General features: G+C 41.5%; 32 protein-coding genes and 1 tRNA gene. 21 read left to right on the forward strand and 12 right to left on the reverse strand.

Annotation, left to right across the window (positions count from 1 at the left end; genetic code table 11):
* Nucleotides 1-60: 60 nt before the first annotated feature.
* The 5 genes from KDU71_RS20175 to KDU71_RS20195 form a co-directional block, all read right to left on the reverse strand.
* Nucleotides 61-417: a transposase gene (locus KDU71_RS20175; protein WP_212192926.1), complete on the reverse strand. Its 357-nt coding sequence runs from the start codon at nt 415-417 to the stop codon at nt 61-63.
* Between the two features lie 402 nt (nt 418-819).
* Nucleotides 820-1,872: a glycosyltransferase family 4 protein gene (locus KDU71_RS20180; RefSeq protein WP_212192927.1), complete on the reverse strand. Its 1,053-nt coding sequence runs from the start codon at nt 1,870-1,872 to the stop codon at nt 820-822.
* Between the two features lie 2 nt (nt 1,873-1,874).
* Nucleotides 1,875-2,645 (reverse strand): glycosyltransferase family 2 protein, encoded by a 771-nt coding sequence (locus KDU71_RS20185; RefSeq protein ID WP_212192928.1) that lies wholly within the window; start codon nt 2,643-2,645, stop codon nt 1,875-1,877.
* Between the two features lie 12 nt (nt 2,646-2,657).
* Nucleotides 2,658-3,413, reverse strand: coding sequence for a GIN domain-containing protein (locus KDU71_RS20190; protein ID WP_212192929.1), 756 nt, complete (start codon nt 3,411-3,413; stop codon nt 2,658-2,660).
* Nucleotides 3,410-4,552 (reverse strand): acyloxyacyl hydrolase, encoded by a 1,143-nt coding sequence (locus KDU71_RS20195; protein ID WP_212192930.1) that lies wholly within the window; start codon nt 4,550-4,552, stop codon nt 3,410-3,412. Before KDU71_RS20195 ends, KDU71_RS20190 begins: the two co-directional genes overlap by 4 nt.
* Before the next feature lie 156 nt (nt 4,553-4,708).
* On the opposite strand from KDU71_RS20195, the gene KDU71_RS20200 reads away from it, so the two are divergent.
* The 8 genes from KDU71_RS20200 (at nt 4,709) to KDU71_RS20235 (ending at nt 15,665) form a co-directional block, all read left to right on the forward strand.
* The gene (locus KDU71_RS20200; RefSeq protein ID WP_212192931.1) at nt 4,709-6,364 is read left to right on the forward strand and encodes a capsule assembly Wzi family protein; all 1,656 of its coding nucleotides are present in this window, start codon (nt 4,709-4,711) and stop codon (nt 6,362-6,364) included.
* Nucleotides 6,365-6,420: 56 nt separating this feature from the next.
* Nucleotides 6,421-7,818 (forward strand): sugar transferase, encoded by a 1,398-nt coding sequence (locus KDU71_RS20205; RefSeq protein ID WP_212192932.1) that lies wholly within the window; start codon nt 6,421-6,423, stop codon nt 7,816-7,818.
* A 10-nt stretch (nt 7,819-7,828) separates the two neighbouring features.
* Nucleotides 7,829-8,632 (forward strand): DUF4296 domain-containing protein, encoded by an 804-nt coding sequence (locus KDU71_RS20210; protein WP_212192933.1) that lies wholly within the window; start codon nt 7,829-7,831, stop codon nt 8,630-8,632.
* Nucleotides 8,632-9,147 carry a hypothetical protein gene (locus KDU71_RS20215; protein WP_212192934.1) on the forward strand — a complete coding sequence of 172 codons (516 nt, stop codon included), beginning with the start codon at nt 8,632-8,634 and terminating at the stop codon, nt 9,145-9,147. Before KDU71_RS20210 ends, KDU71_RS20215 begins: the two co-directional genes overlap by 1 nt.
* A complete protein-coding gene (gene cysQ, locus KDU71_RS20220) occupies nt 9,147-9,977 on the forward strand; it encodes a 3'(2'),5'-bisphosphate nucleotidase CysQ (protein WP_212192935.1) in 831 nt (276 codons plus the stop codon). Before KDU71_RS20215 ends, cysQ begins: the two co-directional genes overlap by 1 nt.
* A 160-nt stretch (nt 9,978-10,137) precedes the next feature.
* Nucleotides 10,138-11,313 (forward strand): phosphoglycerate kinase, encoded by a 1,176-nt coding sequence (locus tag KDU71_RS20225; RefSeq protein ID WP_212192936.1) that lies wholly within the window; start codon nt 10,138-10,140, stop codon nt 11,311-11,313.
* Between the two features lie 128 nt (nt 11,314-11,441).
* Entirely contained in the window at nt 11,442-12,674 is a 1,233-nt protein-coding gene (locus KDU71_RS20230; protein ID WP_212192937.1) for a 3-deoxy-D-manno-octulosonic acid transferase, read from the forward strand.
* A 435-nt stretch (nt 12,675-13,109) separates the two neighbouring features.
* The gene (locus tag KDU71_RS20235; RefSeq protein WP_212192938.1) at nt 13,110-15,665 is read left to right on the forward strand and encodes an adenosylcobalamin-dependent ribonucleoside-diphosphate reductase; all 2,556 of its coding nucleotides are present in this window, start codon (nt 13,110-13,112) and stop codon (nt 15,663-15,665) included.
* A gap of 66 nt (nt 15,666-15,731) precedes the next feature.
* Here KDU71_RS20235 and porX read toward each other — a convergent pair whose 3' ends face one another.
* Nucleotides 15,732-17,291 (reverse strand): T9SS response regulator signal transducer PorX, encoded by a 1,560-nt coding sequence (gene porX / locus KDU71_RS20240; RefSeq protein ID WP_212192939.1) that lies wholly within the window; start codon nt 17,289-17,291, stop codon nt 15,732-15,734.
* Nucleotides 17,292-17,352: 61 nt separating this feature from the next.
* The gene (porW, locus tag KDU71_RS20245; RefSeq protein ID WP_212192940.1) at nt 17,353-20,772 is read right to left on the reverse strand and encodes a type IX secretion system periplasmic lipoprotein PorW/SprE; all 3,420 of its coding nucleotides are present in this window, start codon (nt 20,770-20,772) and stop codon (nt 17,353-17,355) included.
* Nucleotides 20,773-21,021: 249 nt separating this feature from the next.
* On the opposite strand from porW, the gene KDU71_RS20250 reads away from it, so the two are divergent.
* The 6 genes from KDU71_RS20250 (at nt 21,022) to KDU71_RS20275 (ending at nt 29,950) form a co-directional block, all read left to right on the forward strand.
* Nucleotides 21,022-22,371 (forward strand): sigma-54-dependent transcriptional regulator, encoded by a 1,350-nt coding sequence (locus tag KDU71_RS20250; RefSeq protein WP_212192941.1) that lies wholly within the window; start codon nt 21,022-21,024, stop codon nt 22,369-22,371.
* A 142-nt stretch (nt 22,372-22,513) separates the two neighbouring features.
* The gene (locus KDU71_RS20255) at nt 22,514-23,023 is read left to right on the forward strand and encodes a hypothetical protein (protein ID WP_212192942.1); all 510 of its coding nucleotides are present in this window, start codon (nt 22,514-22,516) and stop codon (nt 23,021-23,023) included.
* Nucleotides 23,024-23,100: 77 nt separating this feature from the next.
* Nucleotides 23,101-24,075, forward strand: coding sequence for a transglutaminase domain-containing protein (locus KDU71_RS20260; RefSeq protein WP_212192943.1), 975 nt, complete (start codon nt 23,101-23,103; stop codon nt 24,073-24,075).
* Between the two features lie 668 nt (nt 24,076-24,743).
* Nucleotides 24,744-27,527 (forward strand): leucine--tRNA ligase, encoded by a 2,784-nt coding sequence (gene leuS, locus KDU71_RS20265; RefSeq protein WP_212192944.1) that lies wholly within the window; start codon nt 24,744-24,746, stop codon nt 27,525-27,527.
* A 212-nt stretch (nt 27,528-27,739) separates the two neighbouring features.
* Nucleotides 27,740-28,609, forward strand: a complete 870-nt coding sequence (locus KDU71_RS20270) for a YitT family protein (protein ID WP_212192945.1) — start codon at nt 27,740-27,742, stop codon at nt 28,607-28,609.
* 69 nt (nt 28,610-28,678) lie between these two features.
* A complete protein-coding gene (locus tag KDU71_RS20275; RefSeq protein WP_212192946.1) occupies nt 28,679-29,950 on the forward strand; it encodes a peptidoglycan DD-metalloendopeptidase family protein in 1,272 nt (423 codons plus the stop codon).
* Between the two features lie 120 nt (nt 29,951-30,070).
* Here the strand turns inward: KDU71_RS20275 and purN are convergent, their stop codons facing one another.
* Entirely contained in the window at nt 30,071-30,634 is a 564-nt protein-coding gene (gene purN, locus KDU71_RS20280; RefSeq protein WP_212192947.1) for a phosphoribosylglycinamide formyltransferase, read from the reverse strand.
* A gap of 174 nt (nt 30,635-30,808) precedes the next feature.
* Here purN and KDU71_RS20285 point away from each other — a divergent pair, with 174 nt between their 5' ends.
* The 6 genes from KDU71_RS20285 to KDU71_RS20310 all read left to right on the forward strand — a co-directional run bounded on the left by KDU71_RS20285 (nt 30,809) and on the right by KDU71_RS20310 (nt 36,478).
* Entirely contained in the window at nt 30,809-31,045 is a 237-nt protein-coding gene (locus KDU71_RS20285) for an acyl carrier protein (RefSeq protein ID WP_200466673.1), read from the forward strand.
* A 28-nt stretch (nt 31,046-31,073) separates the two neighbouring features.
* The gene (gene fabF / locus KDU71_RS20290) at nt 31,074-32,321 is read left to right on the forward strand and encodes a beta-ketoacyl-ACP synthase II (protein ID WP_212192948.1); all 1,248 of its coding nucleotides are present in this window, start codon (nt 31,074-31,076) and stop codon (nt 32,319-32,321) included.
* A gap of 6 nt (nt 32,322-32,327) precedes the next feature.
* Nucleotides 32,328-33,068, forward strand: coding sequence for a ribonuclease III (gene rnc / locus KDU71_RS20295; RefSeq protein WP_212192949.1), 741 nt, complete (start codon nt 32,328-32,330; stop codon nt 33,066-33,068).
* A gap of 85 nt (nt 33,069-33,153) precedes the next feature.
* The gene (locus KDU71_RS20300; protein ID WP_212192950.1) at nt 33,154-34,740 is read left to right on the forward strand and encodes a sensor histidine kinase; all 1,587 of its coding nucleotides are present in this window, start codon (nt 33,154-33,156) and stop codon (nt 34,738-34,740) included.
* Nucleotides 34,713-35,396, forward strand: a complete 684-nt coding sequence (rprY, locus tag KDU71_RS20305; protein ID WP_212192951.1) for a response regulator transcription factor RprY — start codon at nt 34,713-34,715, stop codon at nt 35,394-35,396. The genes KDU71_RS20300 and rprY overlap by 28 nt, the downstream gene beginning before the upstream one ends.
* 95 nt (nt 35,397-35,491) lie before the next feature.
* Entirely contained in the window at nt 35,492-36,478 is a 987-nt protein-coding gene (locus KDU71_RS20310) for a GSCFA domain-containing protein (protein ID WP_212192952.1), read from the forward strand.
* A 47-nt stretch (nt 36,479-36,525) separates the two neighbouring features.
* Here KDU71_RS20310 and gcvH read toward each other — a convergent pair whose 3' ends face one another.
* From gcvH to thiL, 4 genes are all read right to left on the reverse strand, one after another.
* Nucleotides 36,526-36,903 (reverse strand): glycine cleavage system protein GcvH, encoded by a 378-nt coding sequence (gene gcvH, locus KDU71_RS20315; RefSeq protein WP_212192953.1) that lies wholly within the window; start codon nt 36,901-36,903, stop codon nt 36,526-36,528.
* A 236-nt stretch (nt 36,904-37,139) separates the two neighbouring features.
* The gene (sov, locus tag KDU71_RS20320; RefSeq protein WP_212192954.1) at nt 37,140-44,504 is read right to left on the reverse strand and encodes a T9SS outer membrane translocon Sov/SprA; all 7,365 of its coding nucleotides are present in this window, start codon (nt 44,502-44,504) and stop codon (nt 37,140-37,142) included.
* Nucleotides 44,505-44,526: 22 nt separating this feature from the next.
* Nucleotides 44,527-45,108: a Holliday junction branch migration protein RuvA gene (gene ruvA, locus KDU71_RS20325; RefSeq protein ID WP_212192955.1), complete on the reverse strand. Its 582-nt coding sequence runs from the start codon at nt 45,106-45,108 to the stop codon at nt 44,527-44,529.
* A gap of 73 nt (nt 45,109-45,181) precedes the next feature.
* Complete coding sequence (gene thiL, locus KDU71_RS20330) at nt 45,182-46,231, reverse strand: thiamine-phosphate kinase (RefSeq protein ID WP_212192956.1); 1,050 nt, start codon at nt 46,229-46,231, stop codon at nt 45,182-45,184.
* Nucleotides 46,232-46,605: 374 nt separating this feature from the next.
* Here thiL and KDU71_RS20335 point away from each other — a divergent pair.
* Nucleotides 46,606-46,678 (forward strand) — tRNA-Met (locus tag KDU71_RS20335).
* Nucleotides 46,679-46,681 lie beyond the last annotated feature (3 nt).

The following is a 46,681-nucleotide window of genomic DNA, read 5'->3' on the forward strand; positions in this document are numbered from 1 at the left end:
AGAACTCTTAGAATTGTGAGAATTGTCCATGGATTCTATGGACAATTAGAGTGTCTCGATTTAAGCTTTTGTGACGTGCGAGGCCGAATGCTTACGATTATAACACCAATCAGTAGCTTCCCATAATAGTTTCTGATCAGTAGGAAAGCGTAGGCTACTTTCATAGCAAGTAGCATCGGTAACGACTTGTTCCAGCTCTTCCATATAAGGCAACCAATGTTGAGCTAAACACTTTTGAACCCTGTCGATATTCAGTTTTGCTGCCAGCTCACATCGTATCTGGCTAATGATTTTAAAATTCCTGATTTGTTCTCCAACTCCCAATAGTAATCGACAAAACAATTGGTAATGAATATTGAAGTTTAATTGCTCAACTAAGCGTTCGTCTGAACAGCAGGCATAGTTCTTCAGGAACATTAGCGCTAGTTTGCCTTGTGGGCTAAATATACAATCTGGCCCCATCTTACTTTCAGTTATGCCGAAGTAATCGACTAGCTCATCCCATGGAATAGCTTGGTAAATTTTACCTAATGAACTAGCAAGGAATTGATTGTATACAACCTGGAAATTATCTTCAATAGAAAAAAGTGGAAGATGAGCTTGAAATTCTGGAATACTTTGTAATTTTATCACTATTGGAAAAAAAGTAAACCCCGATTTATGGCAAAAGTGCTTGTTTTCGGGGTTTTGTTATACTTTCAAAATAGTGATAATTATTTAATTATCAAAACAATAAGGCCATTTGTGAATATGCCTCATTAAATATAATATAGAGTCTATATTGCAAAAGCTCACTATTCAATGGTGAGCTTTTGTTGTTTACAGTCGACAGAAAAGTTCGTTGATATTTTGTTCAAACACATCATAAGCAAACTTTGCTTTGATAAGGTCAAAGGCATTCTCACCAACAGCACGTATAGGCTGTTGGTTTCTTATTAGCTCAGTCAGTTTCTGAGCAATAGCAACTGGTGAACGTTCTGTCAGGAAACCGGTTTGATTATCCTTAATGACTTCCTTAATTCCACCGGTATCAGTCGAGAGTACCGGAATGCCCAGGGTCATGGCTTCCAGAATGCTGTTGGATATACCCTCGCGCTCAGATAATAGTATAAACATGTCAGCATCCTTCATCAGTAATGTCGGCGTATCCACAAATCCATAAAAACGAATTTTGTTGTCAAGCTGAAGGCTGGTTGATTGCTGTTCGAATTCTTCTTTATTGCGCCCTTCGCCAATGATGCGCACCTCTACCTGTTGCTTTAGTTCATCATCCAGTAGGTTGATTGCCTCAATAAGCAGGCCGTAGCCCTTTTGCCTGGTAATCCGCCCGCTGCTGACAATAATAAATTTAGCATGTTGTTGCTTCTCGGGCAGAGGACTGTCAGAATAAAATCCGGGAATACCATTATAAATGGCATGTATCGGGTGTTGATTAAACAAGGGGTTTTTATTGAGTTCTTCTTTTAGGTAACCGGCATTTACTATTAAACCATCGTTCAGCGTGCGGTAGTTCAATTTATGCCAGATTGGAATATTCATTTTCCGGCTAACACCCAGGCGAATAATGTGTTTAATACCCAATTGTCTGGCGATGATGCCGCACATAAAGTATTCCTTTTTTTTGGTGCTGACCACTACATCAATCTGGTTTTGAGCGATAAAACGCTTTAATGCATTAAAGGTGTACCAATCAAAATAGGAGCGAAAAGGAAGCGTTACGGCCTTTTCCTGTGGGTCAAATTTAGTTAGCAGCTTTGAGCTTTTTCCAACAAAAAAGAGGCGGTGGTGCTTAGATAATGCTTTCATGGCCATCGCTGTCCATTTTTCATTACCACCCCACGCTTTGGCCGAGCATACAAACAGGATATTCATGCTTATTTGTTTAAACCTTTAAGGGCTTCTATTCGACGTGCCTTGATAGTTTTAGCATACCACCGTTGATTATCTCCATAGTTATTGCGTAATCCCTCATCGCCATGGTAAAGGTGTTGAGCTATGGCATAAAACTTCAGGTTATAGGCCTTGATGCCTGCATGAATCAGGCGTATGGCAAATTCCTTATCATCTGGTCCTTTGCCCGTCATACTTTCTTCATAGCCATTGACTTTATAGGCATCGTCTCGCCAGTAGGCCATATTACAGCCCCTTACACCTTTAACTTTCTTATCATCGTACAGCAGGTGCTGGTGCATAATGGCTACAGCCTTACTTCTGAAGCTGGAAAGATGGTCGTACTTGAGTTCCTGACAAAATTGGTCCGTAGCCAGTGCTGATATATCTGTTCTGCGTCCAATGACCAATCGGTTGGCCTTGGCAAAAGACAGGTGATCTTTCACAAAATGCCTGTCGCAGATAATGTCACCATCTATCTGAATAATGTATGGATGTGAAGCTAGTGCTATGGCTTTATTTCGAATGGCATTGATACGGTAGCCTTTGTCCTCTTGCCAAACGTGTATCAATGGACATGGAAAGTCTGCCTTAAACTGGTTAATGATAGCTTTGGTGGCTTCACCAGAGCCATCATCGGCCACAATGACTTCATCCGGAAGGTGCGACTGAGTAGCTATGCTTTGCAGACATAGTGATAGTGCTTCAGTCCAGTTATAGGTGGTTAAGAATAAGCTTACTTTAGGGGCGTTCATATGATGAATCTTTTAATCAATTTTTATTACGTTACCCGTGTTTTGCAGATAACTGACCTTTATACGTTCGTGCTCAATAACTGGCTGACCTTTGTAATAGGTATTGCCCGACGAATAGGTATATACCTGCAGGCTGATCACCGGAAAGACTTTACAGCTGCCAATTGATTTATGTGTGACCTTAACGGTGTTACTTTTAAGTTCCGAAGCATCAATGTTAACGCTTCCTTCCAGGGTAAATGAGCAATTGGCACTGTTGCCACCAATGTAATAGTTGCCAATATTATTGTTGCCATACACATTAAGTGTAACATTTTGACAGTCCAGATTGAGTGAGATCTCAGCAAATTTGGCGCCGCCGTTTACAATCATGGTAAACTGATCAGTCTTAATAGTTTCAGGAGCTTCTAATTCAATGGCCATGTTGGCTGTAATTTTGTTAAGATGCCTGGCAGAAATACCAATTTCAATGAGTTTGCTTTTTTGCAAGAAGTTCTTTTTGTTATGCTCTATGGTTAGCGTACCATTATCGGTTGACAACTCAAGATCGTCGAGCAGGCGATTAACGCCTTTAACCAGAACAAGGTCTGTTTCATTGTTGTGTAACACAATACGGCAAGGTGCATCAGCAATAATATGATGGATGGGGCCTATCACCTGTTCCTGCTGAGTAATATCACCATCATCCATAAGGTTGTGGATGTATTCGCAGGCACCAAACAGCAGGAGGGTAGTTAAGCTTAAGGCTATGTAAATCAATCTTCTCATGCTTTATTCTTCTTGTTGTAACGGAAGCTGTAACCCAGTCCAAATTCCAGAAATTCAGAACGAAAGAAGCTGGCTTTAACGCTAAAATTAGCAATTAAGTTCTTGGTAACATAATGCCGTATGCCTAATCTTGGGTAAACTGGCTGAGGCGGTTTAATATTGGTGTGTAAATAAGTGCCAACATTAACAAATAAGGTGGTTTTGCCGAGAAAAACATTGTAGGAGGCAAATACGGCATTAAAGAGGTAATCCTGTGTGGAGAAAGTGGCTTCTTCACCGGCTTTCTCATAGGCCTCCCAGCTGTACGGAGCTGTTTCAGAGTAAAACTGGTCAAACCCCAGGCCTACTGCTCTTTTTTCATTGATATGCCACAGGTGATTGATGCTTAAACTACCGCTCCAGTAGAGCTGCTGATTATACGGAGTACTTTGGCTTCTCCCTATGCTGCCCACAATCAATACTTCGCGTTTGTTACTTGGTGGTGCAACTTCTTTGGGCAATACAGGTGTTAGTGCATCGTTAAAGTGGTATTTGGCACCAAGGCTGGCAGTGAGGGTGTTGACACCATGGTTGGGTTTGCGGTAGGCGCCATTGGATAAGTGAGTTAATGAGGCACTGGCAGAAAGCGAGAAATGCTTGTGGATACGGTAATCCATAAGTAATGCCAGACCAATATAGACATTCAGGTGTGAACTGAAGACAGTATTGTAAGTGTTGGTCTCAATATCAAAAGGTTTAGTGGCATAGCCAAGGCCCATGGATACTTTATTCTGGATGGACAGTTTAGGACTACGATAGATGTTATAGTTGATATACGGAAAAAGGGCATAGCCAGTCCCATATATATCCTTGTTGCCGAAAGTGCCATAATAAAATCCGAGTCCAATTTCAGGGTAATTAAAGTAACTTTCCCAACTTTGGGGTGTAAAGAGGGAGCGTCCATAGGTGATTTCAATGCCTCCCGAAAAATCATCAATAAAGTACATCATATTGACATGGTGAGGTACCACAATGCCACCATGGATACGCGTGGTAAGATACGTGTGCTTCTGAAGTTTGTTGTCTATGTTACCAGAGGCTTGACCATTTGATGTGACTATAAGGGTAAATAAAATAGTGATTAATAGCAGGCTTCTCAATGTTCTGATTTGTTAATTATTGAGCAGCGAAGATAATAAAAGGATAAGTAAATCAATAGATAAAACCGATACCTGCAGATTAATAACATTTGTTGATTCTCTTTCACAAGGCATATCATTATCTTTACGTTTTTGTTTTTTTTGATATAAATGAAAATGATAGAAAATAATATTAAGCGCATAAGTTTTTTAAAAAAGTTACTATTGTCGTGTGTGCTGGCTTGCAGTTGCATGAGCATTGTGGCACAAGATGATGCTGTTAAGGTGGGTGTGTCTTTGCACACCCAGGTCTCTTCCAACGATATTCGCCCCATGTGGCTCACGGCTAATGAGTGGGGGCGATTTGAACAGTTCGGGCATTTTGGCATGCTTACCGAATTGGGGGCACAGTATTTTATATATGACGAGGGTAACTTTTCGCTTGATGCAGGTGTCAGAGGGTTGGTGAACGTTGATATCTCAGAAAGTGTATTGCAGGAGGCTTACCTAAGTGGGCATGCCTGGTTTCTTGATTTTTCTCTGGGGAAGCAACAGTTCTCACCCATTATTTACAACGATGAACTCACATCGGGTAGTTTTCTGATGAATTCAAATGCCAGACCCATTCCACGCGTTACTGTGGGGATTTTTGATTATTTGCCTTTGGGATTCACCAAAAATTGGGTAGAGATAAAAGGTGGTATTTCGCAAGGTTGGTTGAATGATGAGCGAGTGGAACGAAATAATAGTGCCAATGATCTGCTGTTGCATGAGAAGTTTGCCTACATCCGCCTGGGAAATACAGCGGTAAAGCCATATGCGGGACTCGTGCATTCAGCATTATACGGGGGTACTCGTCCCAACGGGAATAAAATACCGGTAGACTTCTGGTCAACGTTCATGGCTAAGGGTTCGGCTACTTTAGGAGGCGGAGAAGAAACCAATGCTGCTGGTGCTCATATGGGTATGTGGGATTTTGGTTTTAACTGGAACACAGATAAGGCAGATATACATGTGTATTACCAGAAGCCATTTGCCGATGCTTCCGGTTTAAAAATATATAACCGCTACGATAAGGATTACTATTTGGGCTTTTTGATTCATCCGAAGCATATAGAATGGTTAAGCGGTGTTTCTGTTGAAGTTTTTAGAACTGATCATCAATCAGGGTACGGTATCCCAGACCCATTGTACCCGGTTGACTATGGCGGTCATAAGAAGGGTTCCATCATCTGGATGCATGAAATAAATGATGATTTGGATGGATTTATGTACGAGGTATTTGGAGAAACTCGAACAGGCTGGACGGAAGATGAGGTGTCGCGTTACCTGGAGATATCGCTCAATGAGGGGCATATGTATGGAGGTAGAGATGATTACATGAACAATGGGTCTTATTATAACGGTTGGGTATACCATGGCATGAATATGGGTACCGCACTTTATCATACAGCGGACAAAGTAAGGCGCTATGCTGCACTATGGGAGGAGGTTGACCAGGTATATTTTTACAATAACAGGGTAAATGGCTTTCATATTGGTGCTGAAGGGCGAATCAATGACAGTTTGAAATATAGGGTCAAAAGTACTTACACCATTAATAAAGGAAGTTATGGGGAAGAGTTTCGCGGGCGGTATAGTTGGGAACGTACTGAAAACTATTTTTTTTCAGACTCTAAAAGGCAGGTTTATTCTATGGTTGAGCTGGATTGGAATATGCCATGGATAAAAAATCTGAGTATGAAGGGTAAGTTGGCATTTGATGTTGGTCAGCTGTATAAATCGGTTGGTGGGCAGATGAGCCTGACTTATGTGCCTAGTCTAAACTGGTAATATTGTTTTTTTATATATCTATTTACTTACTTTTGTAAGAAATAAAACACACGCGAATGTTAAAGGAAAAAGAAAGAGTCGTATACAACTTTCTGGCAATATTAGATTCAATCATTGCCTGGCTGGCTCTGGATGTTGCTTTCTACTTATACTTTGGGCAGTTTACCTTTCTAAGCAATAAGGACTCCATTATTCTGCACCTGGTGGTACTGGGCTTGTGGTTTTTGTTGTCAAAGGCGTTTAGAACCAATGAAATATATCGCTCCAGGCCATTTTCAATCCTGCTATTTAATGTAATTGGGATGACTATTGTTGGTGTTGGAGCTTTGGCCCTGGCTGTGTTTATGTTTAACCTGCACTACATAGGTGTCACACCACTAATATACTTTGGTGCTGTATCTGCAACCTTCCTTTTTGTGCTTAAAGTCGTGTTTTTTTCCTACCTGAAGAGTGCTCGTCGCAGAGGATTAAATTACCGGAACATTCTCATCGTTGGTGATGAGTCTGCAATTACCTTTGTTAAACAGGTGCTGAAATATAAAGAATGGGGTTATCGTATAATTGGTGTTGTGGGTAATGAGGAATTACATGAGCGAATTGGCGATCTGGTGCCATTACTTCCTGAGGATGCAGATGTTGATAAACTAATTGAGGATAAAACAATAGATGAGGTTATCTATTGTCGCGAGAAGGCAAAGATGGAGGAAATAATGGCTCTCTTAACTAGTTGCAATGAGTTGGGTGTTGTTTTTCGTATGTCATCGCCATTTTTCAATATGCTGACCAATAAAACACACTTGCACTATTTTGACACTACACCTGTGTTAACGATATCCAATACGCCGGTAGATTACTTGTTGTTGAAATTAAAGAGCGTATTTGATTTTGTCAGTTCCTTTCTGGTCATCACCATTTTTTCACCCTTGTTTATTGGCATTGCCATTGGTATTAAACTAAGCTCAAAAGGTCCCATCTTTTTTAAGCAAAAACGTGTAGGGATGCGAGGGCGTAAGTTTTGGGTGTATAAATACCGTACTATGGTAACCAATGCCGAGGATCTCAAGGCTAGTTTAATGGAGCAAAATGAAATGGATGGTCCTGTTTTTAAGATTGAGAAGGATCCGCGAATTACAGGGATAGGACATTTTCTGCGAAAAACGAGTTTGGATGAGTTACCTCAGTTTTTTAATGTTCTGTTGGGGGATATGTCTATTGTAGGGCCTCGTCCACCTGTGCCGGCAGAGGTGCGTGAGTATGAACGCTGGCAGCTGAGGCGCTTGTCTATGAAGCCTGGAATAACATGCGTCTGGCAAATATCACCCAGCCGCAACGATGTGTCTTTTGAGGAATGGATGCGCATGGATTTGGAGTATATTGACAACTGGTCATTAAGGCTTGATTTTGTTATTATATTAAAAACGATTCGAACCATGCTAAGAGCTGATGGACGGTAAATCAATAGTTATGCAGAAGTTTATTTTACTACTAATTGTGCTGGTTTTAGGGAGTGCATGTTCAACTCGTCCAAAGGTACCAAGGGGCTTGCCTGGTGAGAAAAAGATGGCGGAAATATTAGCCGATGTTTACCAGGTGGAAAGTGTGTTGGGGCAAACACGCCTGTCATATAATTCCGGTGATGAAGATCGTGTTTCGGGCTACTATAAATACGTATTGGACAGACACCAGATAAATAAAGCCGAGTTTGATACCGCCATGGCATGGTATTCCGCACATCCTGTTGTGTTGTCCGATGTTTACAGTGAGGTGATTGAGATTTTGAGCAGGCGAGATGCAGAGCTTAAAAATCAAATGAATAAGGAAAAAGAAGAACAGAAGAAACTGCCCAAGGTACCCAGTAGGTTAGAGTTGTGGAGCGATACCACAGTGTTCCATGTACCTTTTGATAGGGCTGATTCGTTGGATAACCGTGTGCCATACAATATTGAACTTGATTCTATCAGTGGTGGTATTCTTCGCCTATACGCTGGCTATACCTTCAAAGAAGGTGGATTTTTAGATAGTGCTCAAATGAAGATGATCGCCTTGTATGCCGATAGCACTTTGGATACTATATATTACCAGATTCATAAATCATTTAACAAAGTGAATGGTAATATCTCCCATAAAATTGACGCAGGTAAACACGTGATAAATGTGAGCGGTTTTTTGTTGGAACATGATACAACAACAGCAACGGTGGTTGATATTGAAGAGGTTAAGCTAAATTTCATCCCTACTGTTGGAATGGAGAGAGTAGATCTACAATAATGCGCAAGGTTAGTGCTCACTATTATTTAAAGTCGGATGGTACTTTTGGGAAGTCACCAGTTGTAGAATTGGATGTCGACGGAAGAATTGTTGGTGTGCGTGAGATGGGTAGTCAATTTAAAGAGGAGGCGGGTTTGGAATATTTCCCCGGTATTATTGTGCCGGGATTCGTGGCCTCATGTTCTTCAACTGATCCACATGTTATTGCGTGTGTGAAACGAGTAGGTCTTATTAATGGTGTACTGCGATGGCAAGAGGGCAACGATATAATTGCACTCGATGATTATCAACGCGCATGGTCTGCGATAAAGGAAGTCCTTAAAGAGCAAAGGGGTATGGCACCTTTGGGACACTACTTGTTGAAGCACACATTTAGGGCGGCTCAATTGCTTGGTAATACCGAGTGGGGTATTATTGGTGAAGGGGCTATTCCTGGTTTAATTGTTTTGCAAAATATCGATTTGAGGAATTTTTCCATTACAGAGAAATCGTCATTTAGAATAATACAGAAATAATGAATCAACAAACGCATTTAGCCATAGAAGCAGCTATCGAAGCTGGTAAAGAAATACTCAACGTGTTTAACTCGGATGATTTTGGAGTCAGACTTAAGAGTGATGATTCGCCGCTTACTGAGGCCGATTTGAAAAGCCACCAGGTGATAGACAGTTACCTTAAGGTTACCAATATTCCGGTTTTAAGCGAGGAGGGAGATGCAATTGAATACAACCAGCGAAGTGGGTGGACCCAATTGTGGATTGTAGATCCGCTTGATGGTACCAAGGAGTTTGTAAAAAGGAGTGGTGAATTTACGGTAAACATTGCGTTAGTTGAAAAGCAAAAACCAATTATGGGAGTGGTTTTTGCGCCTTATCTGGGATGGTTATACTGGGGTGATGCTGCTGGTGCTTATAAAGCTGAATTGGTAAATAACTGGCAGACAAAGGATGTTGACGAGCTGATAGCAAATATGACTGGTGTTCTGCTGCCTTGTCAGGAAACGGAGGTGTGTACTGTGGTAGCCAGTGTTAGCCATTTCTCCAAAGAAACGGAGACCTTTGTGAAGGCATTGGAGGAAAAGGAAGGCACTGTGAATCTGGTTTCGCGGGGAAGTTCTTTAAAAATGTGTTTGGTAGCCGAAGGTGCAGCACATCTGTATCCACGCCTTGGCCCTACTATGGAGTGGGATACTGCAGCCGGACAGGCCGTAGTGGAAGCATCGGGGGGGCAACTGTTCGACTGGCATACAAAGGCGCCCATGAAATACAATCGAAAAGATTTGCTGAATGGGTGGTTTTTAACGCTGGCTAGGGGCTTAAATGCAGCTGATTATTGGTTGCTTTAGCATCATATTATTGAATGTGTTCATTGGCTGTCTTTTTATTCAACACTATTCATCGTTAAAGAATTTTAAATTGCAATTCAAATACTGATTTTTATCACAATACCTCTTTTAATTTCTTATCTTTGCGACTCATTGTTGAATTATAAAAATCAATACACAAATGGCTGCAATTGACAGTTTTAATTTCGCAGGAAAAAAGGCGATAATCCGTGTGGATTTTAATGTGCCTTTAAATGATAAATTTGAAATTACAGACGATACTCGTATACGTGCTGCGGTACCAACCATCAAAAAAGTGTTGGCTGATGGCGGAGCTGTAATTTTAATGTCTCACTTAGGTCGTCCAAAGGGCGAGGCTAAGCCAGAGTTCTCATTAAAGCATATCGTAGCTCATCTTTCTGCTACTTTAGGTGTTGATGTAAAATTTGCACCAGATTGTATTGGTGATGAGGTAAAAGCAATGGCTGCCGATCTTAAAGGTGGTGAAGTATTGTTGTTAGAGAATCTGCGTTTCCACAATGAAGAAACAAAAGGTGACGAAGGATTTGCCAAGCAGTTAGCTGAGTTGGCTGATGTATATGTGAATGATGCTTTCGGTACAGCTCACCGTGCACATGCTTCTACCACTATCATCGCTCAGTTTATGGATGAGAAGATGGCAGGTTACCTTTTAGATAAGGAGATTAAATTCCTAGGTGATACTGTAGAAAACGCCGAAAAGCCATTTGTTGCTATCGTTGGTGGTGCTAAGGTATCAGGTAAATTAGAGGTGTTGAAGTCGTTAATCACTAAGGTAGATACTATCTTAATTGGTGGTGGTATGGCTTATACTTTCCTTAAAGCTCAGGGACACAATGTAGGTAACTCATTAGTAGAGGAAGATTTGGTAGAAACAGCTAAGCAAATTCTGGTTGATGCTGAAAAGAATGGCGTTAACTTCATGTTGCCTGTTGATAATCTGGCTGCTGATAAATTTGCTGATGATGCAGATATCATGGAAGTTGGTAACGATATACCAGAAGGTCGCATGGCATTAGACGTTGGTCCTAAAACAACGGCTGCTTACGCTGCTGAGATTGCTGGTGCAAAAACGGTTGTTTGGAACGGTCCTATGGGATGTTTCGAAATGCCTAACTTCTCAAAAGGTACATTCGGAGTTTGTCAGGCTGTAGCTGATTCATCAGCCGTTTCTATTATTGGTGGTGGCGACTCTGTTGCTGCTGTTAATCAGAGTGGTTTAGCTGATAAGATGAGCCACATCTCTACAGGTGGTGGTGCTTCTCTTGAGTTCCTGGAAGGAAAAGAATTACCAGGGGTTAAAGCGATTCGGGGATAATTATTATATGAAAATATATTAATAGGGCCTGTTGACGTAAGTTGGCAGGCTTTGTTGTTTGTCAACTTTCAAGCTTATCAACTCATCAGCTTTATTTTTACTATTATCTTTGCCCAAAAGTTTAATCAATGACGTTACTATATAATATTGGCATTGGGGCTTATTCAATTGCTCTGAAGTTGCTGGCTCCATTTAATGTAAAAGCTAAGTTGCTACATGAAGGGCGAAAGGAAACACAGCGCAGGATAAAAGAATTGCGGCTGGAAGGTAAGGTTGTGTGGATTCATGCTGCCAGTTTGGGGGAGTTTGAGCAAGGTCGTCCAATAATTGAGAAGATTAAAGAGCAGCATCCCGATTATAAGGTAGTGCTTACCTTCTTTTCTCCATCAGGTTATGAGGTGCGTAAAAATTTTGATTTGGCCGATCATGTTTTGTATCTGCCGGCAGATACCTGGCGTAATGCCAAGGCGTTTATTCAAGCTGTCAACCCCGAAAAAGTCTTTTTCATAAAGTATGAATTCTGGCATCACTTTTTACGTGAGCTGGCAAAGCGCCGTGTGCCCGTATATGGGGTGTCCATGATATTTAGAAAAGAGCAGACCTTCTTTAAGTCATATGGTGGTTGGTTTCGTAATATGCTGAAGACTTTTGACAAGCTCTATGTGCAGGATGAAGTGTCTGGCAATTTATTAGCTGGTATCGGAATTATCAACTATTCGGTAGCAGGCGATACGCGTTTTGATCGTGTGCGTACCATTGCCGGGGAGTCGAAGGATTTCGAATTGATTGAGCGTTTTGTCGCTTCGGGTCAGAAAGTGATTGTGGCGGGTAGTACATGGGCACCCGATGAAGATATCTTACTCAATTATATCCAAAAGGTAAATGACGGGGTTAAGCTGATTATTGCACCTCATGAAATTCATAGGGAACATATCAAGCAGATAGAGGAAAAACTGAATGTGCCATTCTTTCGTTATACCGAAGAGGCAGCAGAGCCTGATAAAGCTCGTGTATTGATTGTCGATACGATTGGTATGCTATCGTCTATCTACAAATACGGACAGGTTGCTTATATTGGCGGCGGATTTGGCGTGGGAATTCATAACACCTTGGAAGCTGCTACTTATGGCATGCCAGTGCTTTTTGGGCCGAATTACAGGAAGTTTAAGGAGGCGCGCGACTTGATTGAGGTTAAGGGCGGTTTTTCTGTAAAAGATGCCAATGAGTTTAACCGGCAAATGGAAAGCCTATGGGATGAGCCTGATACTTTAAAAGCGCTGTCTGCTAATGCACGTCAATATGTGGATAGGATGTGTGGAGCAACCAGCTTAATTATGACCGAGCTGTTTGCTGAGGATTAAATATTAATTGAAATATACTAGAGAAGCTGAAGAACGATGTTTTTCAGCTTTTTTTATTTGTATTTAATAGTGTGTTAATAACATTCCAAAAAATGGAATTTAGGTGTGGTATTCAGATTTTTTATTGATGCATAAGTGGTGGTGATCGCATTATACTAATAGTAATTTCAGTCCTTTTGAAAATTACAATAGCTAGCAGGAAATTTTCTTCTTGTGTTAATAAAAATATCAAAATGGAAAACTTTCTCAATAATCGGGAGATGTTAAAGTGTTGGAATATAGCCTTTAGATAAAAAGTTTTGGACAACTTTGGGTGGATGTTGAAAACTATTGTTTGCTCAAAGTATCAACCTTTGCTAACTTGCAATCACGTAAAAAGGGAATCAAAAAAATACTAAATACCATTTTATCAACACCTTAAATTTTTGTGAGCAAATGGCTGTTAAAGAAATCGACCTAAAAACTAAAAATGTGAGTAAAACTTATACCTATGATGAAGCATTTAAAGCTTCGCTTGAATATTTTCAAGGAGATGAGTTGGCTGCACGTGTATGGGTAAATAAATATGCCCTTAAAGATTCGGATGGTAATATTTATGAGTCTAATCCGGATGAAATGCATTGGCGTTTGGCCCGTGAGATTGCACGAGTAGAGGAGAAGTATGCCAATCCTATGACGGTAACCAAGCTTTATGATCTGTTGAAGAACTTCAAATACATTGTACCGCAGGGTGGGCCCATGTCAGGTATTGGTAATACTTATCAAATTGCTTCATTATCCAATTGTTTTGTAATAGGTGATGATGGCCCGTCTGATTCATACGGTGGTATCATGAAGGTTGATCAGGAGCAGGTACAACTGATGAAGCGTCGTGGTGGCGTTGGTCATGATTTGTCTCACATTCGCCCTAAAGGATCACCTGTTAAAAATTCGGCATTGACTTCAACCGGTATTGTGCCTTTTATGGAGCGTTTCAGTAATTCAACGCGCGAAGTGGCACAGGATGGTCGCCGAGGAGCTTTAATGCTTAGTGTATCCATCAAACACCCCGATTCGGAGTCGTTTATTGATGCAAAAATGGAGCAGGGCAAGGTGACTGGTGCCAATGTATCGGTAAAAATTGATGATGAGTTTATGCAGGCTGTGGTTGATGGTGAGAAATACACACAGAGCTACCCGGTAGGAGCTAAAGAGCCTAAATATACGAAAGACATAGACGCAGCTGCATTGTGGTCGAAGATTGTTCATAACGCCTGGAAATCAGCTGAGCCAGGTATTCTTTTCTGGGATACGATTATTAAAGAATCGGTACCTGATTGTTATGCCGATTTAGGCTATAGGACGGTTTCTACCAACCCTTGTGGTGAAATTCCATTGTGTCCATACGATAGCTGTCGACTAATTGCATTAAACCTGTATTCATACGTTGAAAATCCGTTCACCCCAAAGGCCAAGTTCAACTTTAAGCTGTTCCGTGAGCACGTAGGTTATGCACAGCGTATTATGGATGATATTATCGACCTTGAATTAGAAAAGATTGACGGCATCCTGGAAAAGGTCATTGCGGACCCAGAGAGTGATACGGTGAAACGTGTTGAGCGCGAGTTGTGGGAGAACATCCATAAGAAAGCCGAAGAAGGACGACGTACAGGTGTAGGTATCACTGCCGAAGGTGATATGTTGGCGGCGCTTAACTTACAATATGGAAGCGATGTAGCTGTTGATTTCTCTATTGAGGTGCATAAAAACCTGGCTTTGGCTGCTTATGGTTCGTCAGTTGAACTGGCTAAAGAGCGTGGCGCATTCCCAATTTTTGAGGCAGCTAAGGAAGCTAACAACCCATTTATTAATCGTCTGTTTGAAGCCGACCCTAAGTTGGCTGAGAATATGAAGAAATATGGTCGCCGTAATATTGCTGCACTCACCATCGCACCAACAGGAACGACCAGTCTGATGACACAAACCACTTCAGGTATTGAGCCAGTATTCCTGCCAGTTTATAAGCGTCGCCGTAAGGTGAATCCCAATGATCCGGAAACACGTGTTGACTTTGTGGATGAGGTTGGTGACAGCTGGGAAGAATACACCGTGTTCCACCATAAGTTTGTGACCTGGATGGAAGCCAATGGCTATGAAACTGCCAAAAATTACACCCAGGAAGAATTGGATGAGCTCGTGGCCAAGTCACCATATTATGGGGCTACTTCCAATGATGTGGATTGGGTGAGCAAAGTGCGCATGCAAGGTGGTGTTCAAAAGTGGGTAGATCACTCCATCAGTGTGACCATCAACCTGCCAAATGATGTATCGGAAGAGTTGGTTGGTAAACTATATGTTGAAGCCTGGAAAAGTGGCTGTAAAGGCGTAACTGTTTATCGCGATGGTAGTCGTGCCGGTGTGTTGGTGGCTAACGATAAAAAGGATGAAGTAAAGACGACCGGTTTCCCTAAGAAGCGTCCGGATGAGTTGGATGCTGATGTGGTGCGTTTCCAGAATAACAAAGAAAAGTGGATTGCTTTTGTTGGATTAATTGATGGTAAACCATACGAGATATTTACTGGTTTGTCAGATGACGAGGATGGTATTTTACTGCCAAAATCTGTACTTACAGGAAAAATCATCAAGAATCGTGAGGAGGATGGTACATCACGTTATGATTTCCAGTTTACTAATAAGCGAGGCTACAAAACCACCATTGAAGGACTATCGCACAAATTTGATAAGGAGTTCTGGAATTACGCCAAATTAATCTCAGGCGTATTACGTCATCAAATGCCTATCGAGGGTGTGATTGAATTGGTGGCTGGCTTGCAGCTCGACAGTGAATCTATCAATACCTGGAAGAACGGTGTTGAGAGAGCACTTAAAAAGTACATTCCTAATGGCACAAAAGCCAAGAAAGGAAATTGTGAAAACTGTGGTTCTGATGAGTTAATCTACCAGGAAGGGTGTTTGATTTGTAAGAGCTGTGGTTCATCAAAATGTGGTTAATATCTGCCAAATAAGTAACCTAAAAGAAAAAGAGACATCGTTGCGGTGTCTCTTTTCTTTTGGTATTTAATTGCCTCTTCCGCGCAGGGTGATGCACGGAATAATCATTTCTTCCAGTGATATGCCGCCGTGCTGGAATGTATCACGGTAATAGCTTACATAGTGGTTGTAATTGTTGGGATAGGCAAAAAAATCATTGTTGCAGGCAAAAATATAGGCTGTTGACACATTATACCTTGGCAGTGATGCTTCACCAGGTTTTAATACTTCATATACCTCCTTTGACTTGTAAGAAAGATTTTTACCTTGCTTATACCGCAGGTTGGTATTCACATTTCTGTCACCAACTACCTTAACCGGATGTTGTACGCGAGTGGTGCCATGGTCGGTGGTAATCACCACTTTAATATCTTCATCTTTCAACTTTAGAAGTAATTCTCTTAGTGCTGAGTGCTTATACCACGACTGGGTCAGGGAGCGGTAGGCTGCTTCGTCGGGGGCCAGCTCTTTAATCATCTTTACTTCAGTGCGGGCATGCGACAGCATATCTACAAAATTAAACACGACAGCGTTCAAGTCGTTTGGCAACAAGCTGTGTAGTTCATCCAGCAGGCTTTTGCCAGCTTCGCTATCAGATATTTTGCGATAAGCATAACTGTGTTTCAGGCGAAAGCGTTCCAGCAGTGTGCCTAAAAGCTCTGCTTCATATTTGTTTTTGCCTTCATCGCTGTCATCGTCTACCCAGTACTGAGGATATAGTTCTTTTATTTGTGCTGGCAGCAAGCCTGAGAATACTGAATTGCGGGCATATTGGGTGGCTGTTGGTAAAATACTGAAATACGGGCACTCATCTTCAATAATAAAGTCTTCCACAATGGTTTTCTTCAGTACTTCCCACTGGTCGTACCTAAAGTTGTCTATTACAATGAAAAATACTTTTTGTCCATCGTTGAGTAGAGGTAGGACTTTGCTCTTAATGAGGCTGTTCGACATGAGCGGTGCCTCTTCTGGTTTCTTTAGCCACGAAAGGTAGTTGCGTTTAACAAACTTGGTAAAGGTTTGAGTTGCTTCATTCTTTTGCATGCTCAGTACTTCATCCATTGTGCCGTCTCCTTGTTCCAGTTCCAGCTCCCAGTATATCAACTTTCGGTATACATCCACCCAGTCGTTATGGGTAAATGAATCGTTTATCTTCAGGGCTATCTGTCCGAATTGTGACTGATAGCCTGAGGTGGTGGTTTTAGTAACTAATTCCTTTTTGTCAAGGTGTTTTTTGATGGATAGTAATATTTGTCGCGGATTAACCGGCTTAATCAGGTAGTCGGCAATTTGATTCCCTATAGCCTGATCCATAATATCCTCCTCTTCACTCTTGGTAATCATGATAACAGGCACTTCAGACCGGAACTCTTTCAGTTGTGTTAATGTCTCCAGTCCCGATAGCCCGGGCATATTCTCATCCAGAAAAATCAGATCATAGAATGTGGCTTTGACCATTTCCAGGGCATCATGCCCATTGGTGGCAGTATCAATCTCATAACCTTTTTCCTTGAGAAAAAGTATGTGAGCTCTCAGGTGTTCTATTTCGTCGTCCACCCAAAGGATATTTATTTTATTATCTGTCATAATCAGATTTTAGTCGTCGGTACATCAAATGATTCATCTGCATTATGCAAATACCGCACCATTAATAGGTCGATTTAAAGAAGGTCTCATACCCATTCACTTCACCGGAGGCTTCCAGTTTCTTCAGGTTACTTGCGGAAATAGCCCAGATGTAATGCTCTTTTTGCTTAAAATCGCGTGTAAGATACGGGTACTTATCCATACCTTTTATGTAAGTCAGGGCTTCATCGGCATTGCTGAAACCATCAATCTGAACCATGCGATAGTCGTCTGCAAAATCAATTAACTGTACTTTGTTACTGGTACCAATGTTGTTGCGGGTATATGATGCGAAGTTTTTATGTACGCGATTAAAATCAAGGCGTGTTTTTCGAATCATTACCACTACCAGATGACCTTCTGTTTTGGTTTCGTCAAATAAAGACGTTTTTTCAGATTGAACAGATGCTTCCTCTTCAGGTTCAGTCACAGTCAAAGGTTTTTCAACTTCATCTTTGACTTCTGCAGGAGGTGTTACAGCGGTTGCTTCAGTGCTTTCCTTTTGCCCACTGATTACTTTTTCTTCTTCTTGAATAGTAATTTCAGTTGTTTTGCTGGTTTCAACATTACTGTCATTGCCAATGGTTTCATTGGACCTGATAGAAGTGTCAGATGTCTGCTGTGGCAGTACTTGTTCTTCTGTTATTGTCTCTGTCACCTCTGCTTGAACAGTTGGTCGTACCTTATCCAATTCCTTTGCATCTGCATGTTGCAGGTAGTACTTATCAAAGAATTCGATGTATTCTTTAACCAATCCGGATAGATAAAACTTGCTCGTGTTGCTTTCGGATATGATAATCACCTCCTTATTTATCTTCTCAAAGCCAAAGAACTGATGGTTTTCCCGCAATCCATAGAAGTAATCCATGGCTTCAACCCGATTGGCAAAACCACTAACAACAATAGCTGCAGAACCATCCAGTAATCGCTTTTGCTGAATTTCAAAATCATGCAGCAGGTAGCGTGAGAAGTTGTAGTCGGCCACATCGTAAATAGCTTTATTGATATTACCTTTTTTGATGGACATGACAACTAACTCGTATGGCTCATTTTCGATGTATAGATAACCTGCTTGTTCATCTGTTGTATCCATCGTGCTATCAGCTTTTGCATGTTGCTGACTGGCTTGGCCTGGAGCATTGGCAAACAGTGTTCCCTGTACGGGTGTTTTGCCAGCTTCAATGTGTTCGAGTAAAGCCTGTGCTAAGGCTGCTTCTTCACTTTCTTTGTTATTGTTTATAATAGTGGTGAGGTCCGTTTTAAAAGCCTCAACAGCTCCCTGTTTGCCATATGACAAACCGCGCAGCAATAAGTATTTGTTAGCAAGGACGGCTTCGCCCTCAACGTCTTCAATAGCTCGACTGCTATTGGTAATTACTTCGTCGAAACGGCCAAACAGGAAGGCCTCGTAAGTAGCTTCATATGCTTTTGATTCAGCTGCTTTCTTATCCTGAATTTTTTGTAAAAAGTCAGGATCATTTAAGAAAGCCACAAAACGGTGGTTCGGAAACTCTTGTTCGATTCGTGATTGCGTTGCCAGCATACCCGCCTGATCGCCATTGAGGCGGTAGGCGTTATACAGAGCTATAAGTGCCTCATCACGCGATTCGGCATGAGGGTAGCGACGCAGCAACTCCTCAAAAGCATCAATAGCTTTCGGGTAATTTTCGAGTCGATCCATAAAAACCAACCCTTGTTCGAGTAGGGCATCCTCAATCTTCTTGTCTGATATTTGTCGCTTTTCCTTGCTAAGAGGTATATCAGCCAGTAGTTGCTCACGTGTTGGCACAGCCTGACTGGTTTCGCCGGCCTGCTGATTCGCCTGGTTGTCACTTTCTTTATTTGTGCCAGAGTCTCCTTGCTCAAACGGATTGTCGGGCATAGCAAACGGATCATCTGTTGGTTCGTCAGCTAGTTTGCTTTTATCTTTTCGTCGCCAGTTATCTTCCAGCTTGCGCTTGCCCCAGCGTTTCTCAAACTCCATTTTGCCCATCGCCATCGAAGTTTGGTTGTAGAAATACCATTTGCCGGTTTGCCCAAAGTTGTTTGTATTACCTCTGTTTTGGTAGAAAAAAGCATCGCTCAGGCTTTCTTCTTCCTGCATTTTTCTGAGTTTTTCCTGTTCCGCTTCTTTTTCAGAAATGATATTATCGAGGTAGGCATAAAGCACAGGTTCGCTCATATCGGCCAGATGCTGCAGGCTATCCTCACGTTCCACTGTCAGAAGGTGATCAACTAATCCGCTTAGCCCATAGTGGCGTTCCTTCAGTTCATCCAGTTTCTCATAGTCCTCGTTTATGACCGTCAACGCACTGTCATAATAAAAATAGGCATTGGCATAGTCCATTCGTTTATAGTAGATCTCTCCAGCTTCACGATACGACAGGCCTTTTTGATTTGAATTATCAATACTGGCATTCACTGAGCGCTTAAAGTTAGTCAGTGCTTCTGCTTCATTGTTTTCCTGTAGAGCTACTTTACCAAAGGCATAGTAGATACGGTCCAGGTAGTCACTGTTCTTCTTATCCTTGCGCAGTTTGTGAAGCTGCTTTTTAACTTCTGCGATATTAGCGTCTTTGTACACAATGGATGCCTGGTTCACCTTAGCATTAAAGGTCATCTCATAGTCGGCACTGGCTTTAGCCACATAAGCGAAAGCATTGGCGGCTTCATTGCGCTGGTTGTTCAGCAAATACAATTGTCCCAATATATAGGAGTAGCGCAGACGTTTGTGTTTGTTTGATTCATCGTTAACAGCATTTTGCAGGTATGGGATAGCCTCAATGGATTTTCCCTGCACTAGCAACAAATTGGCGTATACCGCCATATAATCCGAGTATAATTCAAGTGGAGCATTGCCACCCAAATCATAGCTTTCAAGGGCTGCCAAGGCGGCAATGTAATCGCCTTTGTCGGTATAAGCGCGGGCTTGCCATAGCAGGGCCTCATACATAGATTCTGAGTTGGGGAAGTCGCGGACTACCTGCTGCAAGGTGCGTATGGCCAGCAGCTGTTCATGTTTATATACCTGAGCCTTGCCAATCAGTACATAGGCATCATCTACCCATGCATTAAATTCCTTTTTGCTGTAAAATTCAGCGGCATAAGCATTGTTTCTCGACCGTTTTTTGGGCTTAGCCGTAATAGAATGTTTTTTTATCAGTTTCTGTCCTTTTTCAATGGCACGATCCATGTCGCCTGTGGCTACAGAGGCGGCATCAGGATCCGATGATTCAAATACGGGTAAAATATTGGAGTAGTCATTCTGGTACCCTTCAATTATAGCTTTGTCGCCATTTTTAAAAGCTTCCCTGCCGTTGTAATAAACATTGTAATAGGCAGTCAGGTTGTGGTAGTTGCGGCTTACCCAAGTGTTTTTTTTTGTGCTGCAGCTCCAAACTAAAAGCAGGGTAAGTATAATGCTGATTTTTCTAAGAATCATGAATTCTCTTTTCGACTTTAGGTATTACTAAGACCTTCAGTATGGTTATAAATAACCTTGTTAAGGTCTTTATATTCAAAAATAATAGCTTTTGTTTAAGTATTAGCTTTTTAACTAACTAAACTCGTATTTGACAAAAATATTTCATTAATCGTCAAAAATAGCCATGTAGAGCAAAAACAATTTTTAAATTTACCAATTATCGGTTCAGACCACTCTTGGTGAGGATGTGTAGATTTAGCTAAAATTATGAGAATTAATATCATTGAAGACGACAGAGTTTTTAACAAACTGATTGAACATACGCTTAAACTCAATCCGGAATATGAGGTATCTACCTTTTTTAACGGGAAAGATTTTATCCGCAGCCTTGATAATAATCCGGATGTTGTGACGCTTGACCTGGGCTTACCTGATTTTACCGGTAATGAAATTCTTAGAAAGATAAAACGATATAATCCTGAGATTGATGTGATTATTATTTCAGGGCAGGACGATGTATCAACGGCTGTTCAGCTGCTGAGGGAAGGAGCCTATGATTACATTACCAAAGATGAAAATATTAAAGAGCGCCTGCTGCACGCCATCAATAATATTAAAAACAAGCAATCGCTTAAAAATGAAATTACTCAGCTTAAAACCGAGATAGGTAATAAATACGATTATAAAAATGCCATTATAGGTGACAGCCCGGCTATAAAGGCCGTGTATGCGCTTATTGACAAAGCTGTGAATGTACCCAATATCAATGTGTCGGTATATGGTGAAACTGGTACGGGTAAGGAGCTAATCGCCAAAACAATTCACTATAATTCGCCGCGCAAGGATAAGCCTTTTATTGCTGTCAATATGGGCGCTATCCCACGTGAACTTATCGAAAGTGAGTTGTTTGGTCATGAGAAAGGGGCTTTCACCGGTGCTATTAACACTAAGAAAGGCAAGTTTGAAGAGGCTGATGGAGGGACTGTATTCTTAGATGAGATTGGCGAGATGGATTTCAACCTGCAGGTGAAGTTGCTGAGAGTGTTGCAGGAAAGAGAGATTACACGAGTAGGCGGTAATGCGGTTATTAAAATTAACACACGTATTATTACAGCCACCAATAAAGATCTGGCTGAAGAATCACGTAAAGGTAATTTCCGCGAAGACTTGTACTATCGCTTGCTGGGACTGCCCATTCACCTGCCTTCGTTAAAAGATCGCAATAAAGATGTGCTGCTGCTGAGTAGCTTTTTCCTGAAAGCCTTTTGTAAAGAGAACGGGCTTAAGAAAATTGATTTAACACCGCGTGCAAAAAAAAAGCTGTTGAGTTACAATTTTCCGGGTAATGTAAGGGAGTTGAAAGCCATTGTTGAGTTGGCGGCTGTGCTAACTAATACTAATATTATTGATGAGGAGCACATCGTCTATAACTCTACCCAAGGCGAAATGGAAATGTTTGGGCGCGAGATGACACTAAAGGAATACACCGAATCAATTATCCGGCACTTTCTTAAAAAGTACAATAATAATGTGCTTAAGGTGGCGGCCAAACTGGATATTGGTAAGTCCACTATCTACAACCTGATAAAAAGAGATAAAGAAGCAGAGTTGAATTAGGCATTTCCAGCCGATCTGTTTCATGAAGCTCTAAATACGTCCGTTAATTGTCAGCAAGTTCTTTCTAAACAGGCAGAATAGGTGTTGAGATTTTTTTTGTAGCTTTATGTTAATGCTTAACACAAATCTTAAATACCTGACTATGAAAAAATACATTAGAAAATACCTCTTAATAGTAGCATCTGTGATGTGGGTGCTTCTTATTTTATTGGGTGCAATTTTATTTAATTGGTTCGATCAAGGGATAGATGTTTTTTTATCGAAGCTTGTTTTTCCAACACTCCTCATAATAATAACGAGTTTGGTTCAGTGGATGGTGTCAAAACCCATCGCCGAATATATGGATAGTCCCAATATGGAAGTTCCCGACTTCTCGGTTGTTAAGAATCACAAGCTGCAACACAAAAAGGGTCTAAGTCTTGAAGACCTGGCAAAGAGTTTGCCTAAACGGTTTGTTGTATCGCACATTGATACAGAAAGTAAAAAGATAAAGCTCTACGATAAAAATATATGGCAATGGGGTATTGGTTACATCATTGAAATGAGGCCGGAGGAAACCATTGTCTTTAGTATCCCATTTAGTAGTCACGCTATTGGAGCTGAGCGTGTTCGTGAAAAGAGTGTTGCTCAGCTAATGGCTTGCCTGGTTTAATTTCCAAGGCATGGATTTTGTAGATTATTAGTGTTCGATTCTTTATTTTTAAAGCAAAGTACAAAGTAACTTCTAAAATGAGAACAGGTTTAATCTACTTATTTTTAATATTATCTGGTAACCTGGTGCTTGCGCAGGTTAAGCAAGAGGTGATTACCAAGGTGGATACTTATCCATTCAGGTTTAACCATTACGAGCAACTGAGCAAGCGGGTGATGGCCGATTTTGAGGGGGACTACGACCGGGCAGCTGCCATATATACCTGGGTGGCGCGGAACATCCAATACGATGCTAAAGCTTTCTTCTCGGGACGGACGATTAAATCAGTCCGATACTCTTATCGTAATGAAGCGGAGAAGATACAAAAGGAGCAAGCTCTGAGAGAAGAGCTCGCCATGGAGACGCTGAAAAAGAAAAGAGCTGTCTGCCAGGGCTACTCCGAATTATTTCGATTGGTATGCAGGGCATGTGGTATCAGGTGCGAAGTTATCAGTGGATACTCACGAACAGGGGTGAGTGACATAGGTCAGTCGAAACCCAAAGCAGATCATGCCTGGAATGCCATAATAATTGATAATGCATGGCTGTTTGTTGATGCTACGTGGGGTGCCGGCCACGTAAATTATAAAACAAAGCAGTTTGTGCCTGACTTTACGGCGGCCTATTTTGCGGTTGATGCTGATATGTTTACATATAATCATTTTCCGGAAGAGCCAGCCTGGAATTATACCAAACTCTCCTTGAAAGACTTTTCGGAACAGCCGCTGGTGTATCATTCCTTCTTTGGAAAAGGCTTTGAGCTGGTATCCCGTCAAGGAAAGATCACAAAAGCGCGCAAGGGTCAAATTGTTATTGAGCTGAAGGCAACCAGCGATAAACAGCACACTTTCTATTATGCCTTTAGAGACATGAAATATATGCAGCCTGCAAGGATTGATGTAAAAGGGAAGCTACACGTTTTAACTATCGACGTGGGCAACCGGCGCTCGGCATATGTCGATATCATCATTGATGATGAGACGGTGTTGACTTACCAGTTGCAGTTGAGATAGTGTATTGCTTTTTTGTTCTTCTTAGCGCAGGTCTGCGGGAGCAATTTAGAAATTTGTTTTTCGTCTTGTAGATCTGCAAGAGTAATTTACAAATTTGTTTTTCGACCTGATTGTTGATTAACACGAAAAACAAATTCGTTTTTGGACTTTACGGTTTGCAGGATTCATAACAAATTTGTTTTTCAACTTTACTGAAGGTGAGGTTCGAAAACAAGTTTGTTATGCAACATGATTGATGTGCAGGTTGGAAAACAAAAAATGAATTAGGGATTATGGTCCTCACTTCTCATTTCTATCCCCTTTTCCACTGCCTATGTGAAGCACACCAAAAGAGCCGTGGCAATATACAATGGCACACTTATAACCGAAACTAAGGAGGTGGCACAAATAAACTGTGGTGCAACATCAGCCGGAATAGGATTAAAAGTTACTTTCTAGGTAATGTAAACAGTTTTTTTGTAAAAGTTGAAGAATAAAAGTGTAGGTTAGTTGAAAACAAGACCTGTGCTTTTTAAAATATGTAGACTTCTTAGATGTAAAAATGTCTTAAATCACATATTTCACAAAGCTTTACACCACATCCTTTTAATAAGTTTTACTAATTTCGCGTTTTGAAATCTAAGTAATGAATAGATGATGCCTAAGGTGCATCATTTCAACCTTATAATATGGAATACAATTTTAAAGAGTTAGAACAAAAGTGGCAAAAGCACTGGAGCGATAACAAAGTTTACAAAGTGGAGGTGGACAACAGTCGCCCCAAGTACTATGTGTTGGATATGTTTCCTTACCCATCAGGAGCAGGCTTGCACGTAGGACATCCACTCGGTTACATTGCTTCTGATATCTACAGCCGCTACAAGCGATTAAACGGTTTTAACGTGTTGCACCCAATGGGGTATGATGCCTATGGCTTGCCTGCCGAGCAGTATGCTATTCAAACAGGTCAGCATCCGGCTATCACCACTGAAAACAACCTGAACCGCTACCGTGAACAGCTCGATAAAATTGGATTCTGTTACGACTGGGACCGTGAGGTAAAAACCTGCGATCCTGACTATTACCACTGGACACAGTGGGCTTTCATCCAGATGTTCAAACACTACTACTGCAACCAGGCCAAACAGGCACGCCCAATCAGCGAGTTGGTTGAAGTGTTTGGTAAAACCGGTACCGAAGGGCTGGACTTAGCATGTAGTGAAGAACTGAGCTTTACAGCTGAGGAATGGAAGGCTAAGAGCGATAAAGAACAGCAGACTATTTTACTCAACTACCGTTTGGCTTACCTGGCCGATACCATGGTGAACTGGTGTCCTGCATTAGGTACTGTTCTGGCCAATGATGAGGTGAAGGAAGGTTTGTCTGTGCGTGGTGGTCACCCAGTGGAGCAAAAAGTAATGCGTCAGTGGTCTTTACGTGTGTCGGCCTATGCTGAGCGTTTGCTGGATGGACTGAATAATGTGGATTGGAGTGATTCGCTGAAAGAAATTCAACGTAACTGGATTGGTCGTTCGGAAGGTGCTGAAATGACTTTCAAGGTGAAAGAATCGGATGTGGAGATGGAAATTTTCACCACACGTGCCGATACAGTGTATGGTGTGACCTTTATGGTGCTGGCTCCCGAGAGTGAATTGGTGGACCAGCTGACAACACCTGAGCAACGTGCCGCTGTTGATGCGTATATAGAAGAGACGAAGAAACGTACCGAACGTGAACGTTTGGCCGAAGTGAAGAAAGTAACCGGCGTTTTCTCCGGAGCTTATGCTATCAACCCTTTAACCAATGAAGAGATTCCGGTTTGGATCAGCGACTATGTGTTGGCGGGCTATGGAACAGGAGCTATTATGGCGGTGCCGGCGCACGATTCGCGCGACTTTGCATTTGCCAGGCATTTTGAGTTGCCAATTCGACAGGTGGTCATACCGGTAGGAGCTGAGGAAACTGATCCGATGACCTGGGAAGACTCAATTGACTCCAAAGAAGGTACAATGGTTAATTCGGGCATCATCAACGGACTTGATGTGCAGGAGGCCATTGCCAAAACAAAAGAATACATTGCCGCAAAAGGCATTGGTAAAGTAAAGGTGAACTATCGCCTGCGCGATGCTATCTTTAGTCGTCAGCGCTACTGGGGCGAGCCATTCCCTGTATACTATAAGGATGATATGCCTTACATGCTGGACGAGTCTAAATTGCCATTGACTTTGCCTGAGATTGATAAATATTTGCCCACTGAGCAAGGCGAGCCGCCATTAGGACGCGCTAAAGGTTGGGAAACTGAAGAGGGCTATCCCCTTGAACTAAATACCATGCCAGGCTTTGCCGGTTCATCGGCCTACTACCTGCGCTACATGGACCCTAAGAACAAGGAGAAATTAGTAGGTGAGGAAGCTAACAAGTATTGGCAGGATGTTGACCTTTATATAGGCGGTACCGAGCACGCTACCGGTCACTTGATTTATTCACGTTTCTGGAACAAGTTTCTGTTCGATATTGGCGAGGTGATTAAAGACGAGCCGTATAAGAAGCTGATTAATCAGGGTATGATTCAGGGCCGTTCTAATTTTGTGTATCGCAAGAAAGGTACCAACACTTTTGTTTCATACAATCTGCGTAATGAGTATGATGTACAGGAAATTCATGTGGATGTTAACATTGTTCGCAATGATGAGCTGGATATGGAAGCGTTTAAAAAGTGGAGCCCCGATTACGCCAATGCTGAGTTCATCCTTGAAGATGGCAAGTACATTTGTGGCTGGGCCGTTGAAAAAATGTCCAAGTCGATGTACAACGTAGTGAACCCAGATACGATTATTGCTGATTATGGTGCTGATACCTTACGTTTGTACGAAATGTTCCTGGGGCCATTAGAGCAATCTAAACCTTGGGATACCAATGGTATTGATGGTGTACATAAATTCCTGCGCAAAACATGGCGCTTGTTCTACAAAGACGATGCTTTTGTGGTAAGCGATGAAAAAGCGACACCAGATGAACTGAAAGTGCTGCATCGTACCATTAAGAAGATAACTGAGGATGTAGAACGTTTCTCTTTCAATACCTGTGTAAGTGCATTTATGATTTGTGTGAATGAACTCAATGACCTTAAATGCACCAAGCGTGAGATACTTGAGCCATTGCTGGCCTTACTGGCACCATTTGCTCCTCATATGAGTGAAGAGCTTTGGCATGCACTGGGCCACACCACTACCGTGTGCGATACAAAGTGGCCTCAGTTGAATGAGAGCTATCTGGTGGAGTCTTCGGTGACTTACCCGGTATCGTTCAATGGTAAGATGCGTTTCAAAATCGATCTGCCGGCTGACATGAGTAATGCAGACATTGAGAAATCGGTGATGGAGCATGAGTCAGCAGCCAAATGGTTAGAGGGTAAAACGGTGCGCAAGGTGATCATCGTTCCCAAGAAAATTATCAATATTGTAGTGGGATAAACTATTTGCTAAATAAATTGTATTAAAAGCCTGACATGTTTTATGTTGGGCTTTTTTTAAGTTGAGATTAGCCGGAGCTTTTATTGTGCCCCCATCGCCTTGTGGCACTTCCCCAAGTGGAAGATTGAATCAATTCTCCCCTTGGGGAGACATCCGAAGGGAGAGGGGGATGAGCTATTAATTATCATTTGAAAGTATTTAAACAGAAAACCATGCAAAACACATCAACCATATTAAAAGAATTCCGAAGCTACCTGATGCTCACAATTGGTTTGGCAATTGGCACACTGGGGTGGACAGCCTTTCTGATTCCGGCCAAAATTGTTGGGGGAGGCTTAACAGGTATTGCCACTATATTATACTTTGTTGCCGGCTGGGATGTGGGTTTAACCTCATTGATAATTAATATAGGTCTCATCCTTTTGGCTATGCGTATACTGGGTGCTTCATTTGGTATTAAAACCATTTACTGTGTTCTGGTATTTTCCGGTTTGTTAACACTGCTTCGCCCAATGTTTTCAGAGCCTGTAGTTTCCGAAGTAATGATGAACGCCATTATTGGTGGTATACTGGGCGGAATTGGTGCAGGTATTGTATTTGTAAATGGCGGTAGCACAGGAGGTGTTGATATTATCGCCATGATTATTAATAAGTATAAGAACATCAGTTTGGGGCGTTTGCTGCTTGGAATGGATGTTATTATCATTTCTTCTTCCTTTTTTCTGGTGCAAACGTCATCAATTGAAACAGTCGTTTATGGTTTTATGACCATGGCCATATTAGCCTATACGGTTGATATGGTGATATCGGGTAATAAGCAAACGGTACAGTTCTTTATCATCTCCAAAAAGCCGGACGAATTAAGGAAGTCGGTGATTTTTGATGCTGAACGCGGGCTGACCATCCTACATGGTACTGGTGGCTATTCAGGAGAAGAGCGCAAGGTGCTGATGGTAATAGCACGAAAAAGTGAGACTCAGGAAGTATTTAAGGTGATCAAGCAAATCGACCCGGATGCATTTATTACTGTTGGAACTGTAATGGGTGTGTATGGCCAGGGTTTCGATAAAATTAAGATATAATTTTTGAGGTATCTGTTGTAACATTAACCGGTGTATTGTTAATTTGTATGCACTTCTAAACAAAACAGGATGACCAAAAAGAAATTATTTATTCCCATTATTGCCGTTTTACTTTTAATTCCAGTTGTTTACCTGTTGGTTAACAGGTGTAACCACCCCATATCGCCGGTAACGGAAGAGACTCTTGACTCATTGGATGTAATTGAGTTGCCGGAACCTGATTTGTTATATGGTTTGCCGGTTGATTCATTTCAGATAGAAGAAAATACTGTGAAGCGTAATCAGTTTTTAGCTGATATCTTTCTGAAAGCAGGGGTTGATTATCCAACTATCAATACAATAGTAGAGAAGACAAAACCGGTATTTGATGTGCGCAAGATAAAAGTGGGTAATCAATATCATCTGTTTTTTAGCCCTGATACTTTAAAGCAACTCAGGCATTTTGTATATGCCATTGATAATACCGATTACATGGTAGTTACGCTTGGCGATTCAATACATGCTTATCGTGATATAAAGGAAACCAGAAGGGAGCTCAAGACAGCATCCGGAGTCATCAATTCGTCCTTGTGGGTAACCATGACGGAGAATGATATTAATCCTTTGCTGGCCATTGAGTTATCTGAAATATTTGCCTGGACTGTTGATTTCTTTGGTATTGAAAAGGGCGATAATTTTAAGGTGTATTACAATGAACTATATGTGGATAGTGTAAGTATAGGCATTGGAGAGGTACAAGCAGCTGTTTTTCATCATCGGGGGCGGGATTATTATGCATTCAACTATGAGGAGGATAGTGTTAAGCACTTTTTTGATGAAGAGGGGCAGAGTTTGCGCAAAGCCTTTTTGAAGGCGCCGTTGAAGTTCTCGCGAATTAGCAGTCGCTTCTCAAATAGCCGTCTGCATCCGGTGTTGAAAATTCGCCGGCCACACCATGGAATCGACTATGCGGCACCTACCGGGACACCAGTTTATGCTTTGGGTGATGGTCGGGTGATTGCCAGAGACTATCAAAAACGTGGTGGTGGTAATTACATTAAAATTAAGCATAACAGTGTATATACAACTGTTTATATGCACTTACACGGATTTGCCAAAGGTATTAGTAAAGGTACGCAGGTGCGCCAGGGGCAACTCATCGGTTATGTTGGTTCTACTGGCTTATCCACCGGACCACACCTCGATTTTAGAGTATATAAAAACGGGCATCCGGTTGATCCTTTAAAGATTGATGCACCGCCGGTTAATCCGGTTAAGGAAGAGCATATGCAAGACTACAAACAATATATTGTTCCTTTGAAGGCACAGGTTGATGCTATTCCTTTGCCAGTATCAAATTAGAAGAAATGTAATCAAAACAAAAAAAGGAGCTGTACAGCTCCTTTTTTTGTTGATATACCTTCTGTATACATTTAAAATGTCAAATCTGGTTTTCTGAACGACTATCGGATATATTGCCCGTTAAAGCAGCAGCTTTTCAATGGTTTTAGGGAAATAATCGTATTCCAGTTGATGCACCTTTGAAGCCACTTCGTCAGATGTGTCGCCAGCTAAGACTTTACATTTGGCCTGACATATAATATTACCTTCATCGTATTTTTCATTGACATAGTGGATGGTAATACCCGATTCAGATTCGCCATTGGCCACTACCGCTTCATGAACACGCTGTCCATACATACCTTTGCCTCCATATTTTGGCAGAAGCGCCGGGTGAATATTGATAATTTTATCAGGAAAGGCATTTACATAGGCACCAGGTACCAGCCAAAGGAAGCCGGCGAGCACAATCAGATCGGGGTTAATGGCGCGTAAATCCTCTAAAACTAAGAGGTTTTGGGCGAATTCTTTTCGACCAAATACCATGTAAGGGACTCCCTGTTGCTTGCAACGTTCTATTACATAGGCGTTTGGATTGTTTGTGTAGACCTTGCTTATTTCGACCTTACCGTTTTCTTTAAAATATTTAACAATGTTTTCCACATTTGATCCGGAGCCGGATGCAAAGAGAACTATCTTTTTCATTTTCTTATGTTTGCGCGTTTAAAAAATAGCAAAAATCAGGGACAAAAATAGCCAAAAATGACCATGAAATGTTAATTTCTTTACACGAAGTTTGAATTATTATCCACAAATGTATTTCTTTGCAAAGTTGTTTAAGAACATTTTATTAGTATTAATTTAAAAAAACTTAGAGCTATGTCAGACGTTGCATCAAGAGTAAAAGCAATTATCGTAGACAAGTTGGGAGTTGACGAGACTGAAGTTACACCAGAAGCTAGCTTCACTAACGACTTAGGAGCTGACTCACTTGACACTGTAGAATTAATTATGGAATTCGAAAAAGAATTCAACATTGCTATTCCAGATGATCAGGCTGAGAATATCGGTACAGTAGGTGATGCTGTTGCTTACATCGAAGAAAACGCAAAGTAAGAAAGAGTAGGATACGTTAAAAGTAGTTATGGAGTTAAAAAGAGTAGTTGTTACGGGGCTGGGTGCCATTACCCCGCTGGGTAAGACTGTTGAAGAGACATGGACGAACCTGGTTAATGGAGTAAGTGGTGCTGCACCTATTACTCAATTTGACGCCTCTAAATTCAAAACGCAATTTGCGTGTGAGGTAAAGAACTATGATCCGAAAGAGTATTTTGATCGTAAAGAAGTGCGCAAGCTCGATCTTTACGCTCAATATGCTATGATTGCAGCCGATCAGGCCATTGCTGATGCAAAGCTTGATGCCGAAGGAATCGACACTAACGAGGTTGGTGTAATCTGGGGTGCTGGAATCGGCGGATTGAAGACTTTCCTTGATGAAGTGTCAGGATTTGCTAAAGGGGACGGAACACCACGTTTGAGTCCTTTCTTTATTCCGAAAATGATTGCTGATATTGCTCCGGGGCATATTTCTATGAAATATGGTTTCCGCGGACCAAACTTCGGTACTGTTTCGGCTTGTGCTTCATCAACCAACGCAATTGGCGATGCCTATAACTTAATTCGTTTAGGTAAAGCCAAAGCATTTGTAACCGGAGGTTCAGAAGCTGCTATTAATGAAGCCGGTGTTGGCGGATTTAATGCTATGCAAGCTTTGTCAACCCGTAATGATGATCCTAAAACTGCATCTCGTCCATTCGATAAGGAGCGTGATGGATTTGTGATGGGAGAAGGAGGTGCTTCTATTATTCTTGAAGAATATGAGCATGCCGTGGCCCGTGGTGCCAACATCTACTGTGAAATAGTAGGCGCAGGTATGACAGCCGACGCTCATCACTTAACAGCACCGCATCCAGAGGGATTGGGAGCAAAGAGGGTTATGGAAAATGCCTTAAAGGATAACAATATTGATCCAACTGAAGTAGATTATATCAATGTACATGGTACATCTACACCGTTAGGTGATATTGCTGAAACCAAAGCTATTAAAGAAGTGTTTGGTGAGCATGCCTTTAAATTGAACATCAGTTCAACAAAATCCATGACCGGACACTTGCTTGGAGCAGCCGGGGCTGTAGAGTCTATGGCTTGTATCCTTGCCATTAAGAACGGTATTGTACCGCCAACCATTAACCACTTTGTAGACGATCCGGAAATTGACAATGCGCTGAATTTTACATTTGATAAGGCGCAGGAACGTACTGTTAAAGTGGCTTTATCCAATACATTTGGATTCGGTGGTCACAATGCATCTGTGGTATTTAAAGCATTGTAAAAAGCTGTGATTAAACCGCTTTTGCACATTATAAAACTTTTCTCTCCAAGGAGGGAAAAGTTTTATAGTTTTATAAAGGATGCAACCGGCATAAAGCCTGATAATATTCAAATTTATCAACAGGCTTTTATCCATAAGTCCGCCATGAAAAAGGGGGAGGATAAGCGCTTTGTTAATAATGAACGCCTGGAGTTTTTAGGCGATGCAATGCTTGGAGCTATTGTTGCTGACCAATTATACAAGCATTTTCCTACAAAAAACGAGGGATTCCTTACCAAAACCCGCTCTCGTATCGTTAATCGTAATCGCCTGAATAAAATTGCACTTAAAATGGGATTAGGCAACTGGATTGATGCACAATCAAAAATTGATATTGCTCAAACCAGTATATTGGGTGATGCTTTAGAAGCATTGATAGGTGCAGTATATGTAGATAAGGGTTATAAGGATTGCGAAATATTTATTGTTGAGCGTATAATTGATCGCTATATCGATCTGAAAGCTATTGCCAAAAAGGATAGTAACTACAAGTCGCTACTTATTGAACTTGGACAAAAGCATAAACGTAGTGTGCATTTCATTACGGAAGAAAAGCATCTGACTGACGCTATAGCACCAACTTTTATTTCTCGGGCTGCTGTAGATGGTGAAGTGATTGGTCAGGGAGAAGGCTTTTCCAAAAAAGAAGCACAGCAAAATGCCGCTAAAATCGCCCTCAGAGTTTTACGGAATAAGGATGCAAATTAAGTGATTAGCATGCCATTAGAGAAAAGTGCTGTTAATTAATGTTAATTAGAGAGGATAATCCTTTTAGCCTGCTATTTTTGTTTCTATGAGTAAAAAATTCATTCTTGGGCTAACTATAATAATGGCCATAGCATTGGTTGGAATCACATACATTCAGGCCATGTGGATTTTAAATGCTTCAAAGATTGAAGAAGAGCAGTTTGATAAATCTGCCATGCAGGCGCTGGACCAGGTGGTTGTTCGCTTAGAGAAGGACGAAGACATGCGTTTCGCCCGTAGTCCACAGTTTTCATTTGATAATAGTAATGTACCAGCCAAGCTGCGTAGTGATAATAAATATTTTAAGGGGAAAGAAAAAATTGATAATGGTGTTGTTCAGGAAGATATCAGTATTCAGTTTAATTTAAATGCCTCTGGCGTATATAGTTTTTCTCAATATTTCCGAGACTCACTTGTTACCACTTTTAAAGGCAGGACCCAATACATTAGCAGCGAACGGTCGGATCCGTTTACGGGAGCCATGAGTGCCATTCAAAATGAGTGGCGGCGTCGTTACAATAAACAGCGTGAGGCACAGGAAAAAGCTTTACTGCAGGATGAACCAATTGAGAATCGTATTGATGTTTTTCGATTGGAACAATATATATTTCAGCATCTTGAGGAGAAAGGGATAGTAGTGCCGTTTGAGTTTGCTATCATAAATTCGAAAGGGCAAACAGTGCACCAAACCAAGAATTATGAAAAGCATAAGCCTTCTGATTTATATTCATCATTGCTATTCCCCAATGACTATCACAAACAAGCTAATTATCTGAAGTTACATTTTCCAGAGAAGCCAAATCCAATTCTGGAATCTATGGGCTTAGTGGTACCTTCGGCCGCATTCACACTGATTGTGATTTTACTGTCTATTGTTACGATTATTATTATTGTCAGGCAAAAGCGATTGGATCAGATAAAGAATGATTTTATCAATAACATGACCCATGAATTTAAGACCCCTATTTCAACCATATCGCTGGCATCGCAGATGTTAAAAGATGGTTCTGTGGCCAAAACACCCAAGACCTTACAGCACATTTCCGGGGTGATTCAGGATGAAAGTAAACGATTAAGTTTTCAGGTGGAGAAGGTGCTGCAGATGGCTATCTTTGAGAAAGGCAAGTCGGGGCTTAAGCTTAAGCGATTGGATGTAAACGATTTGATACATCATGTAACCAATAACTTCCGTATTAAGGTTGAGAATCAGCAAGGTAAAATATTTGAACGACTGGAAGCAAAAAACAGCATTATTACCGTAGATGAGGTGCATTTTACAAATGTTATTTATAACTTGCTCGACAATGCCGTTAAATACAGGAAAGGGGCTCCTGTGCTTTATGTAAAAACATGGAACAAAAACAATGGAATCGTTATTTCTGTTAAAGATAATGGCATGGGGATATCAAAGGATAACCTCAAACGAATATTTGAAAAATTTTATCGCGTTCCAACGGGCAATGTGCATAATGTAAAAGGCTTCGGATTAGGCCTTGCATATGTAAAAAAAATCATTGATGACCATGGTGGTCAGATTTCCGTTGAGAGCGAAATAGAAGTTGGCACAAAATTTGACATTTTCCTACCTCTAAAAAACACAAAAGAATGGAAAAAGAATATAAAATCCTCCTAACCGAAGATGATGAGAATCTAGGTATGTTGCTTCGTGAATATTTAGAAGCAAAAGGTTTGAAGACTGATTTATTACCTGATGGCGAAGAAGGCTATAAAGCGTTTATGGCTAACAAATACGATATCTGTATTCTGGATGTTATGATGCCTAAAAAAGATGGGTTTTCATTGGCTAAAGATATCAGAATGGTAAACACTGAAGTGCCAATTATCTTCCTGACAGCTAAATCATTAAAGGAAGATATCTTTCAGGGTTTTAAGATAGGGGCAGATGATTATCTGACCAAGCCTTTCAGTATGGAAGAATTATTGTTCCGTATTGAAGCTATTTTACGCCGTACTAAGGGGGGGAATACAGCACAAGAGTTCTATCAACTTGGAAAATATAAGTTTGATACTCAGAAGCAGCAGCTAATTGAAGGTGAAAATACCATTAAACTGACTACAAAAGAGTCAGAGTTACTGAAGCTGTTATGTACAAATGCGAATAAAGTATTAGAGCGTAATTTTGCTTTGAAAACCATTTGGGTAGATGATAACTACTTCAATGCGCGTAGTATGGACGTTTACATCACGAAGCTAAGAAAGCATCTTAAAGATGAGCCAAGTGTTGAAATCATTAATGTGCATGGTAAGGGCTATAAGCTTGTAATGTAGCAGATACACATTTCGATAAGATATGACACCGTCTGGCCATTGGTCAGGCGGTTTTTTTGTCAGATTTAGTAACTTGGCAATGCAATTGTTAAATTATGGATAAGTTCAGAACAGAAATTACGGTTGATAAGGCAGATGAGTTAATCGGCTACGATTCCAGGTTATTGTTTATGGGTAGCTGTTTTGCTTCTAATATCGGTAGTTACTTTTCGGGCAATTGCCTGAATGCCTTGGTTAATCCATTTGGAGTATTGTACAACCCGTTTTCGATTGCCACATCCTTAGAACGTATGATCAACCATCAATCGTTTAACGACGAGGATATACTGTTACATAACGGAACGCATCATACCTTCTATCATCATAGCCAGTTTAACCATGTTGATAAGAATAAATTTCTCGATGCGATTAATACCTCATTAATGACCAGTACGGCTTTTCTGGAGCAGGCAGATGTCTTAGTTATCACCTTTGGTACATCGTGGGTGTATCAATACCATGCGCTTGGTATGGTGGTATCGAACTGCCACAAATATCCGGCTCGTGATTTTACCCGTTATCGTTTATCGGTAGCCGACATTGTGAGCCGTTACCATGAGCTATTAACCACCATTCGTGAGTGCAACCCTAACTTGCGGGTGATTTTTACCGTTAGTCCTGTCCGGCACTGGAAAGATGGGGCACATGGCAATCAGCTAAGTAAAGCCACATTGCTATTGGCTATTGAGCAGCTCATACAGGAGTGTTATTTTGCTACTTATTTTCCATCTTATGAATTATTGCTGGACGATTTACGCGATTATCGTTTCTTCGCCGATGATATGCTGCACCCTTCTGATAAGGCAGTTGAATATATCCGGGAGAAATTTATTGAATCGCAGTTTGACGCTGATGCAAAAAGTGTGTTAGCTCAATTGTCAAAGCTTATTCAGGCCGCTAAACATCGACCGTTTAATCAAAGCTCTGAAGCTCATCAAACTTTTGTAAGAAATCATATTAAAAAGGCGGAAGAATTTCAGACTAAATATCCGGCTTTGGAACTTTCACGAATAAAGGAGAGCTTCAAAGAACAAATGATATAAAAAAAAGCGACCTCTTGGCCGCTTTTTTGTTCGTATAAAGGTTGTGATTAACCAATAACTTCTTTGTATTGCTCAGCTGTAAGTAAGTCATCTAATTCAGCAGTGTCGGCAATTTTTACTTTAATCATCCAACCGCCGCCAAAAGGCTCTTTGTTAACAAGGTCTGGCTGGTCTTCCAACTCTGGGTTAACCTCTATTACTTTACCAGTAATTGGCATGTACAGGTCAGAAACAGTTTTTACAGCTTCGATAGTACCAAATACTTCTTCTTTATCCAGTTCTTCGTCTTCAGTTTCTATTTCAACAAAAACGATATCGCCCAACTCTCCTTGAGCAAATTCTGTAATACCAATGGTTGCTGTATCACCATCAATTAGAACCCATTCGTGGTCCTTTGTATACTTTAGATTTTCAGGTACATTCATGATTGAACGATTTATTTTATTTACGATGATTCAAATGTAAAGAATTTATTAAAATAATTCTATGACTTGCAGGCAAGGGCATTTTCAATCTTGCGGCTTTTTAGGTTGTAAGATGCATTGTATCAACTATTAACAAAACTTACTACTAGCCAAACCCTAATAAAAATCATAAATAAAAGTGTGAACAAAAACGCAATTCAACTGATGGAGCTTTTGGGATTGTTAATTATCCAACTTTATTGTGCCAATGAGAAGCGAAAACTCACACCAAAATTAGAGTTAGTTATCGGGTAAGATAACGATACATACGGTGTATTAACTTTAGTGTCGTAAAACAGCTGCATATTAAAGCGCTCGCTTAAGGCATAATCAGCCGTGAACTTTACACTTGTAATTTTCAAACCCGCTGTCAGCTGATTGTAATCCTCCTGAATTTTCCTGATAAAGCTGATGTTATCCTGAATGGAAAAGTCGGCGCGGATATTTAAATCGTTACTGATTGACTTCTGGCTGCTCCCTTTTCCGAAGATGAGGTTCATTTTATCAAAACGGTAACCTAAACCGATCACCAGCTCATCATTATAGTTTTCTATCACCTGGTTGTTACCCATACTTAAACTTAGTGTGCGGGCTTTTTTAATTTCTGCTCTGGTAGTAATTGAATTGGTCCAGGTCACATTTACGCCAATCAGTGGACTAAACTGCTCGGTAATAGTGATGGCATTTACATCGTATTCGGTAATAATTCCATCGGCCTCAGGCGGCGTACGTGAGATATAGGCTCCCATATTGTAGGTTGAACGATAAGCATGTGTCAAATCGAATGACTTAATAACCTTTTGGAAAGCCTTTATTCGTGACAATCCGTCATATGTAACACGCCAGTTTGGTTGTATTCTTGATAGGGATGGAAACTGTTCGGTAAAAATGGAATTGGCACTCTTACCCGAATATGCTGCCAGAAACGCCGGAATTAATACCTCCTGGTCGTTTAAATCTGTTGTTCCAAGCCGGTTGGCAATAATCTGCCTGTTACTTTTAAACTCATCGAAGGTAGAAGAAGTTAAGGCTCCCGTTCTTTCAGGTTTGTCAAAGGCTGTTTTAAAAGCATTAAAACTCATTGAGAAACGACCATTGGCAGTGCGCCCGGTTGCTGTTGAGCTGCCCCCAAAATAGTATTCGTTAATATTTCGTTCATAGCTTCTGTCGGCATTTAAGTCAACTCGCAGTCCGCGTATGGGTTCCAGTGTAAACTTAATTGAGAAATCTTCACCATGTGTCATCACATAAGGATTCACCATGGTTGTGTCATCTGTTAACCAGCCATTATTGGCGGCATCGATAGCGAAATTTCTATCTTGCCACCCTAATATAAATGGTACACCCGGTGCAGTAAAACCAGTTGATGTACCCATAAAACCAGCAGCAGGCGTATAACCCGGCAGAATAGTTCCGTTCTGTTCCGAATAAGAAACACTCATGTTTTTAATCGACGTCATTAACAAGGCAGTGTAGTCCACTACCTTTTGCATTGGCGAATTGTTTTCGGTTACTGTACCGGTTACCATCACACGCGCGTTTTCAACGGATTTCTCGGGTACAAACTCCACTTTATTCTTCCCGAGTGTATTCACCTGCCCGCGCACAGGTTTGCCAGTGGCGTCAAATACTCTTACTGAGGTTTCGGTTGTTTTTAGTTTGTGATTGATGGTGATGGCGGCATCCTTATCCAGTTTTACGTTGGTTTGGTTATACCTAACGGTGCGTTTACCATCATTATTACTGGTTGTTCTTCTTCTCGATGAACGGTATTTCTTATCCAGTTCATTTAGGTATGATACCTTCTTGTACAAAGTGGTCATGTTTAACTGACCGTTGGCCTGTACTACATTTGAGTTACGAATCGTATTTCCCCAATCAGGCGAATCGCTCTCATTTTCAAACAAAGGTTGGGCTTCCCACTGATACATACCACGGTACTGCAGTGTGGCAGAGGTGAAATCCAGCATCGGTATTTTATTGATTGGTAGCGTATAGCTTACATCAAAATTATGCTGATAGGTAGTTGTTCGGCCCATGCTTTTAATGTTGCGCCACACTTCATCGCGCCATTCGTAGTAAGCATCGCGGTCGTAATCTTTATTAACAGCTCCTTCCGGTTCATCAATTCGCGCATTGGTAATAGCCCTGAAGTTCAGTTTTAACGATTTGGTGAGGTTGTAGCGCATGTCAAAGTGACGATTCCAGTCAAAATCCTTCGATACGGTTAAGGCCGGACTTATTGGTGAACCGGTATTGTTGCGCAGTTGTATTTCGCGGTACTGCCGGTCAAATTCCCAACTGTACGATATTTGATTGGGCAGATAATAAAAATTGAAATCACGAACCAATGCCAGTGCATTGCTATTAAAGCTCTTCTTAAACGGTTCCACTGCTTTTGGGCGGGCATTGTAATTATAGGCTAAGATGCCCCGGTAATTTTTATCCGTTGAATGATCAGTTTCTACATCGTGCCTGGTCGTTTCGTTGTACGAATACGTAGCCGATATATTTGAAGGACTATAAAAGTGTACTTTTTCTTTCTTAGGAAGTAATTTGACATTGGTGAAATTGACACTCTTCCGTTTAATCACATTCTGTGACATATCCTTAATGGAGTCTCTGGCTGCTTCATTTTCGGCATTGTCAAGTGCCACATCTAATGGAATATCCGGGTCGAGTGGGTAATACTTAGGACTGGCCACTGATTTTGAGTAACCAAAATAGAATGGCACACTAAGCGCTGATTCAGGCCCAAGCAGTTTGCCAAGTTCCAGGTTGGTGGCAATGTCATACTGGAAGAAATCTTCCTGGCTGCGCTCCTGGACATTTTGGTCGATACTACCCCAGCCAACGGTGCTTTTCTTACCAGCTACCGATACATTACCCAGGTCGGCCAGTTTAACGGTCATACGGGCATTGGCTGCCCATCCTCCTTCTTCATTAAAGTCGGTCAGGCGCAATTCATTCATCCATACTTCAACCGATTTGCTTGTTGAGCCTCGGGTTCGCACACCCATGGTAATTGTTCGGATGTTACTCAGGTTCGGATTACCTCTCACTGACACAAAGTTGGTTGGCGTTTCAGGATCGGGCATAATATACACCTGATTAAATGTTATGTCGGAGCCTTCCTGTCGTTTCTCATCGTTACGGCGCAGCTTAACTGTCTGAAACAGCTCAAGGGGTATATTCATTTCATTTTCCTCGGGCCATACCTTATATCGGTCATCAATATTATTATTGTTATATCTGTCTTTAGGCGTCAATTTTAAAGGTATTTCATATTCATAGTAGTTATCGTTGTAATCACTACCCACCCTGATGAATGCCATCATCTCATTATCCAACAAGCCTCTGTCATCCACATCTTCGGCGTGAATAAACATTTTCATACGCTTATATTGACGGATATCGATACTCACGTTCTTGTATACGGCTCGGGCATCACCACCAGCCAAATCCAGTACCTTCAGTAGTAATGATTGCTCATTCAATTCACGGAGTTGCGGGTTAGCCGGGTCAATAACACGATCGATGCCCGGAGGAAGCACATAGTTAACAGGCGTCTTCTCCGAGCTTTCCTCAATATTTACTACGGATACTTCAAATTTCGTATCTGCATTGCCAGCACCGTTTTCGTAGAGTGATTCGGTGAACTTACGCCAGTCGGCCTTTATAAGGTCGAGCGTTGCCATACGCAGGATGGTGGTGTCACTAAAACCTTTCATAAACATACGCATGAAGCGGATGCTTCTTAAATCGCTGATGGAGCCAATGGTAGCTGTTGGGTTTTGTATCGGTATGCGAAACTGGTACCAATTGGCTCGCACACCATTTTTATCTTCAACTGTACTTTCTCGTTTATCCACAATGTAGGGGTTCGCCTCAATACTCATGGTGTTTTTAGAGATAGGTATCTCGTATTGAAAATAGCTCTCGTTTTCACTAAGAGTATTATCGTTGTTAATGTCTTCCATGTCGGGCAGTGCTTTGGCTGCTCGTTTAGTGCCATCACCTTCAAACTCTGAAGGCAGGGAGTTACCCTCCGGGTTGTTGAATAGCTTATAGCGATCCAGGATGCTCGTCTCATTTTCGTCGTGCTTACCACCCAGAAAGTAGAGGTAATCATCTGATGCCGGGTCGGCCAAAAGTGCCTGGCGGGCTGCTTCGTCCAAATCACCTCCCATGCTTTCTATAACATTCAGAAAGGCATAGGGTTGTTTCCGATAGAAATAGCGTTCTTTGGCAGAGTTCATGCCATTTAAGCCCACATCCTGTGCCAAGCGCGTAGCCGGGTCGTTACTAAAGGCGTTAACCAGGTTCTGCTTACGTGGTACATATCCCCAGTTGGTAGAATCCACATCAAAAGGTTCACCAGGGCCAGGTAAGCCATTCTCAAAAGATTTACGTGTATCTCTTAAGATATCTTCCGAAATATTACCCAGGTTAAAATAGATTTTTCCGTCATTTTTTTGAATCCCGTCGTTGTATACATACGGGTCCATCATCCAGAATTCGATGTATTCGATGTTGGCGGCTTCAAAGTCTGGAACGTTAACCTGACGCATCATACCTCCCCATCGTTCCTCCGGATTTTTAAGCGAACCATCGCGATTGATACCATGACCATAATTATCAGTGGCTGCACCGCTTGTTCCGGCGTCAAAGTTATACGGACCACGTTCGCGCGGGTAGAAGGCAATGTTCAGTACGGGCAGGTTGGTGGGTTGGCCATATGGCGCTTCGCGGTTGGGGAAAATCTCCTGCTCATATACTTCTCTTACAAAGTGGTTTTTCTTTTGCTCTTCATCTGCTTTAATATGCCCCGGTGTTTGCGTACTCTTTCGTAAAAAAAGTGGATCGATGGTATACCAGGCAAGACGTGCCCGGTTAATGCCTGAATAAAGATTATCGATCAATCCGGCTTCTTTAAAAAGCTCCTCTTGTCCCTGTGGCGTACTGGCCAGTTGCCAGGCCAGCCAGTTACGCATGTCGTAGGGGATACGTGTGCCTTCAAAATCATCAATGTACGATGTACCTGATTCATCGATGACTTTAGGGTGTCCGGGTATCAGCTGAGCAAATTCCCCTTCAAAGGTGACACTCGACATCTCTTTGGTTTCCACCAGCGGTAGCTTATCAATGATTTCGGTAATACCCATCGACTCGGTGTAGAAAGAGGTATTTAAACCCCAGATGGTGTTAGCAATTGGCTCGTCGCCAATATTTACCTTTTGTGTTAAGGGCCGTTCGCGTAGGTGCATAATGGTACCACCTACATTAAAGTTTTCGTTGAACTGATAATCGAGGTGAGTCCCCATCAGTGTTTTGGTTTGCAGAGCAAACAGTGATTGGTTTTCGAGTGATACCTGAATAGGTGTGCCCGAGGACAGGATACCCTGATTGATGATGCGCACCCGACCCAATGTGTAATCAACCGTATAGTCCTGGTTTTCGACCAAACGAATACCACCTGCAGTAACTATTACCGAACCTTGAGGGATATTCATCGCGTTAAGCGAAATTTCGGAACCGGAACTGGATTTATAGCGGCCTTTTAGCTTGTACTTGTTGCGCGAGGCATCCTGCTCAGCCAGAATCTGTGTGCTATCGTAAAGTGATTGGAAAACATACTTCTTCACCAAATCTTTGTCGGCCAGTGCTCCGCCCAGCTGCTTTTTCATATTGCTTCCGAACGGCTCCAGCACCGGGAAGATGATGCGTCCGTTATCAGGTTTGATGGTGATGTTATCAACGTAGTCAAATATACCATCGGGTTGAAAATCATTATTGGAGTTGAGGTTATCCAGATTCATCAAGCGAATGAATAACTGCCCCATTACATTTTCAGGCCCTTCGGGCAGGTAATTAATGTCGCCGCCGGTACTGTCATTGGTGTAGGTGACATTCATGATAAAATCCTCACGATTAATCTGGTAGGCATTAATCGAGTAGATGTTTTTCATCATCAGGTCCCAAGTTGGGTTTTTCTTATTAATGCCCTTTATGATGCCTGGAGACAGGTTGGTGGGCTTTAGCAGCTTAAGAAATAATGTTTGCTCTGCTTCGTTTTGAGTATTCGAAAATTCACCAACCATAAAGGTTTGGCCGTTGTAGGTATATTCGTAAGCTATACACAGTACTTCATCGGCATTGAGCGAGGTGTTTAAAGAGATATAACCCAATTTGGGATGCACTGAATACTCAGTGTCGGATAGTTTGCGGGCATTCTCCAGCTTCTCGTAGTCAATGGCGTTGTAGAAATAATTGTTTTCGAGCGGTGCAAGTGTGGCAGTTACCTTGTTAATGTCGCGCACAGAGTTATATGTCGAATTCATTTGAGCATACAGGTTGTTTGCTTCATTACGAGGCGAAACATTAAGCTGCCCGCCCCACAGGCTTGTGTTGTGGGTGTGCTGGCGGTTTTCTCCTAAATCGACAAATCCCACAATATTACGAGATTCCTTTACATCGCTACGATTATTAGTGACCCATACTTCAACGCGGGTAACGTTAATGGGACTGTTGATAAGTGGGAGGCGCTCCAGTGCTTTATCGTAATTATCTCTGAAATACTTACTCAAAAAGAAGTGACGGTTACGATCGTATCTATCGGCATGTATTTCAAACTCCTGAGTTTGTGCGCCACCTTCGATGCTCATTACAGATGTTTCGCCTTTTTGCTGCGAGAAGATACTTGTTACGGTAAGCTTACCAAATTGCATTTCAGTCTTTACCCCAAACAGGCTTTGACTACCCGTAATTAGTGTTCCGGGTAGTGGCAGTGTTACGTTACCGGCTTCTACTTTTTTCAGAATATCATCCTCACCTCCTTCGTATTCTAGGTTAATCTGGTTTTCAAAATCGAAAGTAGCTTCTGTATTGTAGTTAACGCCCAATTTCAGTTTTTCACCAATACTTCCACTCAGGTTCATTTGTATTTTCTCCTGAAAATCGAAGGTGGTGGTTTTTCGTAAGCGCTCCTGTAGTGTCGGGTTATCTATTTTGGTATGCTGAATGCCCACTTTAAGTTCGGCCATGCCCTGCAGGCGCACATTAATGGCATTACTGCCAAATATCCCTTCAAATGCTTCGCCACCAACATTCTTCCACATCTGGTTGAAAACTGAGTTGTCGCCATACTGGTTGGCCTCTTCCTGCTGTTTCTGTCGCCAGTAGGAGATAACTGATTTACGGGTGTTGTAGTCGAGGTAATCATCAAGTGGCATGGAGTAGGGCAGTCTCACATCCATGTTGCCTACTTTACGGTATAGGGTAACATTGCCTGTTTTATAGTCATACTCGGCCCGGTAATCCATGTTTGAAGGATCGCTGAGGTTGAGGCCGCCTTGCTCTTCTTCTTCCAGCAACGGATTACCACTGTTATCGTTAATCTGGTACTTAAGATCAACCGGTTCTGTTACTTTAAGTGAGTCGGGTTGCTGGAAGTATATTTCCTTATAATTACTGGTTGTACCATGCGAAGATGAAGTACTACCAACGGCAAACGTGATGGTTAATACAATAAAGGCAATCGTATATTGTAGCGTTTTTCTCAAAGATTCAATGTAATGTGAATAATTACATAATTTTAAGGGCTTGCTTAATCAAGTCTTCCACCTTTAAGTCGGGTGATTGAGCCAAAAGCTTGTCAAGAGCTTTTTGGGCGCTTGCTTTGGCAAAGCCTAGCATTACTAATGCAGATAACGCTTCTTCGCGGATAGTATTGTCTTGTGTTGCGAAAATTTTCTGATCGACTGGCTCTTTACTTAATTTATCTTTCAGATCGACAATTACTCGTTGGGCTGTTTTTGCTCCAATACCTTTTACTCCTTTAATGACATTTACATTACCGGTAAGTATAGCACCACTCAACTCTTCTGGAGAAAGCGATGAAAGCATCATGCGGGCGGTGTTAGCTCCAATGCCAGAGACCGAAATGAGGTGACGGAACAAATCACGTTCCGATGGATCGGCAAAGCCATATAAGGCAAAGGCATCCTCGCGTATGTTCTCGTGAATAAATAGCTGGGCTTCCTTTTTGCCATCGAGGCGCGAAAAAGTATTAAGTGAGATGTGCAATAAATAGCCTATGCCATTAACATCAATAATAACATGGGCAGGACTAGATTCGGCAATTTTGCCACTGATATACTCGTACATTATGAATTAGGTTATGCTGTAAAGATATAAATGAAATAGCTGATGCAAAAACTTTTCACATCAGCTATTTTATTTACTGTTTATTTTTTAGTGGATTCCAGCCCTGAGCCTGTAATTCCACTTCCTGATCGGCATTGGTAACCAAGTAGCTCCCTTTGCTTTCTTCGGTAATATGTCCTATGATGTAAATATTCACATCGCCTGCATCTTTAAATTTCTCATAATCGCTCTGGCTGATTGTAAAGAGTAGCTCATAGTCTTCGCCGCCATTCAGTGCCGTCACCAGCGGGTTAATGCCCATTTCTTCGGCCAGCATAGCTGTTGTGGGGTCGATAGGAATCTTGTTTTCATATACCCGACAGCCTGTTTTTGACTGAGAACATATATGTATCAGTTCGCTTGATAAGCCATCTGAAATATCTATCATAGCTGTTGGTACTACCTCCAGTTTCTGCAGTAGTTCTGTTACTTCTTTACGTGCTTCTGGTTTAAGCTGGCGACCCAAAATATAATCGTATCCGCTCAAATCGGGTTGAACACCTGGGTTATCTGAATATACTCTCTTTTCACGCTCCAATAGTTGCAAACCCATATATGCACCACCTAAATCACCTGAAACGCAAATGAGATCATTGGGTTTAGCTCCATTGCGGTAGGTTAATTTGCTGGCATCAGCCTCTCCCATGGCGGTGACGCTTATGGTAAGACCGGTTAATGAAGAGCTGGTGTCGCCACCAACCAAATCAACATTATAATAGTCACAAGCTGCATAAATGCCCTCGTAAAGTTCGTCCAATGCTTCAACCGACATCTTTGAGCTTAAGCCAAGTGACACGGTAATTTGCTTCGGGGTTGCATTCATGGCATAAACATCACTAACGTTAACCACTACCGCTTTATAGCCAAGGTGCTTAAGTGGGGTGTAGGTTAAGTCAAAATGAATGCCTTCTAATAAAAGGTCTGTTGTAACAACTGTTTTCTTATCGCTAAAATCTAACACAGCCGCATCGTCGCCAACGCCCTTAATGGTTGCAGGGTGCTTTAATTTAATATTATCTGTCAGATGGTGTATTAATCCAAACTCTCCTAATTGTCCTAACTCCGTTTTTTTAACCTCGCTCATAGATGCTATTTTATATAAGGGGCAAAATTAAGAATTGATTGGATGTGCCACAAAGGTTTTAAATCTATTTTATTACACCTTTTAATTCTTTTTGACTTTTTAGGCTATTAGTTGACTTGCGAATGGCATAGTGCTTGCTTTATTACTTTTGATTTTTTCATAGATTTGGGTTTAGGTTATTGATGAAGCGTTTCTGTAATTCTGCAGAAACGCTTTTTTTTATCTATGGTTGTGTTCTGCCAGCCTGTGTTTTAGGAAGGTTTTAAGGTTTGGAGTCGCGTTTTTATAATTAAAAAAGTTTGCATGCTAATATTTAATAGTCTATATTTGCATCCGCATTTGGGACAGATAACAAGCGTGTTATTAAGATATATTGCGGGGTGGAGCAGTTGGTAGCTCGTTGGGCTCATAACCCAAAGGTCGTCCGTTCGAGTCGGGCCCCCGCTACTA

Source organism: Carboxylicivirga sediminis (assembly GCF_018156225.1).
GTDB classification, from domain to species: domain Bacteria; phylum Bacteroidota; class Bacteroidia; order Bacteroidales; family Marinilabiliaceae; genus Carboxylicivirga; species Carboxylicivirga sediminis.

Coding starts and splice junctions, on each gene's coding strand:
- KDU71_RS20175 (WP_212192926.1), bottom strand. CDS start 417: ATGTTCCTGAAGAACTATGCCTGCTGTTCAGACGAACGCTTAGTTGAG.
- KDU71_RS20180 (WP_212192927.1), bottom strand. CDS start 1,872: ATGAATATCCTGTTTGTATGCTCGGCCAAAGCGTGGGGTGGTAATGAA.
- KDU71_RS20185 (WP_212192928.1), bottom strand. CDS start 2,645: ATGAACGCCCCTAAAGTAAGCTTATTCTTAACCACCTATAACTGGACT.
- KDU71_RS20190 (WP_212192929.1), bottom strand. CDS start 3,413: ATGAGAAGATTGATTTACATAGCCTTAAGCTTAACTACCCTCCTGCTG.
- KDU71_RS20200 (WP_212192931.1), top strand. CDS start 4,709: ATGATAGAAAATAATATTAAGCGCATAAGTTTTTTAAAAAAGTTACTA.
- KDU71_RS20205 (WP_212192932.1), top strand. CDS start 6,421: ATGTTAAAGGAAAAAGAAAGAGTCGTATACAACTTTCTGGCAATATTA.
- KDU71_RS20210 (WP_212192933.1), top strand. CDS start 7,829: ATGCAGAAGTTTATTTTACTACTAATTGTGCTGGTTTTAGGGAGTGCA.
- KDU71_RS20215 (WP_212192934.1), top strand. CDS start 8,632: ATGCGCAAGGTTAGTGCTCACTATTATTTAAAGTCGGATGGTACTTTT.
- cysQ (WP_212192935.1), top strand. CDS start 9,147: ATGAATCAACAAACGCATTTAGCCATAGAAGCAGCTATCGAAGCTGGT.
- KDU71_RS20225 (WP_212192936.1), top strand. CDS start 10,138: ATGGCTGCAATTGACAGTTTTAATTTCGCAGGAAAAAAGGCGATAATC.
- KDU71_RS20230 (WP_212192937.1), top strand. CDS start 11,442: ATGACGTTACTATATAATATTGGCATTGGGGCTTATTCAATTGCTCTG.
- KDU71_RS20235 (WP_212192938.1), top strand. CDS start 13,110: ATGGCTGTTAAAGAAATCGACCTAAAAACTAAAAATGTGAGTAAAACT.
- porX (WP_212192939.1), bottom strand. CDS start 17,291: ATGACAGATAATAAAATAAATATCCTTTGGGTGGACGACGAAATAGAA.
- porW (WP_212192940.1), bottom strand. CDS start 20,772: ATGATTCTTAGAAAAATCAGCATTATACTTACCCTGCTTTTAGTTTGG.
- KDU71_RS20250 (WP_212192941.1), top strand. CDS start 21,022: ATGAGAATTAATATCATTGAAGACGACAGAGTTTTTAACAAACTGATT.
- KDU71_RS20255 (WP_212192942.1), top strand. CDS start 22,514: ATGAAAAAATACATTAGAAAATACCTCTTAATAGTAGCATCTGTGATG.
- KDU71_RS20260 (WP_212192943.1), top strand. CDS start 23,101: ATGAGAACAGGTTTAATCTACTTATTTTTAATATTATCTGGTAACCTG.
- leuS (WP_212192944.1), top strand. CDS start 24,744: ATGGAATACAATTTTAAAGAGTTAGAACAAAAGTGGCAAAAGCACTGG.
- KDU71_RS20270 (WP_212192945.1), top strand. CDS start 27,740: ATGCAAAACACATCAACCATATTAAAAGAATTCCGAAGCTACCTGATG.
- KDU71_RS20275 (WP_212192946.1), top strand. CDS start 28,679: ATGACCAAAAAGAAATTATTTATTCCCATTATTGCCGTTTTACTTTTA.
- purN (WP_212192947.1), bottom strand. CDS start 30,634: ATGAAAAAGATAGTTCTCTTTGCATCCGGCTCCGGATCAAATGTGGAA.
- KDU71_RS20285 (WP_200466673.1), top strand. CDS start 30,809: ATGTCAGACGTTGCATCAAGAGTAAAAGCAATTATCGTAGACAAGTTG.
- fabF (WP_212192948.1), top strand. CDS start 31,074: ATGGAGTTAAAAAGAGTAGTTGTTACGGGGCTGGGTGCCATTACCCCG.
- KDU71_RS20300 (WP_212192950.1), top strand. CDS start 33,154: ATGAGTAAAAAATTCATTCTTGGGCTAACTATAATAATGGCCATAGCA.
- rprY (WP_212192951.1), top strand. CDS start 34,713: ATGGAAAAAGAATATAAAATCCTCCTAACCGAAGATGATGAGAATCTA.
- KDU71_RS20310 (WP_212192952.1), top strand. CDS start 35,492: ATGGATAAGTTCAGAACAGAAATTACGGTTGATAAGGCAGATGAGTTA.
- gcvH (WP_212192953.1), bottom strand. CDS start 36,903: ATGAATGTACCTGAAAATCTAAAGTATACAAAGGACCACGAATGGGTT.
- ruvA (WP_212192955.1), bottom strand. CDS start 45,108: ATGTACGAGTATATCAGTGGCAAAATTGCCGAATCTAGTCCTGCCCAT.
- thiL (WP_212192956.1), bottom strand. CDS start 46,231: ATGAGCGAGGTTAAAAAAACGGAGTTAGGACAATTAGGAGAGTTTGGA.